The sequence below is a fragment of the Candidatus Terasakiella magnetica genome (assembly GCF_900093605.1).
GTDB classification, from domain to species: Bacteria; Pseudomonadota; Alphaproteobacteria; order Rhodospirillales; family Terasakiellaceae; genus Terasakiella; species Terasakiella magnetica.
In genome coordinates this window covers 229,812-278,099 of record NZ_FLYE01000034.1, presented here as the reverse complement: position 1 = coordinate 278,099, position 48,288 = coordinate 229,812, and the positions used below count along the sequence as shown (strand labels likewise).

Annotated in this window: 45 protein-coding genes, 2 tRNA genes and 1 pseudogene (1 of these 48 cut by a window edge); 31 read left to right on the top strand and 17 right to left on the bottom strand. The window is 47.0% G+C overall.

Translation table 11 applies throughout. The features are described 5' to 3' along the window. Nucleotide 1: 1 nt before the first annotated feature. The 3 genes from MTBPR1_RS12180 to dapD all read right to left on the bottom strand — a co-directional run bounded on the left by MTBPR1_RS12180 (nt 2) and on the right by dapD (nt 2,709). Entirely contained in the window at nt 2–574 is a 573-nt protein-coding gene (locus MTBPR1_RS12180) for a hypothetical protein (protein WP_069189273.1), read from the bottom strand. Further along, nucleotides 571–1,722, bottom strand: a complete 1,152-nt coding sequence (gene dapE, locus MTBPR1_RS12175) for a succinyl-diaminopimelate desuccinylase (RefSeq protein WP_069189272.1) — start codon at nt 1,720–1,722, stop codon at nt 571–573. Before dapE ends, MTBPR1_RS12180 begins: the two co-directional genes overlap by 4 nt. 141 nt (nt 1,723–1,863) lie before the next feature. Continuing rightward, complete coding sequence (gene dapD / locus MTBPR1_RS12170; RefSeq protein ID WP_069189271.1) at nt 1,864–2,709, bottom strand: 2,3,4,5-tetrahydropyridine-2,6-dicarboxylate N-succinyltransferase; 846 nt, start codon at nt 2,707–2,709, stop codon at nt 1,864–1,866. A gap of 359 nt (nt 2,710–3,068) precedes the next feature. Here dapD and MTBPR1_RS12165 point away from each other — a divergent pair, with 359 nt between their 5' ends. From MTBPR1_RS12165 to MTBPR1_RS12150, 4 genes are all read left to right on the top strand, one after another. Further along, on the top strand, nt 3,069–3,596 hold the full coding sequence (locus MTBPR1_RS12165) for a PAS domain-containing protein (protein ID WP_069189270.1): 528 nt from the start codon (nt 3,069–3,071) through the stop codon (nt 3,594–3,596). After that, nucleotides 3,596–4,750: a methyl-accepting chemotaxis protein gene (locus MTBPR1_RS12160; protein ID WP_069189269.1), complete on the top strand. Its 1,155-nt coding sequence runs from the start codon at nt 3,596–3,598 to the stop codon at nt 4,748–4,750. Before MTBPR1_RS12165 ends, MTBPR1_RS12160 begins: the two co-directional genes overlap by 1 nt. 154 nt (nt 4,751–4,904) lie before the next feature. Continuing rightward, nucleotides 4,905–5,333: an FKBP-type peptidyl-prolyl cis-trans isomerase gene (locus MTBPR1_RS12155; protein ID WP_069189268.1), complete on the top strand. Its 429-nt coding sequence runs from the start codon at nt 4,905–4,907 to the stop codon at nt 5,331–5,333. A gap of 26 nt (nt 5,334–5,359) precedes the next feature. After that, a complete protein-coding gene (locus MTBPR1_RS12150) occupies nt 5,360–5,821 on the top strand; it encodes a YtoQ family protein (protein WP_069189267.1) in 462 nt (153 codons plus the stop codon). 73 nt (nt 5,822–5,894) lie between these two features. Here MTBPR1_RS12150 and MTBPR1_RS12145 read toward each other — a convergent pair. Next, nucleotides 5,895–5,969, bottom strand: a tRNA-Gly gene (locus MTBPR1_RS12145). Nucleotides 5,970–6,001: 32 nt separating this feature from the next. After that, nucleotides 6,002–6,076: transfer RNA gene (locus MTBPR1_RS12140), tRNA-Gly, on the bottom strand. A 200-nt stretch (nt 6,077–6,276) separates the two neighbouring features. On the opposite strand from MTBPR1_RS12140, the gene MTBPR1_RS12135 reads away from it, so the two are divergent. The 5 genes from MTBPR1_RS12135 (at nt 6,277) to MTBPR1_RS12115 (ending at nt 8,986) form a co-directional block, all read left to right on the top strand. Next, a complete protein-coding gene (locus MTBPR1_RS12135; protein ID WP_069189304.1) occupies nt 6,277–6,765 on the top strand; it encodes a prolyl-tRNA synthetase associated domain-containing protein in 489 nt (162 codons plus the stop codon). Between the two features lie 81 nt (nt 6,766–6,846). Beyond that, nucleotides 6,847–7,737 carry a thioredoxin family protein gene (locus MTBPR1_RS12130; protein ID WP_069189266.1) on the top strand — a complete coding sequence of 297 codons (891 nt, stop codon included), beginning with the start codon at nt 6,847–6,849 and terminating at the stop codon, nt 7,735–7,737. Further along, on the top strand, nt 7,737–8,396 hold the full coding sequence (locus tag MTBPR1_RS12125) for an LON peptidase substrate-binding domain-containing protein (protein WP_069189265.1): 660 nt from the start codon (nt 7,737–7,739) through the stop codon (nt 8,394–8,396). Before MTBPR1_RS12130 ends, MTBPR1_RS12125 begins: the two co-directional genes overlap by 1 nt. A gap of 22 nt (nt 8,397–8,418) precedes the next feature. Continuing rightward, the gene (locus tag MTBPR1_RS12120) at nt 8,419–8,607 is read left to right on the top strand and encodes a Trm112 family protein (RefSeq protein WP_069189264.1); all 189 of its coding nucleotides are present in this window, start codon (nt 8,419–8,421) and stop codon (nt 8,605–8,607) included. A 1-nt stretch (nt 8,608) separates the two neighbouring features. Then, the gene (locus MTBPR1_RS12115) at nt 8,609–8,986 is read left to right on the top strand and encodes a gamma-butyrobetaine hydroxylase family protein (RefSeq protein WP_338031287.1); all 378 of its coding nucleotides are present in this window, start codon (nt 8,609–8,611) and stop codon (nt 8,984–8,986) included. A gap of 6 nt (nt 8,987–8,992) precedes the next feature. Here the strand turns inward: MTBPR1_RS12115 and MTBPR1_RS12110 are convergent, their stop codons facing one another. Further along, nucleotides 8,993–11,524, bottom strand: coding sequence for an ATP-binding protein (locus MTBPR1_RS12110; RefSeq protein ID WP_069189262.1), 2,532 nt, complete (start codon nt 11,522–11,524; stop codon nt 8,993–8,995). Nucleotides 11,525–11,674: 150 nt separating this feature from the next. On the opposite strand from MTBPR1_RS12110, the gene MTBPR1_RS12105 reads away from it, so the two are divergent. The 3 genes from MTBPR1_RS12105 to MTBPR1_RS12095 all read left to right on the top strand — a co-directional run bounded on the left by MTBPR1_RS12105 (nt 11,675) and on the right by MTBPR1_RS12095 (nt 13,815). Beyond that, entirely contained in the window at nt 11,675–12,649 is a 975-nt protein-coding gene (locus MTBPR1_RS12105; protein ID WP_165602666.1) for a DUF2333 family protein, read from the top strand. Between the two features lie 26 nt (nt 12,650–12,675). Beyond that, nucleotides 12,676–13,158 carry a universal stress protein gene (locus MTBPR1_RS12100; RefSeq protein ID WP_069189261.1) on the top strand — a complete coding sequence of 161 codons (483 nt, stop codon included), beginning with the start codon at nt 12,676–12,678 and terminating at the stop codon, nt 13,156–13,158. A gap of 108 nt (nt 13,159–13,266) precedes the next feature. Continuing rightward, nucleotides 13,267–13,815, top strand: a complete 549-nt coding sequence (locus MTBPR1_RS12095; RefSeq protein WP_069189260.1) for a NifU family protein — start codon at nt 13,267–13,269, stop codon at nt 13,813–13,815. A 63-nt stretch (nt 13,816–13,878) separates the two neighbouring features. Here the strand turns inward: MTBPR1_RS12095 and MTBPR1_RS12090 are convergent, their stop codons facing one another. Continuing rightward, nucleotides 13,879–15,585 (bottom strand): EAL domain-containing protein, encoded by a 1,707-nt coding sequence (locus tag MTBPR1_RS12090; RefSeq protein WP_069189259.1) that lies wholly within the window; start codon nt 15,583–15,585, stop codon nt 13,879–13,881. 97 nt (nt 15,586–15,682) lie between these two features. Here MTBPR1_RS12090 and MTBPR1_RS12085 point away from each other — a divergent pair, with 97 nt between their 5' ends. Then, the gene (locus MTBPR1_RS12085) at nt 15,683–16,336 is read left to right on the top strand and encodes a pyrimidine 5'-nucleotidase (RefSeq protein WP_069189302.1); all 654 of its coding nucleotides are present in this window, start codon (nt 15,683–15,685) and stop codon (nt 16,334–16,336) included. 3 nt (nt 16,337–16,339) lie between these two features. On the opposite strand, the gene rsmD is transcribed toward MTBPR1_RS12085, so the two are convergent. Genes rsmD through MTBPR1_RS12070 form a run of 3 tightly spaced genes read right to left on the bottom strand, consistent with a single transcriptional unit; the run spans nt 16,340 to nt 18,472 of the window. Then, nucleotides 16,340–16,897: a 16S rRNA (guanine(966)-N(2))-methyltransferase RsmD gene (gene rsmD, locus MTBPR1_RS12080; RefSeq protein ID WP_069189258.1), complete on the bottom strand. Its 558-nt coding sequence runs from the start codon at nt 16,895–16,897 to the stop codon at nt 16,340–16,342. Continuing rightward, nucleotides 16,878–17,756 carry a pseudouridine synthase gene (locus MTBPR1_RS12075; protein WP_069189257.1) on the bottom strand — a complete coding sequence of 293 codons (879 nt, stop codon included), beginning with the start codon at nt 17,754–17,756 and terminating at the stop codon, nt 16,878–16,880. Before MTBPR1_RS12075 ends, rsmD begins: the two co-directional genes overlap by 20 nt. Beyond that, nucleotides 17,753–18,472 (bottom strand): gamma-glutamyl-gamma-aminobutyrate hydrolase family protein, encoded by a 720-nt coding sequence (locus tag MTBPR1_RS12070; RefSeq protein WP_069189256.1) that lies wholly within the window; start codon nt 18,470–18,472, stop codon nt 17,753–17,755. The genes MTBPR1_RS12075 and MTBPR1_RS12070 overlap by 4 nt, the downstream gene beginning before the upstream one ends. A 44-nt stretch (nt 18,473–18,516) precedes the next feature. On the opposite strand from MTBPR1_RS12070, the gene MTBPR1_RS12065 reads away from it, so the two are divergent. The 3 genes from MTBPR1_RS12065 to MTBPR1_RS12055 all read left to right on the top strand — a co-directional run bounded on the left by MTBPR1_RS12065 (nt 18,517) and on the right by MTBPR1_RS12055 (nt 20,426). Beyond that, nucleotides 18,517–18,951 (top strand): nucleoside deaminase, encoded by a 435-nt coding sequence (locus tag MTBPR1_RS12065; protein WP_069189301.1) that lies wholly within the window; start codon nt 18,517–18,519, stop codon nt 18,949–18,951. Between the two features lie 78 nt (nt 18,952–19,029). After that, entirely contained in the window at nt 19,030–20,046 is a 1,017-nt protein-coding gene (locus tag MTBPR1_RS12060; RefSeq protein WP_069189255.1) for a class 1 fructose-bisphosphatase, read from the top strand. A gap of 194 nt (nt 20,047–20,240) precedes the next feature. Next, complete coding sequence (locus tag MTBPR1_RS12055) at nt 20,241–20,426, top strand: hypothetical protein (protein WP_069189254.1); 186 nt, start codon at nt 20,241–20,243, stop codon at nt 20,424–20,426. A gap of 9 nt (nt 20,427–20,435) precedes the next feature. Here MTBPR1_RS12055 and MTBPR1_RS12050 read toward each other — a convergent pair whose 3' ends face one another. Further along, nucleotides 20,436–22,631 carry an ATP-binding protein gene (locus MTBPR1_RS12050; RefSeq protein WP_069189253.1) on the bottom strand — a complete coding sequence of 732 codons (2,196 nt, stop codon included), beginning with the start codon at nt 22,629–22,631 and terminating at the stop codon, nt 20,436–20,438. 107 nt (nt 22,632–22,738) lie between these two features. Next, nucleotides 22,739–24,541: a translation elongation factor 4 gene (gene lepA / locus MTBPR1_RS12045; protein ID WP_069189252.1), complete on the bottom strand. Its 1,803-nt coding sequence runs from the start codon at nt 24,539–24,541 to the stop codon at nt 22,739–22,741. Nucleotides 24,542–24,797: 256 nt separating this feature from the next. On the opposite strand from lepA, the gene MTBPR1_RS12040 reads away from it, so the two are divergent. The 9 genes and pseudogenes from MTBPR1_RS12040 to lpdA all read left to right on the top strand — a co-directional run bounded on the left by MTBPR1_RS12040 (nt 24,798) and on the right by lpdA (nt 37,198). Next, nucleotides 24,798–26,237, top strand: a complete 1,440-nt coding sequence (locus tag MTBPR1_RS12040) for a methyl-accepting chemotaxis protein (protein ID WP_083223062.1) — start codon at nt 24,798–24,800, stop codon at nt 26,235–26,237. A gap of 128 nt (nt 26,238–26,365) precedes the next feature. Then, a complete protein-coding gene (zapE, locus tag MTBPR1_RS12035; RefSeq protein ID WP_069189251.1) occupies nt 26,366–27,487 on the top strand; it encodes a cell division protein ZapE in 1,122 nt (373 codons plus the stop codon). A 421-nt stretch (nt 27,488–27,908) separates the two neighbouring features. Beyond that, the gene (mdh, locus tag MTBPR1_RS12030) at nt 27,909–28,868 is read left to right on the top strand and encodes a malate dehydrogenase (protein ID WP_069189250.1); all 960 of its coding nucleotides are present in this window, start codon (nt 27,909–27,911) and stop codon (nt 28,866–28,868) included. Nucleotides 28,869–28,969: 101 nt separating this feature from the next. Further along, the gene (gene sucC, locus MTBPR1_RS12025; RefSeq protein ID WP_069189249.1) at nt 28,970–30,169 is read left to right on the top strand and encodes an ADP-forming succinate--CoA ligase subunit beta; all 1,200 of its coding nucleotides are present in this window, start codon (nt 28,970–28,972) and stop codon (nt 30,167–30,169) included. Between the two features lies 1 nt (nt 30,170). Continuing rightward, the gene (gene sucD / locus MTBPR1_RS12020; protein WP_069189248.1) at nt 30,171–31,043 is read left to right on the top strand and encodes a succinate--CoA ligase subunit alpha; all 873 of its coding nucleotides are present in this window, start codon (nt 30,171–30,173) and stop codon (nt 31,041–31,043) included. Between the two features lie 108 nt (nt 31,044–31,151). Then, nucleotides 31,152–34,088: a 2-oxoglutarate dehydrogenase E1 component gene (locus MTBPR1_RS12015; RefSeq protein ID WP_069189247.1), complete on the top strand. Its 2,937-nt coding sequence runs from the start codon at nt 31,152–31,154 to the stop codon at nt 34,086–34,088. 17 nt (nt 34,089–34,105) lie between these two features. After that, nucleotides 34,106–34,318: pseudogene (locus MTBPR1_RS18415) on the top strand (biotin/lipoyl-containing protein); the annotation flags it as partial. A gap of 123 nt (nt 34,319–34,441) precedes the next feature. Next, the gene (gene odhB, locus MTBPR1_RS12010) at nt 34,442–35,716 is read left to right on the top strand and encodes a 2-oxoglutarate dehydrogenase complex dihydrolipoyllysine-residue succinyltransferase (protein ID WP_338031288.1); all 1,275 of its coding nucleotides are present in this window, start codon (nt 34,442–34,444) and stop codon (nt 35,714–35,716) included. A 78-nt stretch (nt 35,717–35,794) separates the two neighbouring features. Further along, nucleotides 35,795–37,198, top strand: coding sequence for a dihydrolipoyl dehydrogenase (gene lpdA / locus MTBPR1_RS12005; RefSeq protein WP_069189245.1), 1,404 nt, complete (start codon nt 35,795–35,797; stop codon nt 37,196–37,198). Between the two features lie 89 nt (nt 37,199–37,287). Here the strand turns inward: lpdA and MTBPR1_RS12000 are convergent, their stop codons facing one another. The 3 genes from MTBPR1_RS12000 to MTBPR1_RS11990 form a co-directional block, all read right to left on the bottom strand. Next, complete coding sequence (locus MTBPR1_RS12000) at nt 37,288–38,553, bottom strand: response regulator (RefSeq protein WP_069189244.1); 1,266 nt, start codon at nt 38,551–38,553, stop codon at nt 37,288–37,290. A gap of 24 nt (nt 38,554–38,577) precedes the next feature. Further along, the gene (locus tag MTBPR1_RS11995) at nt 38,578–39,828 is read right to left on the bottom strand and encodes a response regulator (RefSeq protein ID WP_069189243.1); all 1,251 of its coding nucleotides are present in this window, start codon (nt 39,826–39,828) and stop codon (nt 38,578–38,580) included. 97 nt (nt 39,829–39,925) lie between these two features. Beyond that, complete coding sequence (locus tag MTBPR1_RS11990; RefSeq protein ID WP_069189242.1) at nt 39,926–40,513, bottom strand: hypothetical protein; 588 nt, start codon at nt 40,511–40,513, stop codon at nt 39,926–39,928. Between the two features lie 71 nt (nt 40,514–40,584). Between MTBPR1_RS11990 and MTBPR1_RS11985 the strand changes: the two genes are divergently transcribed. Both MTBPR1_RS11985 and MTBPR1_RS11980 read left to right on the top strand, forming a co-directional pair. Beyond that, nucleotides 40,585–40,917 (top strand): hypothetical protein, encoded by a 333-nt coding sequence (locus MTBPR1_RS11985; protein WP_069189241.1) that lies wholly within the window; start codon nt 40,585–40,587, stop codon nt 40,915–40,917. A gap of 99 nt (nt 40,918–41,016) precedes the next feature. Then, on the top strand, nt 41,017–42,450 hold the full coding sequence (locus tag MTBPR1_RS11980; RefSeq protein WP_069189240.1) for an ATP-binding protein: 1,434 nt from the start codon (nt 41,017–41,019) through the stop codon (nt 42,448–42,450). Here the strand turns inward: MTBPR1_RS11980 and MTBPR1_RS11975 are convergent. Further along, the gene (locus tag MTBPR1_RS11975; protein WP_083223061.1) at nt 42,447–42,890 is read right to left on the bottom strand and encodes a MarR family winged helix-turn-helix transcriptional regulator; all 444 of its coding nucleotides are present in this window, start codon (nt 42,888–42,890) and stop codon (nt 42,447–42,449) included. The two genes, MTBPR1_RS11980 and MTBPR1_RS11975, sit on opposite strands and share 4 nt — an antisense overlap. Nucleotides 42,891–42,978: 88 nt before the next feature. Between MTBPR1_RS11975 and MTBPR1_RS11970 the strand changes: the two genes are divergently transcribed. After that, entirely contained in the window at nt 42,979–43,641 is a 663-nt protein-coding gene (locus MTBPR1_RS11970; RefSeq protein WP_069189239.1) for a fumarylacetoacetate hydrolase family protein, read from the top strand. Further along, complete coding sequence (locus tag MTBPR1_RS11965) at nt 43,641–43,931, top strand: hypothetical protein (protein ID WP_069189238.1); 291 nt, start codon at nt 43,641–43,643, stop codon at nt 43,929–43,931. Before MTBPR1_RS11970 ends, MTBPR1_RS11965 begins: the two co-directional genes overlap by 1 nt. A 256-nt stretch (nt 43,932–44,187) precedes the next feature. Here MTBPR1_RS11965 and MTBPR1_RS11960 read toward each other — a convergent pair whose 3' ends face one another. Next, a complete protein-coding gene (locus tag MTBPR1_RS11960) occupies nt 44,188–45,837 on the bottom strand; it encodes an electron transfer flavoprotein-ubiquinone oxidoreductase (RefSeq protein ID WP_069189237.1) in 1,650 nt (549 codons plus the stop codon). Between the two features lie 146 nt (nt 45,838–45,983). On the opposite strand from MTBPR1_RS11960, the gene MTBPR1_RS11955 reads away from it, so the two are divergent. Both MTBPR1_RS11955 and MTBPR1_RS11950 read left to right on the top strand, forming a co-directional pair. Further along, nucleotides 45,984–46,892 (top strand): uracil-DNA glycosylase, encoded by a 909-nt coding sequence (locus MTBPR1_RS11955; RefSeq protein ID WP_069189236.1) that lies wholly within the window; start codon nt 45,984–45,986, stop codon nt 46,890–46,892. A 151-nt stretch (nt 46,893–47,043) separates the two neighbouring features. After that, on the top strand, nt 47,044–48,288 hold the 5' portion of the coding sequence (locus tag MTBPR1_RS11950; protein ID WP_069189235.1) for a lytic transglycosylase domain-containing protein. 555 nt of this gene lie beyond the right edge of the window; the window shows 1,245 of its 1,800 coding nt (coding positions 1–1,245); its start codon is at nt 47,044–47,046; its stop codon lies off the right edge, out of view.

Below are 48,288 nucleotides of genomic sequence, written 5' to 3'. Positions count from 1 at the left end.
CTTAGCTGGAGGCGAGTAATCCGGTGCTTAAGATACTCATCATGATACCGAGGAACAGGTCGAGGATGACGATGCCGATGGCGGCACTTAAGGGGATGTGGAGTGTTCTTTTGGCAAGATTGGCTATCCAGACAAGCCCGGCGAACATAAGCCCGACTGAAAGCGATGAGGCGCCTTCCCATGTGATGAGTTTGCTGGCTTGGGCAAGACCGACCAGCAGATACATGGTGTTATAAAGACAGCCGAGCCAGTTATAAGCGATGATGAAATCAAGAAACTGGTCACGCCGATTGATGAACGTGCAAATCCGTTCCATCAAAACCGGAAAGATCAACCACGCCAGAATATAAGTTTCACTCTCAACAAAGAAATAGCGCCAGCCCTCATGCTTTTCAGGATTAAAGCGCAGTAACATCAAAAGAATATAAAGCGGGGCCACAAGGACGGCTGCCCAATAAAGCGAGGCCCAAAAACCGCGCGCACCGCCCACCATCATTTTCACGCCGCTGGTGTCTAGACGCACAAGGCGCGAGGCACAGGCTAAACCGTAAAAAAGGGCGCGCAGATCAATCATGAAGCCTCTTTAAAATAATCTTCTAAAATAGCCTGATAAATTTTGCTCAGGTTGGTTAAATCTTCAACTTTCACATTTTCATCCACTTTATGCATGGTTTGTCCCACAAGGCCAAATTCTGCCACGGTGCAGGAATGGGTGATAAAACGCGCATCAGACGTACCACCGGATGTGGAGCGCTCAGGGGCCACCCCAGTGACTTTTTCTGTGGCACTGGCAATCAGGTCGGTGAGGATATCTTGCGGGCTCATGAAGCTTTCGCCACTGATGCGGGTCTTAAGCGTGTAGTTGGTATCTACCTCATCCAGTGTTTTGCGAATCCACTCTTCAAGGGAGGCACCTGTGTGGATATTGTTATAGCGAATGTTAAATTTGGCCGTGGCTTGTGCCGGAATGACATTTTCAACCTCATTGCCACAGTCAATGGTGGTGAGGGACAGGCTGGAGGGATCAAAAAACTCATTGCCGGTATCAAGTGGCTCAGCAATCAGCGCATCCAGCATCTTAACCAGACGGGGCAGGGGATTGTCTGCGCGGTGGGGGTAGGCCACATGGCCTTGGGTGCCATGCACGGTGAGCACACTGTTGATGGAACCGCGGCGCCCCACTTTCATCATCTCACCCATACATTGGGGATTGGTGGGTTCACCCACAAGGCAGTGATCCATGATCTCGCCTTGCTCTTCCATCCATTGCAGTACCTTTTTTGTCCCATTAATGGCCGGGCCTTCTTCATCGCCTGTGATGAGAAAAGAGATTGAACCTGAAAGAGTATCACCTTGGGCTTGAAGGAAGTTTTGAACCGCTTCCACAAAGGCAGCAACAGCGCCTTTCATATCGGCAGAACCACGCCCATAAAGGCGGCCCTCATGAATTTCACCACCAAAGGGGTCATATTGCCAGCCAGCAAGATCACCCACAGGCACCACATCAAGATGGCCTGCAAAACAGAAGTTTGGCGCTTGTGTGCCAATGCGCGCATAAAGGTTTTCTACGCGCTCTGTACCGTCTTCTTGAAAGGGCAGGCGATGACAGGTGAAGCCGAGCTTTTCCAATGCGCCTTGCAAGAGATCAAACACACCTTCATCTTTGGGCGTTACACTGGGGCAACGGATGAGGTCTTGGGTGAAGGTGATGGTATCGATCATGGCGGGGGCCTATTTAAGTGTTACTTTTATAAAACTATAACGGCCTCAAGCTTCTGACAAGCTAGAGGCCGTATATTTTGTCATTCTGGCTTTGGTCCAGAATTTATGGATGCTGGACCAAAGCCCAGCATGACCATTGAATTAATCGCGCAACAGTTCGTTTACGGACGTTTTAGAGCGTGTTTTCTCATCAACGCGTTTAACGATAACCGCGCAAGCCAAGTTCGGGCCAGGTTCGCCGTTTGGCAGTGGTTTACCTGGCAATGTGCCGGGGACTACAACAGAATAAGCCGGAACGCGACCGTAAGTTACTTCGCCTGTTTCACGATCAACGATCTTTGTAGATTGACCAAGGAAGACACCCATGGAGATCACGGAACCTTCTTCAACAATCACACCTTCAGCAACTTCTGAGCGTGCACCGACAAAGCAGTTATCTTCAATGATAACCGGACCAGCTTGAAGCGGCTCAAGAACACCACCGATGCCTGCACCACCAGAGATGTGAACGTTTTTACCAATTTGTGCACAAGAACCAACCGTTGCCCATGTATCAATCATGGCACCTTCATCAACATAGGCGCCAAGGTTAAGGAAAGACGGCATCAAAACAGCATTTGGGGCCACATAGGCAGAACGGCGAACCACACAACCCGGTACAGCACGGAAACCGGCTTCGCGGAAGTTGGCTTCGCTCCAGCCTTCAAATTTAGACGGCACTTTATCCCACCAGTTGGCATTTTCACCCGGTGCGCCAGCAATTGTTTCCATGTCATTGAGACGGAAAGAAAGCAGAACAGCCTTTTTCGCCCACTGGTTTACGACCCAGTCAGAACCGGATTTTTCTGCAACGCGCAGGGCACCGCTGTCCATCAGGTTCAATGCTTCATTCACAGCATCGCGGATTTCACCTTTAGTGTCGTAATTTACAGAATCACGGTTTTCAAAAGCATTTTCGATTACGGATTCAAGTTGAGCTTTATCCATTGATTTGGGCCTTCTCTTTAAAGTCAGTCAAAAGTTGGCGAGACAATGGAAAAATTGAGCTCTCCTGTCAAGTTTTTGCGTGTTTTCTAATGAACAAATCTTTTCTTATGGGAATCCTATGATGGTATGTCAGAGGGGAATGAGGTTTACTTAAAGTTTTATTTCAAAATATGACCATCATGTTTAAGGGTGATTATTGGTTGAAGAGATTAAACCATAAATTAAATTAGAAAAATAATATAATTATTTCAATAACTTATATTATTCTTTAGAAAATTCACCTATTTGGGTGATTACGTAGTTCTGGGTATGTCGCAGTATTGTTGCAGCGCAAAATAAACACGGGAAGGAACTGTGTAATGTTTAAAAATAGCGAAGAAGTTTTTTTTGATAATAACGAACTCATTGTCAGTAAAACGGACCTCAAAGGCCGTATCACCTATGCCAATGATGTTTTTCTTACGGTTTCGGGGTATACTTTAAGTGAAGTAATGGGCCAGCCCCATAACCTTATTCGTCATGATTTTATGCCGCGTAGCGTTTTTCATCTTTTGTGGGAAACCTTGCAGGATAAAAAAGAAATTTTCGCCTATGTGGTGAATAAGACCAAAAACGGGGGGCATTATTGGGTTTTGGCCCATGTGACACCATCCCTAAATGGAAATGGCGAGATTATGGGGTATCATTCTTCGCGCCGTGTGCCGGACCGCGACCTTTTAAACACACAGATCATCCCGCTTTATGAAGAGCTCAACCGTCTTGAAGCTGCGGCAAATAACCGCAAGCTCGGTATGGAAGATGCCGTGAAATATTTCACTGATGTGGTGGAAAGCCATGCACCAGATTATCACCAGTTCATCCTGACCCTTGATCGATTGGCAGCATAATGTTGGGTAAAGGGGAAAAGTCTAGGGCGATCTCACAATATGTTGAGGTCTGCGAAGCCGTGGCGGAAGGTGATTTTGAAAAACGCATCATCGATATGCCTAAAGATGGGGATTTGCGCGCATTAGCCAAAGCCATTAACCGTTTAATTGATCGCACCGATGCCTATGTGCGTGAAACCACGGCCTCACTTGAATGTGTGCGCGACAATAAATATTACCGCCGCATCAACATGAACGGCATGATGGGGGCGTTTGGGGTTGCCAGTGAAGTAATCAATGATGCCACTCAAGCCATGGAAGATCGCGTGAGTTCTTTTAATGATGTGGTGGTGACTTTTAACGATACAGTCTCAGGCGTTGTTCATAACGTTGAAGATACCGCAAACGGGTTGGAAAATCAGGCCAAAGACATGTCCGACCTTTCTGGGGAGACATCGCAAAAAGCAAGTTTTGTCGCCTCAATCGCTGAACAAACCTCTTCCAACATCAATACGGTGGCTTCTGCAACTGAAGAGCTGAATGCCTCCATTTCTGAGATTAGTGCGCAAACCCATCGCTCTATGGATATTTCCAATGTGGCAGTTGATCAAAGCAGTTTGGCCCAAGAGCAGGTGACAAAATTGGCTGAAGCTGCTGATGAAATTACCAATATTGTGGGCTTGATCAGTGATATCGCCGCCCAGACCAATATGCTGGCGCTTAATGCCACTATTGAAGCGGCCCGTGCAGGCGATGCGGGTAAAGGCTTTGCGGTTGTGGCTGGGGAAGTTAAAAATCTTGCCAGCCAGACTACAGGGGCCACAGATGAGATCGAAAATAAAATTGGCGCGATTCAGAAAGTAACTTTAGAGGCGCAACGCTCTATTTCTGAAATTTCTAAAACGATCCAGAATTTAAGTGATAGTTCTTCGTCTGTCGCCGCCGCTGTGGAAGAGCAAAATGCTGCAACCGGTGAGATCAGTCGCAGTGTGGCAGAAGCTGCGCGTGGTATGGCGGAAACCAAAAGCGATATTGACCTGTTATTAGGTGTTGCTGAAAATGCGCAAACGACCAGTGATCAGGTCTCTCAATCGGCTAATAGCCTGCCTTCAGAGACCCAAATGCTCAAGCAATCCCTTGATGAGTTTATGATTAAGGTGCGCGAAGTCGTTTGATCGGCTTTTGTGTGTGAGGGACCTTGTGCAACGCCAATGATGCTGTATGCTGGCCTCATTGGCGCTTTGCTTGTTGTGATGGATAGGTGTGAATTTCTCCGTGCTTCAGTAAAAGGGAGCCGATGGACCCTTATTTCATTACAGGAGCAATTTAATGTCTCAATTGGTTAATGCCCAAACCGCAAAAGTTCATATTACCTTCACATTGGAAGATGGCACAGTTGTGCCTGCCTCACCTGATGGGCAGCCTGTTGAGCTGGTTGTGGGGGAGCCTTGTGGCTTTAAGGCCGTTGATGACGCATTGCCAACCATGGCGGTGGGTGAAGAGCGCACCTTGCAGCTGACAGCTGAAGAAGCTTTTGGTCTGCCGGACCCAAACTTGCGTTTTGAAATTGAACGCGCCCAGGTTCAGGCCGAAGGTGACATTCAGCCCGGTATGGCCATGCAGATGGATAATGGCGATGGTCAAGTCATGACCGCGATCATCCATGAAGTGACAGAAACAACCGTGCGCGTTGATGCAAACCACCCATTGGCTGGTGAAGCATTAGCTTGTAAAATCGAAGTTGTTTCCGCTGTTTAATTAAGTAAGGTTTTAGAGGTCCCTTTATGAGTGAGAAAATTTGGAACGTTTATCTTTCCGGTGAAATTCACAGCGATTGGCGCGAACAGATTGAACAAGGCGTGGCTGAGCGTGGCCTGCCTGTAAAATTATCTTCGCCCGTTTGTGTACATGAAGATTCTGACAATTGTGGTGTTGCAATCTTTGGGGAAGAAGAAAACAGTTTCTGGATGGATCATAAAGGGGCCAACCTAAATGCCATTCGCACCAGAACTCTTATGCGCGAGGCTGATCTGGCGATCGTGCGTTTTGGTGAAAAATACAAACAATGGAATGCGGCCTTTGATGCAGGCTTTGCAGCAGCGTTGGGCACACCCTATATCACGCTACATCCAAAAGAGCATGACCATGCCTTAAAAGAGGTTGATGGAGCCGCTGCAGCCATGGCACGTGACCCAAAACAGGTGGTGCAGGCCTTGGCCTATATTATTCGTGGTGAAATGCCTTAAAGAGCGCATGACCTTTTAAAAACAAAAAAACCGCCTGACTGAAAAGTCGGCGGTTTTTTTAATGGCTGAAAGATGGAGCGGGCGAGGCGATTCGAACGCCCGACCTAAACCTTGGCAAGGTTTCGCTCTACCCCTGAGCTACGCCCGCTTAACATCTTTAGCGATATATGTTTTAGAAGATGGAGCGGGCGAGGCGATTCGAACGCCCGACCTAAACCTTGGCAAGGTTTCGCTCTACCCCTGAGCTACGCCCGCTTAATCTTCAAAAACCTGCTTCTGTAAGTATGGGATTGGGTGAACCCCGTAGAAGCGGGGCGCATAATATTAAAAGTCAGAAACATTGCAAGCTAAAACTTCAAGAAAGTGCAATAATTTATAAAATGTCCTTCTGGCACACCGTTAAAACCCTATGCTACATATGTGTTTTAAAGCAATCATATCAAATGAGAAATGCCATGCCTACCAGCCCCCAAGACCTGCTTACTCATCTCGACACTTTGGGTATCAAGGCCACCACCCATCGCCATCCTCCTTTGCGCACGGTTGAGGAAAGCAAGGCATTGCGTGGGGATTTACCGGGGTTGCATTGCAAGAACCTGTTTTTAAAAGATAAGAAAAAGCAATTGTGGCTTGTGGTGGCAGCTGAAGATCGCCCGATTAATTTAAAAGAGCTGAAAAACAGTATTGGTTCTGCCCATCTGTCTTTTGGCAAGCCGGACCTTTTGTTAGAGGTCTTAGGGGTGGCTCCGGGCTCGGTCACGCCTTTTTCATTGATTAATGATGTGGATAAACAGGTGCGTGTGGTGCTCGATTCTCACATGATGGCTGAGGCGTTGGTGAATTATCACCCGTTAAGCAATGAAATGACCACCTCTTTAAGCCCAGAGGGGCTGCGCAGCTTTATCAGGTCTTGTGGGCATGAGTTTGCTGAAGTGGAACTTTGACTTCCTCTAGTGAATGGGGGTACAACCAAGGACCCACTTTAAATAGATAAATTCCTGCGATAATACGGAAAAAATGAAACAATGATTGTTGATCCCAACGCTCCTGCTACCTCATCTGATTTGATTAAAGATTCCACCAGCCAGACTTTTATGGCGGATGTGGTGGAAGCCTCTAAAGAGGTTCCGGTTTTGGTGGATTTCTGGGGGCCGGGTTGCCAGCCTTGTGAAACGCTTAAGCCTGTTCTTGAAAGTCTGGTGCGCAGCATGGGCGGCGCGGTTAAGCTGGTGAAAGTCAACGCCCAAGAGGCAGCCGATATTGCCCAGCAATTACAAGTTCAGTCCGTTCCAACCGTCTTTAGTTTTAAAGGCGGGCGTCCGGTTGATATGTTCCAAGGTGCCCTACCAGAATCGGATTTGCGCAAATTTATCAATAAACAGCTCGGTGATGAAGGTTCACCCATTACCCAAGCTTTGGCCCATGCCAAGGACTTATTGGATAAGGGGGAAGCCGGCAATGCTCAAGCGGTTTATATTCAGGTTTTGCAGCATGATAATTCCAACCCAGAAGCCTGTGCCGGGGTGATGCGCACCCATGTGGTGCTTGGTGATGTGGATGGGGCGCGCCAAATTGCAGACAATCTGCCTGAAGAGTTGAAGACGAATGAACATATTGCTTCAGCCATCGCCATGATTGATCTGGCAGGTGCGGCTGATGTGGATACAAGTGAAGTAGAAGCCAAGTTAGCCGCTGATCCTAATGATCATCAGGCCCGATTTGATCTGGGCATGGCGCTTTATGGCGCGGGTCAAAGTGAAGAAGGTTTGCTTCAGCTCCTTGAAATTGTGAAAAAAGATCGTAACTGGAATGAAGACGGTGCGCGCTTGCAGATGTTAAAAATCTTTGAAGCCATCGGCATGAGCGATCCGCTTGTCATTAAAATGCGTAAAAAACTAACCACAGTGTTGTTCTAATGGGCCCTCTTTTACCTGAAACTTTACCGTTGTTTCCATTAACGGGGGCCTTGTTATTGCCGCGTGGTCAGTTGCCGCTCAATATATTTGAGCCGCGCTACCTCACCATGATTGAGGATGCGCTGGGCGTGGGCCGTATGATTGGCATGATCCAGCCCTGTCATGATGTGCCGGACCCCATCCCCGATTCTACAGCCATTTATAGTGTGGGCTGTCTGGGGAAAATTGTGGAATTTCGCGAGCTGGAAGACAGCCGCTTTTTGGTGACCTTGGCAGGTATCAGCCGTTTTAAGGTGGAAGAAGAGCTTGAGATTGAGCGCGGCTATCGCCGTGCTGCGGTTGATTATAGCGCCTATAAGGTTGATCTGAGTGAACAACAGCCTCCCGTTAATCGTGATGCCTTGATCAAGGGGTTGCGCCATTTCCTTGACCTTAATGGTCCGGGTGGGCAAGAGATGATGGATGTGAATTGGGACGCTTTAGAACAGGCCCCTGATGAAGATCTGGTCAATGCACTGTCTATGCTCGGGCCCTTTGAGCCACGTGAAAAACAGGCGCTTTTAGAAGCTGTAAGCTTGACCCAACGTGCGGAAACCCTCATTACAATGATGTCCATGGCGGCGCTATCTCATGAAGATGGTTCTTCTGGTCACGCCTAAATAAGATTAAAGGTTTAGAATTATGTCCACACCTGCTGTTGATCCAAAACTTCTGGAAGTTCTGGTTTGCCCGATCACTAAAAGCCCGCTTCGCTATGATGCTGAGGCACAGGAATTGATCAGCGATCAGGCTCACATGGCTTTTCCAATTCGTGAAGGTATTCCGATTATGTTGGCAGAAGAAGCTCGCCAAATTGATGGGGATGCATAAGGTGAAACAGAACAGTTCTGAAGAAAAACGCGTGGTCACAGAACTGCGGGTGAAAAAGGAAGAGAAAAAGCTCATCGTTTCTTTTGAAACAGGCGAGCGTTTTGAAATTCCCGCAGAACTGTTGCGCGTTGAAAGCCCCTCTGCTGAAGTGCAAGGCCATAGCCCTGCAGAAAAGAAAATCATCCCCGGGCGACGCCATGTGGGGATTATCGGGGCAGAACCTGTGGGCAATTATGCCGTTAAGCTGGTCTTTGATGACTTACATGACACAGGCATGTTCACTTGGAGCTATCTCTTCTGGCTGGGTGAGAATATGAATGATGTGTGGAACGACTATCTGACCAACCTGGAAGCCGCTGGCCTAAGCCGCGACCCCTAAAAAGCGCTAGTCACGTACCCGCTCTTTAGGCAGGGTGACGATGACTTCGGTGCCTTCATTTGGCGTGCTCTTGATATCAAGCTTACCACCATGCATTTCCACAAGGTTATGAGACAGTGGCAGGCCAAGACCTGTACCTTCATATTCACGCGAGAGGGAGGATTGGACTTGGGCAAATGGGGTCAGGGCAATCTCGACCTCTTCTGCAGTCATGCCAATACCGCTATCTTTCACACGAATTTCAATGTCTCCATTGGGCAGTATGACGCTCTTAAGGGCGATATTACCTTCAGCATGGGTGAATTTAGTCGCATTGCTTAAAAGGTTGAGAACAACCTGTTTGATGCGACGCTTATCCCCATAATAGCTTGGTAAATCGATTTTCTGATAATCCACCTTGAGGTCTTTATGTTCCACAATTGGGTGGATCATGCGCACGCATTCTTCAATGGTTTCATTTAAATCCAGCACATCTTCTTGTATTTCCATTTCACCAGAGCCAATGCGCGCCACATCTAGCACATCGTTAATCAGGGTGAGCAGATGCTGGCCTGAATTGTTAATATCATTGATATAGTCTTTATATTCATTGGGGCGAACAGGGCCATAGACTTCGCTTTGGATCACTTCAGAAAAGCCGATAATGGCATTGAGCGGTGTGCGTAGCTCATGGCTCATGCTGGCAAGGAAATCGGATTTTGCCTGATTAGAGGCTTCGGCCCGTTTAACGGCGGTTTTATTTTCTTCAATAAGTTCTTGCAGGCTTTCCGTCATATTATTGAGTGAGCTTGCCAGTTCGCCCATTTCATCACCGCTTTCGACTTTGGCGCGTTCACTAAGGTCACCGCCTTGGATTTTGCGCAGGCTGCCAATCAAATTGGTGATGCGTGAGCTTAAAACACTCGCCATCCAAATCGCGATGATGATCACGATGACAATCATAATGCCCGTATAGACAGAAAGCTCACTAGCTGTTTGGGTGATGGAGTCTTTAAGATGATCAAGCAGGCGTTTTTCTTGCAAGTTTGCCTTGGTTTCTTGGGCCATGATCAGTTGATCAAGCGAGGCTTTTGTCTCGGTTGCTGCGCGGTGGAATTCATCAACGTTTGCACCAATGGTAACAAAGCCGAATCCACGTTTGGAGTTGGCATATTGACCTGTGTAATAAGGGATGGTGGCTGCTGTGGTCAGTTTCCACAAACCACTCCAGAAAATGACAAACGAGCCGGAGCCGCCTTCTTGGGTCAGGTTCATCCAACCAGCACATTGTGGGGCGAAATTGAGGAAGCGGCAATCAAGGGCGAGTTTGCCTTGTTTTTTCAACTCAATTGACGGTTTGGCCTCACCGGGGTTTTTAAATGTCGGTGCTGTTTTTTCAAATTCAGCATAAGATTTTCCGCTTTTTTGCCATGCTTCATATAGCTCTTTAGTCAGCCACGGCACAGATGGGTCGCCCGTTTTTGGGTCATAGCCAACAATAAAATAATCACGCGGGTGGGAAATATTGCGCCCCTTATAATCCCACATAAAGGCATAGTTGCCACTGGCTGCGTCTGAAATATCGCTATAGCGCTCTTCTGTGGGGATAATATGGTCACTAAATTCCATGATATGGGCATGATCAAGGGCCAAGCTGACATAACCAATTTTTTCACCGTTTTTCACAACCGGTGTTGCCCAACGCACAATGCCTTCAAAGCGTTTACCAAGCGGGTTTTCTTTACCCGCATAGGCCGATTTTCCCGGCTCAAACGCCATATTGGCCTTGTCGGTACGCGCCTTTGTATAAGGACCAATCATTTTTGAGGGCACGTAGCTGCCGATTACGTCAGAAACATAAATTTCCCCGGCTTTTAAACCTTGCAGCTGGCTAAAATAGCTTTCTGCTTTCAAGAAAGTATTTTCTTTTTTTGAGACATCTTTGCGGGCTTGGTCCATCAATTCACTGGTGGTGATTTTGACTTTTTCCTGACCATCAAGCCCGATATAGGTCATTTCCAGATAGATCGGTTTTTTAACCCCTAAGCTTGAGCCTTCAGCCGGGCGATAGTGGAAATCTTTTTTGTTTTTTTCAACTTTGGCAGTGCGCAGTGTTGCCCCATTGGTTTCTTGAGTTTGAGGCACCCATTTATCACCCGCTTCATTAAGCTTCCACTCACCATGTTGGCTGAGATGTTTGGTGCGGGTGTTTAAAAAGCTTTGATAGGTTTTCTCATCGGGCTGAAGGTTTGCGGCAAAAAGCAGCTCACTATCGCGCTCATAAAGAAAACGCGCCACATCACGTGCGGTATCGGTGGTGAGGCGTTCAATGGCTTCGCGGGCTTTGGTATCAAGGGCTTTGACCGTATCGGCAACCGCGAGGTCACCGGCTTCAGAAATGGTCTGGCGCATCTGGGCGCTGATGGTCTGGCTTTGCTCAATAGCAGAATCGCCAAAGGTTTTAATGGCTTCCCATGCCACCCCGCCCAAAAGGACAAGGGGAATGACTTTGATGATCAAAAAGATGGAAATCAGCTTTCCACGAATGCCAAATGACATATTTTTCTCCAGCTACGAACGAGCCTTTGCCCCAGATTTAAATATTTTACTTATTTTTTGGGGATTATACATAATTTATAAGCCCTTGCACATGGCTATCCTATCTGTCTATCTATTGTATGCAGATTATTTTAAATGGTGGTTCCTTTGATGTTAGAACGTCTTCCCCTCTGGCTTCGTCGCCCAAGCTTTTCATTACCCTCCACTTCGGGAATGCCAAAGACGATTTTGTTGCGTCTTGTTGGGGCCTGCGTGTTGATTGCTCTGCTGTATTATCCCCTTGGTATGGCGCTTATCCATAATATTGATGATGACATTGATCTCGCTGGTGACGTGCAGCCAGGTCAAAGCCAAAGTGTGGCAGTAGCGGCAAAATTAATTGAGCGCGAAACTGACATTCATCCGTGGGTGGCCAATGATCCGTGGTTTTTACCCGGTGCTGCGTTAGATAATATGCCGAACTTCCAACAAGGTATTGTCTATGCCTTGTCGCGTTTTGCCATTGAAATGAGCGATCAGATTGGGCGCACGCGCGGCTCAAGTGAGGTTGATAAAGACCTTGATAAAGCCGCTGGCTTGTTAAAATATGCCGGAGATGTCTGGGTGTTTGACCTTAGCGTATCTTTGGCCCCGACCGCACCAAGTGATGCACAGTATCGCGCAGCGCGCAAAAGCTTGTTGTCTTATAATGAGCGTTTAGCCAGTGGTGAGGCTGTTTTTGATAGGCGTGCTGATAATCTGGAAACCACATTGGAACGCATTGCCGCAGACCTTGGTTCGGGCTCAGCCGTGATTGATAAATATATCAGTGAGAATTCCGGCTCTATCATCGATATCCATGCTGATGATATTTATTATCGCAATAAAGGCCGCCTTTATGCCTATTACCTGATCTTAAATGCGCTGAAAGCCGACTTTAACAATGTGATTGCCGATAAGGATGTGGGCAAGGCTTGGGACCAGATGTTGAGCTCCCTTAAAATTGCAGCAAGTGCGCAGCCTCTTATTGTGATTAATGGTGATCCAGATAGTTTCTGGCGCCCCAGCCATTTGACATCACAGGGCTTTTATTTGCTACGTGCGCGCACTCAATTAAAAGAAGTTGCCAATATCTTGTTGAAGTAAGCCCAAAAGAAAGGCACCATACAGGTATGGTAGAGAGTAAAGAAGTACGTGAACGGGTTTTCCTTGTCGTTGTTGATAACAGCGCTGAGGTCGCAGTTGCCCTACGTTTTGCAGCCAGACGTGCCAAACATTCAGGTGGGCGTGTGGCGTTATTATATTCGATTGAACCAGCGGAATTCCAACATTGGATGTTCGTTGGCACCTTAATGGCAGAAGAAGCCCGCGAAGAAGCGGAAAATGCCGTTGGCGAGTTTTCAAAGCTGGTTCAGGACATCACAGATGAAATGCCTATTGTCTATATTCGTGAAGGCAATCGGCAAAATCAGCTGATGAAATTGCTTAAAGAAGAGCCGGGTATTTCCCTCTTGGTCTTGGCCGCAGCTGATTCAACAGATGGACCGGGGCCATTGGTATCGTCTTTAACAGGCGATATGGTTGGTGGATTGCCCGTGCCAATAACGGTGGTGCCGGGCACGCTCAGCGATGAAGATATCGATCGAATTACTTAAAAGAACTTATACCCAACTAAAATAGTTGGTTTATGTCTTGACCTTTTGGTGAAATCGGACCAAATAAAGGGCAAGCAAATTTGCATATATTGAAAGGTTTTTTCAAAAATGTTCATCCAGACCGAAGCGACACCAAACCCTTCCACATTAAAGTTCATCCCTGAACAGACAATCATGGCGCAGGGCACGGCGAATTTTAATGATAAGGATACGGCTGCGCGCTCACCCCTTGCGACCCGTCTTTTTGATGTTGAAGGTGTGGATAGCATCTTTTTGGGTTCTGACTTCATCACCGTAACTAAAGAAGATGATAAAGAGTGGCAAGTTCTCAAGCCTATGGTTTTAGAAGCTTTGATGAACCACTTTAATTCTGGGGATGCTGTGGTCAAAGAAGAAGCCGCTTCTACAGAAGACGCCGCTGAAGATGATGATATCGTTAAACAGATTAAAGAGCTGTTAGAAACACGTGTACGCCCGGCTGTGGCCCAAGACGGTGGCGATATTATTTTCCATAAATATGAAGACGGGATTGTCTATCTCACCATGATGGGCGCATGTTCTGGCTGTCCAAGTTCAGGCGCGACCTTGAAACATGGTATTGAAAATATGTTGCGCTATTACATTCCTGAAATTCAGGAAGTTCGCCAAGCCGAATAGGTTTGATTTACGCATATTAAATATGAAAAGGCCTCGCATATGTTGCGGGGTCTTTTTTTTGACCTACCTGCGGGTCATGACCGAAACACTAGCCGCACTGCGCGATTGTGCTTTTTTAGAGAAAAGCTCAAGTTTTGGTAGCGGATCAAAGCTGTTGATATCCGGTGAAGGCTTTCCAAATAGATAGCCTTGAACCTGTTGAATGCCGCATTCACGCACAAAGACGAGGCCTTCGGGGTCATCAATCATTTCTGCAATAGTATCGACTTTCAAATCGCGACATAGATTGCCAAGGGCGATGAGGAAAGAGCGGCCCTTTGGGGCTTTGCGCGCATTGCGAATGGCGGACCCATCCAGTTTGACAATATCCACATCAAGGGTGGATAGATATTGGAAGCTGGCAGCACCTGCACCAAAATCATCAAGACAGACTTTATAGCCCATTTTGCGCAAATTCTGGATGAAGATATTGGCATCTCTGAGGCTTTCAAGGCGCGCACTTTCCGTTATTTCAAACATCAAAGCGCCTTTGGCCCAGGCATTGTTTTTCAACAGGTTCATCAATTTCTTGATATAGCCGCGATCACCAACTGAATAGCCCGATACATTTACAGCCAGTTTGTAGTTCTTGCCTTTAGCTTGCTGACCAAGCCACTGTAAGGCCGCTTGCGCCATGGCAAAATCAAATTCAGGGATAAGGCCTGTTTCTTCGGCAAAAACGATATATTCGTATGGGGATTTACCCGATTGTTCACCGCGAAAACGTGCCAGACATTCATAATGATGGATTTTACCATCACGCGCGCCAATGATGGGTTGAAACGCGATGAAAAATTCACGATCAGCCACCACCTGTTTAAAGGTCGAAATCTTATCATGGGCTTCAGTAACAAGCTCGCTCATATTGCGGCTTAAGGTGTCCATGGAGAAATCTTTACCACGGGCATGTTTAAACTGATTAATGGTATAGGCCAGACCGTTGGCAAGGTCTTCTTCAGTAATGTTTTCTGCATCCACATCCATGGTGGCGGATTTGATCTCCAATGTGACATCATCGCCACTGGCGCTGGAGGCCATTTTGGAAATTTCATCAGAGAGTTCATCGACTTTAAGGCCGGTTTTATGAACGATCCCGAATTTATTATCACTGATGCGACCCGCAGTATCCCCGCCAATAGAGCTTGATTTCAAATAGCTCCCCACAGAGGTCATGAGATGGCCAGCATCCTCATTACCTAAGCCATTGGCAATGGCTTGTAGCTGTTCCATATCCAGCATGGTCATTTCGACCTGCTCACCCTTCATGGCATTGCTTTGAATGGTGGCTTGCGCGGCTTCTAGGAAGGAGTCTTCGTCATAAAGCCCGCTGTCTTCATCTTTTTTCAGATTGGTAGCACGACCAAAATTATCACCGAGGCGAAAACCCAGAAACAGGTGGTTTTTTAAATCTTTAACCCGATAGCCCATCATTTCAATCGGCGGCGTTGGTCCTGCACGCCCGTTTAAGCGAACACTGACGGCTTCAATGCGGTTTTGTTCATCGGTGTTAGAGGCAACTTGCAAGAAGAGCCCATGATCGGATTCTGCAATAATATCTGTAATGGGTTGACCAATTAAGGCGTCATCTTTTTTACCTGTGATCGCACCAATAGCGCCACCGGCAAAGGCAATGTTAAAATCAGGGTCGAGTTCTAAAATAATGTCACTCCAGCAGAACGTAAAGGCGACAAATCTGTCCCGTTCCGTCTTGAGATCGTTCTCGCTACCCATAAAAAAGCCCTAGTTATTTTGTTAATCATTATTAGATGAGTTATGGTATAGGAAACAATATGATTTGTCAGACCAAAAAAATAATAAAGTTAATCAAATGATCAAAAAAAACGACATTCAGACTTGGGTCTTTGATCTGGATAATACTTTATACCCAGCCTCAACCAATCTTTTTGCCCAAGTTGATGTAAGGATGCGTGAATTTATTGCGCAATATCTCAGTGTTGATCTGGATGAAGCTTATAAACTTCAGAAAAGTTATTTTCGCGAATGCGGCACCACATTGCGTGGTTTAATGACAAAGCATGATATGGACCCAGAACCCTATCTGGAGTATGTCCATGATATTGATCTTTCAGGCGTTCTGGCAACACCGGGTTTAGCCAAGGCATTAGAAGGTCTTGGTGGACAAAAATATATTTTCACCAACGCATCAACCGCCCATGCTGAGCGGGTGATGGACTGCCTTGGGGTGAGTGCGTGTTTTGATGGTATTTTTGATATTGTTGATGCGAATTACACACCAAAGCCCGATGCCTCAATTTACGATACATTCATTGAGAAATACGCCATTGACCCAAGCAAGGCCGTCATGGTGGAAGATATGGCGCGCAACCTTGAACCAGCTGCCAATCTGGGTATGAAATGTGTCTGGATTGAGAATGAGGCGGACTGGGGTAAAGAAGGCGCTGATGAAGCCTATGTGCATTATAAAACAGATGATTTACAAGGCTGGCTGGCAGCCTTGTAAATTTTAAGCACCAAATTTCATAAAGAAAACTTGGGCTGCACCATATTTACGAATGTCGAGTTCTTCAAACCCATCAGGGATTTGCCAGTTTTCTTTTTTGGCCGCTTCAATAATGCATAAGCTGCCCTCACCAATCCAACCGGTTTGAACAAGGGCTTTAAGGGCGAGATCATTTAAGCCGGATTTATAAGGCGCATCCATAAAGATGAGGCTACAGGCTTGATCAGCACGGGGGGGCGATGTGGCATCAACGCGCATGGCATTGATCTCTTGGGCGCTTCCCATACCTTTGGCATTGTTGCGCAGTGATTTCATGGCTGCTTCATGGTTATCCATGAAAGTGACATGGGCCGCACCGCGTGAAAAGGCCTCTAGGCCCAAGGCACCCGTTCCGGCAAACACATCTAGGACACGCTTGCCGCGCAAGGCACTGCGCCCCCAGCTTTGATGCTCAAGGATATTAAAAATGGACTCGCGCGCGCGGTCCGATGTGGGGCGTGTATCGCCACCTTCAGGGGCGCTTAGCTTGCGCCCTTTAAATTTACCGCCGACGATCCGCATGTGGTTTTCTTCCTTTATCTTTTGGCTTTGTTGAGGATTTGCGTGGGCTGCGTGCGTTTGGCTTGTCCTTGGCGTTGGCATAACCCTCTTTTTTACCGCTGCCTGTTGCGGCAATACCCGGAATTTTACCACCAAACCATTCTGCCAAGGCTTTGCGCGGGACTTCTTCCATTTCACCGCGTGGCAGTTTACCTAGTTGCAGCGGGCCGTAATCGGTGCGGATCAGGCGGGTCACTTCATAGCCCAAAAATTCCATCACACGGCGGACTTCGCGGTTTTTACCTTCTTTAATGGAAATATTGATCCAGGCGTTTGACCCTTTTTGCACATCCAAAACCGCTTCAACAGGACCATATTGCACCCCGTCAATGACCGGGCCTTCTTTAAGGGCAAAAAGCTCATCCTCAACTACGCGACCATGCACACGCACCCGATAGCGTCTGATAAAACCAGTTTGCGGTTTTTCCAAAAAGCGCGCTAATTCCCCATCATTGGTGAGCAGCAGCAAGCCTTCCGTGTTGTAATCAAGACGTCCAACCGAGATCACCCGTGGGGTGCCGTTTGGCAGCTGTTCAAAAACAGTGGGGCGGCCTTCAGGGTCTTTATGGGTTGTCATCAACCCGCGTGCTTTATGAAACTTCCACAGGCGCGGCGGCTGTTTATCGGGCAAGGCCTTGCCATCGACCACAATGATGTTGCTCGGGAGAACATTCAGGGCAGGGCTGTCAATCACCTTGCCATCAACCGAGACATTGCCCGCTTCGATTTTACGCTCAGCTTCGCGGCGTGAACACACACCGGCGCGTGCGATGACTTTGGCGATACGTTCGCCTTTTAGGGTGAGTTTTTCATCGCTCATGATCTGGCGGCCTCAATAAATGCATCAAAAATTTTCTTGTCGCCTTCACAGATATGGAATTCAGGATGCCATTGCACCCCGATGCAAAAGCGCAAAAACGGCACTTCCATACCTTCAAAAACAGTATCGGGCGCAATGGCATTAATCATAATGCCTTCGGGCTTATCGGCAATGGCCTGATGATGTGCGCTGTTGACCGACATTTCATTCACCCCAACAATATCATGTAAGCGCGTTCCCGCCTTGATCTTAACGCTATGTCCGGCCTCATCGCGTGGATTTGGCTGTTCATGGGCAAGGAAATCGGCATAACTGTCAGGAATATGTTGGATGAGTTTCCCACCCAGCACCACATGGAGCAATTGCTGACCGCCACAAATCCCAAGAAGCGGCATGTCCCGATCAATCGCACCTTGGGTCATGGCCCATTCAAATTTGGTGCGTTTGTCCTTGGTCACTACCGTGTCATGCACATCGCTTTCGCCATACATGGAGGGGTCCACATCAAAGGCCCCACCTGTGATGAGCAGCCCGTCAATGAGATCAAGATACTGTTCAGCCAGTTCCGGCTCATGGGGCAGGGGAAGGGGCAGGCCGCCACTTTTTGCCACCGCACCACAGTAATTTTCACGCAATGCATACCAATCGAATTTGGAATAGGCGCCTTCGCCACCGTCTTCGCTATCCATCGTAATGCCGATAATGGGAGTTTTCATAGCTTCTGTATAAACTTCCTATTATAGTCCTGTCCATGAACTATATGGATATTGCCCTAAAAGAAGCGGAAAAAGCAGCCGCGCGCGGTGAAGTGCCCATCGGGGCGGTGATTGTGGATAGTACCACAGGTGAGATTATCGCACGTGCAGGCAATCAAAGCGAGGCAGACCATGACCCAAGCGCCCATGCCGAGGTTGTTGCGATTCGCAATGCCTGTCAAAAGCTAAGCTCTACCCGACTGCCCCAATGTGATCTTTATGTGACGTTAGAGCCTTGTACCATGTGCGCCACAGCCATTTCTTTTGCGCGCATTCGCAGGCTCTATTTTGGGGCTTATGATCCAAAAGGTGGCGGGGTGGACCATGGCGCGCGTTTTTATGAACAAGCAACCTGTCACCATAAGCCGGATGTTTATGGCGGGATTTTAGAAAGTGCCTGTAGTGAAATCCTAAGGCGTTTCTTTCAGGAAAAAAGATAAGTAGAAACTAGAGCTATCTTGCACTTTGGCGCCTGATTAGCTATAGAGCTGCAACAGATATTTTTTTGGAGAGACAGCATGTCAGAGACGGGTTATCGCAAAACGTTAACGCACTTCCTTATTGAAGAGCAACGCCGCCGCCAAGGTGAAGGTGTTTTAACCCTGTTGCTGGCTGATGTGATGACAGCCTGTAAGACCATTTCCGATTTGGTTGATCATGGTGAGCTGGCAGGCGCGCTTGGCACCATGGGGACGGAAAATGTCCAAGGTGAAGTGCAGAAAAAACTAGATGTTCAATCAAACGAGCTGTTTAAATTTTGTAACACCATTGGGGGCCATCTTGCGGGTATGGCCTCTGAAGAAGAAGACGATGTTGTAACGGTTCCGGCTGAGTATCGCGGTCGTTATCTTTTGTTGTTTGATCCACTTGATGGCTCGTCCAACATTGATGTGAATGTTTCTGTCGGCTCGATCTTCTCTATTTTGCGTTGCCCTGACGGGATTGAACAACCATGTGCTGAAGATTTCTTGCAGCCCGGTGTAGAACAGGTTTGTGCAGGCTATACGGTTTATGGTCCTTCTACCATGTTGGTAATTACAACAGGTAATGGCGTCAACGGCTTTACCATGGATCGCAACGTGGGTGAGTTTTTCCTCACCCATCCTGATATGAAAATTCCGGAAGAAACCAAAGAATTTGCCATCAATATGTCGAACCAGCGCCATTGGGAAGCGCCAGTGAAACGCTATATTGATGAATGTGTCCAAGGAACAGACGGCCCGCGCGAAAAAGATTTCAACATGCGCTGGGTGGCTTCTATGGTGGCGGACGTTCACCGTATTATGAGCCGTGGCGGTGTGTTTATGTATCCGATCTGTAATAAGACACGCGAGAAAGGCGGCAAGCTGCGTTTGATGTATGAAGCAAACCCTATGTCTTTCATTATTGAGCAAGCAGGCGGTATGTCTTCAACCGGGCGTGAGCGTATTATGGATGTTCAACCTGATGAACTTCATCAGCGCATCCCTGTGATTTTAGGCTCAAAGGCTGAGGTTGAGCGCATTGTGAGCTATCACGATGAAGTTGACGCATAAGAAAAGATCCTATCTTTTTGAAGTAAAAGGCTCGGTCTCATCCGGGCCTTTTCTTTTGATAAATTCATCTATTTCAAATAGATAGACGACACTATCTTTAAAGACGCTAAAAACGGGTGATCACTTGCGCTATACTAGTCGCATCCAAAAATAAAAAGAATATGTAGAACACGATTGTCGAGGGAGGCAAGGTGATGGCATATGAACAACATTCACCGCGTGTGGTCGGGACACGTTTCTTTGCGAAATATGGATATGACGATTCATTGACACGTGTTTCAATGAATTTAACCTCAAGCCAAGATGAGGTCTTTTGGAAACGCGTTCTTGATGTGCTTGATGAGTTGCGTGCAGATGAATTACGCGGTGTGCCTTCTTAATAAGGACATCTATTGAGCTGCAATATGCTGATCAATGGTGTTTAGAAGGCTTTCTGCCGTAAAAGGCTTGGCAATAAAGTCGAGCATACCCGCCTCTAGGCAATTATTGATATCTTGCTGATAGGCATTGGCGGTTAAGGCAATGATGGGGATATCGCAAATGGGCTTGTCCATGGCCTTAAGCTGCATGGTGGCTTCAAGCCCTGTCATGACAGGCATTTGAAGGTCCATTAAGATCAGGTCAAAGGGTTGAGTTGAAACCTGCTCCAGAGCCTCTTGACCATTATTTGCGATGGTTATGTTGTGGCCATATTTGGAGAGGATGCCGACAACCACTTTTTGATTGATCAGATTATCTTCAACCACAAGCAGGTTGAGTTGACGCTCCGTTGAGCCTTTTTCTTTGTTTGCCTGTTTGGGTTTAAGCTCGATGATAGCTTCATCGTCTTGGGCCTTTTGAAGGGGAATATCAAACCAGAAGCGACTGCCTTTGCCAAGCTGGCTTTCAGCTTGAATAACACCACCCATTTTTTCAACCAACCCTTTGCAGATGGACAGGCCAAGCCCCGCCCCGCCATATCTGCGGCTCATGGACCCATCAGCTTGGGTGAAGGTCTCAAAAAGAGACGGCAGGGCATCTGGTGAAATACCAATGCCCGTATCAACGACTTCAAATCTGATAAGGGTAGAAGTATCTTGTTCTTCAAGTGTTGAAACACGAATGCTAACGGTTTCATCTTTGGCAAATTTAATGGCATTACCGATGAGGTTGAGTAGAATTTGTCGAATGCGGGTGGGGTCGCCACAGACAGAAAGGTGCGCCTTTTCATCATATTCAATGGAAAGGGTCACATTTGCATAACGCGCTGCGGCCGCCATGATCTCGTATGAACTTTCAACCAGCTCATGAAGGTCAAAAGTCAGATTTTCCAGTACGACTTTATCACTCTCTAGTTTTGAGAGGTCTAAAATATCATTAATCAGCGAGATAAGCATTTCCCCACTGGAGCGGATTGTTTGTGCATAGTGAAGTTGTTCTTCATCCAGCTTACTTTCCAAGAGTAAGTCCGTCATGCCGATGACCCCGTTCATGGGGGTTCTGATCTCATGGCTCATGGTCGCAAGAAAACGGCTTTTGGCTTCATTTGCGATCTCGGCTTTGAGCTTGGCTTCTTCAAGGTGCTGGCGCAATTGGACTTCTGGGGTGATATCGCGCAAAGAAAGAAGGGAGCTTTTAACGCCTTCAATCTCAGCCATATTCAGCTTAATGGCGACATTAACCTCTTGTCCCTCTTTGGTCAGGCCCTTCATTTCCATAGGGGGGCGATCATAAGCTCCATCTTGATGGGAACGATAGACCTTATCACGTTGACCAATATGAGCATGGCGATAGCGCTCAGGCATGAGGTCTTCAACTTTTTTACCAATCAGTTCCTCAAGGCTATAGCCAAAGAAATTTAGTGCTTCTTGGTTCGCCTTGGTGACAGAGCCCGTTGTATCCACCACCAACATGGCGTCAGGTGCATTTTCCAAAATGGTGTTGAGGGTGGCGCGCTCTTTTGTAAGAGCGATGCCTTTCTCTTCATTGCGTCTGAGCATGGAAAAGGCAAAGATCGCCATGAGTAAGGCCGGGATGGGAATGAACAGGTTAAAGGTCAAAAGATTTTTGAGTTCTGCCAGCCCTTTTTCGGTTGTAAGCAGCTTGTCATGGCGGGCTTCTTCAATCTTATGGGCCAAGATGCCAATGGCTTGAAGAGCGCCAATATCATTCACCTTGGAAAGATTATCCAGTTCAACAACACTGGTGACACTGCCACGGGCTTTGTGGAGCTTTTGTTCATATTCCAATAAGGTCGAGCGAAGAACATTGATATGTTTATTGACCTCAGGTGAGCCCATAAACACTTCAATCTCGTTTAGATAGACCATGGCATTGGTATAATTCTCCAATGCCGCTTTATAATAAATGTCATCACGGCGAATGATGTAGTTTTTGAAATGGTGAATAAAACCACCATAGCCGATTTCACGGCGCACCTTATTGAGGTTGATGTCGGCTTCTTCAAGGGTGGTGTTATAGACCTTCCATTGCTCTGACAGATCATCCATCAAAAAGCGCACGGTCATATTCCAAGGGAAGGACAAGACAAACATGATCATTGCCAGCACGAGCAGCAATTTTGTCAGTTTTAATTCTTTCCACATCTATAAGGCACCACTTCATCATATTAGATGAGGTAGTTCTTGCTGAAAAACCCTAAAAAGTAAATATATAAGGACTCAAATTGAGTAAAATTTTATATAAATTACCTTTAATCGTCGCCCATCTTAAGGGCTGCAATGAAGGCGGTTTGCGGAATTTCAACCTTACCAAATTGACGCATCTTCTTCTTACCCTTCTTCTGTTTTTCCAGAAGTTTTTTCTTACGGCTAATATCACCACCATAACATTTCGCCGTTACATCTTTGCGCATGGCAGAGATGGTTTCACGCGCGATCACTTTACCGCCAATGGCAGCTTGGATCGGAATTTTAAACAGTTGGCGCGGGATCAGGTCTTTTAAGCGCGAGCAGACTTGGCGACCACGGCCTTCAGATTGTGAACGGTGCGCCATAAAGGCCAAGGCATCAACGGGTTCTGCATTGACCAAAATCTGGATACGTACCAGATCACCTTCGCGATATTCATCCACCTCATAATCAAAGCTGGCATAGCCGCGCGAGCAGGATTTAAGGCGGTCATAAAAATCAAAGACGATTTCGTTAAGTGGCAGGCGATAAACCGCCATAGCGCGTGAGCCGACATAAGTGAGCTCCATTTGCTCACCACGGCGATCGGTGCAAAGCTGCAAAACAGGACCGAGATATTCATCGGGTACCATGATGGTCGCTTTAATCCAAGGCTCTTCAATCCGATCAATTTTAGTCACATCGGGCATGTCAGCCGGGTTATGCAAGGTGATGACTTCACCGTCATTCATATGCATACGATAAACAACCGATGGTGAGGTTGTGATGAGATCAAGGTCATACTCACGCTCAAGACGTTCTTGAATAATCTCAAGATGAAGAAGACCAAGGAAGCCACAGCGAAAACCAAAACCAAGCGCGGCTGAGCTTTCCGGCTCAAAATGGAAAGAGGCATCATTTAAGTGCAGTTTACCCAAGGCCTCGCGCAAATCTTCAAAATCTGCCGCATCAACTGGGAAGAGACCACACCAAACCACAGGGGTAGAAGGTTTAAACCCATCCAGTGGTTCACTTGCGGGTTTTTTGGTCTCCGTTACCGTATCACCAACCGCGGCATCCGCCACAGATTTAATTGCCGCTGTGAAATAACCCACTTCACCTGGGTTAAGTTCAGCCAATTTTTCCATTTTTGGAGAGAAGCAACCCACTTGATCAATCAGATGGTCGGTTTCGGTATTCATGAAGGAGACCTTCATGCCGCGTTTTAAGGACCCATCCACAATGCGCACCAAAATCATCACACCCAGATATGGATCATACCAAGAATCAACGATCAGGGCTTGAAGCGGATTGTCTTTATTACCCGTTGGGGCAGGCAATGTAGTGACGATGGATTCTAGAACTTCTTCACAGTTAAGTCCTGTTTTAGCTGACACCAACACGGCGCCACTGGCATCAATGCCGATCACATCTTCAATTTGTTGCTGGATGCGATCAGGCTCGGCTGCGGGCAGGTCAGCTTTATTGAGAACAGGGATGATCTCATGATCATTTTCAATGGCCTGATACACATTTGCCAAGGTCTGAGCTTCAACCCCTTGGGTGGAGTCAACCACCAAGAGGGAGCCTTCACAAGCCGCAAGCGAGCGGGAAACTTCATAGGCGAAATCAACATGGCCCGGCGTGTCCATCAGGTTGAGCTGATAGGTCTCGCCATTTTTGGCTGTATATTTAAGACGTACCGTCTGGGATTTAATCGTGATGCCGCGCTCACGTTCAATATCCATATTATCGAGGACTTGTGCCTGCATTTCGCGATCAGACAATCCACCACAAAGATGGATGAGACGGTCCGCTAAGGTGGACTTTCCATGATCAATATGGGCAATGATGGAGAAGTTACGGATATGGGACAGGTCAGTCATGTTTATATATCACTATAATAAGGAATTGAAACCGAGCTTGGTATAAGCGTTTGTTGGCTTTTGCGCAACAAAATCAATTCAGCATGACTATATTCAAGCCTTTTGAGCAGTTTATCACTTTATGTATTTGTAAAACATTATACTAAAACATAATCGTCTTATCTGTTTTACACTGTTGCAATAAAACCGAAATAAGAGCATTTTGGTATAAACGAATAACCCAAAAATTGGGTACGCTTCTTCTAGGGAGGAAAATGTGAACGACGAAAACGTCGCAAAAGACGCGTCGGATTTTGCTAATCAGCAGGATTTTGACGACCAAGTTGCAGTAGTCATCAAGAAGATTGCCGTTGATGCAGGTGATATCGTAATCGAGATCGCTGATGTGGCCGGCAATATTGAAGATGTCACTGCACGTATTAATAAGCAGACAGATAGTTTTAATCTGGTTCGCGAAGCTGCGGCAGCTATGGCGCAGACAAAAGATGAAATTGCTGCGGCTGCCCAGACCTCTTTATCGGTTGCGGAAAAAGCCAATAGTGATGTTACGCAATCGCGCGATAAGGTTGAAGTCTCGCTTGCGAATATCCAGACCCTTGTGGATTTTGTGCGCGACATTGAAGAACGCCTCACCGGATTGAACGGTGCCTTGGAAGAGGTGCGTGGTGTCTCCAGCGTCATTCAGAAAATTGCCTCTCAGACAAACTTGCTGGCTTTGAATGCCACTATTGAGGCCGCGCGCGCAGGTGAAGCCGGTAAAGGTTTTGCGGTTGTTGCCTCTGAGGTGAAGAACCTTGCAGGCCAAACGGCAAAAGCAACTGAACAGATTGACCAGACTTTGGAAGATTTAGGGACGCAGGTTGAGCTCCTTATGGGTGAAAGTGCCCGTGGTGTGCGCAATGCAGCAGAAGCCCAAGAAGGCACCAAAGATATTGGCGATGCCATTAATCTGGTGGGTGATGCCATTGCCAAGGTAGATGGCGAACTTGTGAATATTAACCAAGCGACCTCTTCTATTGATGTTCATGTGGATGGGGTGGTGACACAGCTTGAAGAAATGTCTGCGCGTGCTGAAGAAAATCGCACAGACCTAAGCGGTTGTAATGAACGGATCAGTAAGTTGCGCGATTTCGGTGCGGACTTGATCCAACTTACCAACCAATTGGGTGTGGAAACGGTAGATAGCTTCTTTATCAAGCAGATTGTGGATGGGGCTAAAACCGTCTCTGAGTTGTTTGAGCAAGCGGTCGAGCGTGGTGAAATTTCCATGGATGATTTGTTTGATCGCAATTATATCAAGGTCGATGGATCAAACCCGACGCAATATACCAACAAGGCGTTGCGCTTCTTGGATAAGTATCTCACTGAAATCCAAGACCCGATTCAGGCCTCTCATGAGAAGTTTGTGTTTGCGGCTTGTGTGGATACCAATGGATATTTGCCAGTTCATAACTCCATGTTCTCTAAAGCACAAAAACAGGGCGATGTGGAATGGAATACAGCCAATTCGCGCAACCGCATGATCTTTAATGACCGTGTTGGTTTGGCGTCTGGGCGTAACGAAAAACCATTCCTTGTTCAGGCCTATCGCCGTGATATGGGTGGCGGGCAGTTTGTCATGATGAAAGATGTTTCAGCCCCGATTATGGTTAAAGGTAAACATTGGGGCGGATTGCGCAGCGGCTATAAGCTGTAATCGTCTGCACCTTATATTTCTTTATAAAGTGATCTCCATATTTATGTGGGGATCACTTTTTATTTGTATCGCTTCTAGTAAATGCATTAAGAATAAAGGAAATAACGCTGAAATAAGGGGAGCAGGTGATGGTTGAAGGGCCGATGCACAATTATCGTGAATTGTTGCGCGAAGGATCAATCCATCCCGATGTGGCTCAGGAATTAGCTGTTGAAAAGCTTCAACTCCTCCACCATGCCTTGAAGTCTTATGAACCCTCCAGTGGGGAAACGGGCTGGCGTGCGCGTTTTGGCCTTGGTAAGCGCAAGGAAACCCCCACACCGCCTCAAGGGCTGTATATGTATGGGGAAGTGGGCCGTGGGAAATCCATGCTCACGGATCTGTTTTTTGACGGTGCCCCTGTTGAGGCTAAGCGTCGGGTGCATTTTCATGAATTTATGCGCGAAGTCCATGAACGCCTTAAAGGCATTCGTGAAGCCAAGCTTGATCAAAAAGAAGATGCCATTGTAGTGCTGGCGGGGCAGCTGACGACAGAAGCTTGGCTGTTATGTTTTGATGAATTTCAGGTCACCAATATTGCCGATGCGATGATCTTGGGCCGCCTGTTTGAAACTTTGTTTGAGCTTGGCGTGGTGATTGTAGCGACCTCTAACCGTGTGCCCGATGATCTTTATAAAAAGGGCCTGCAGCGCGAGCGTTTCTTGCCTTTCATTGATATGATCAAGCACAAGCTTGATGTGATGGAGCTTGAAAGCCCGACCGATTATCGTTTGGGCCGTGAAAGTGGCGAGCAGACTTTTTTCTACCCGCTGGATATGGAAGCACGCGACCAGCTTCATGCCCAGTTTGAAGAGATGACGCAGGGTCAGGCCAAAAAAGATTATGTGATTATCAAGTCACGCAACATTGATGTACCCAAGGCTTTTGAGAAAATCGCCTATTTCACTTTTGCTGATTTATGCGTGAAACCCTATGGGGCCAATATCTATCTGGAGCTGGCCGCCCTTTATGATGTGATCTTCATTGAGGCTATCCCGCAGTTGTCCCCGCTTAAACGCAATGAGGCAGAACGGTTTGTCCATTTAATCGATGCGCTTTATGAACATAAAGTCAAACTGGTCTGTTCAGCCGCGGCCTTGCCGGAAAAACTCTATCCTTCTGGGGATGGGGCGTTTGAATTTCAAAGAACCGTATCGCGCCTGATGGAAATGCAGTCTGAAGATTATCTTTCTGCGGAGCATTTGACTTAGGGTCCTGACCCTAAAGGCTTTGTGGTAAATCGCGAATCCTTTTTTGCAAAAACCACATGGCTGTAGATTCGCGCATGCGCTTTTATTGGTCACCTCATGCAGTGAGCGCATGGTATCACCAGAAACAATTAATGTTGCAGCACAGCATTTTTCTTTGAAATATTATTAAACCCTAGGGGTTCTCTCGCTTTTCGAAAATTTCGTTCATGGTCATACCAATAAATACGTATCATGGTAAGACCACTCCCATACAAAGGCTAGGGTTTCTGCGGGGTTAAGCAGGGCGGTTTTTCGAAACAATTCTTGCTCTTAGTCAAGAATCACGCTACTAAGCTCGGACGGGTTTTTGGACTTTCGTCTTATATGAATATAAGGCAAAGTTCAGCTTTATTTATTTAACCGGATCGAGGGAAAATTCTCCATGGCACGGAACAAGATTGCGTTAATCGGCGCTGGTAACATCGGCGGCACTTTGGCTCACCTAGCTGGTCTCAAAGAACTTGGCGATATCGTCATGTTTGATATTGCAGACGGCATTCCACAAGGTAAAGCACTGGATATTGCTGAATCATCACCTGTTGATTGTTTCAACGCATCTATGTCAGGTACGACTGACTATAAAGACATTGAAGGCGCAGACGTTGTAATCGTAACTGCTGGTGTACCGCGTAAGCCGGGCATGAGCCGCGACGATTTGATCGGCATCAACGCTTCTGTAATGAAGTCTGTTGGTGAAGGCATCAAGCAATACGCTCCAGACGCTTTCGTTATTTGTATCACAAACCCACTCGATGCGATGGTTTGGGCACTGCGCGAAGTATCTGGTCTGCCGCACAACAAAGTTGTGGGTATGGCTGGCGTTTTGGATTCTGCACGTTTCCGCTACTTCTTGGCTGAAGAATTCAACGTATCTGTTGAAGACGTAAACGCCTTCGTACTTGGTGGTCACGGCGACACAATGGTACCGCTAGAGCGTTACTCTACAGTTGCTGGTATCCCAGTTCCTGATCTTATCAAAATGGGCTGGACGACACGTGAGAAAATGGACGAAATCGTTCAACGTACACGTGATGGCGGCGCAGAGATCGTTGGCTTGTTGAAAACTGGTTCTGCGTTCTACGCTCCAGCAGCTTCTGCTATCCAGATGGCTGAATCTTACCTGAAAGACCAACGTCGCCTGTTGCCTTGTGCAGCATGGGTTGACGGTGGCAAGTACGGTCAAGACGGCATCTACGTTGGCGTTCCTACTATCATTGGTGAGAACGGCATCGAGCAGGTTATTGAGATTGAACTCAATGCTGACGAACAAGCGATGTTCGACAATTCAATCAACGCTGTTGAAGGCTTGATTGAAGCGACTAAAGAACAAATGAATAAATAATGAAAGTTTGGGGCGGTGTTAAAATCGCCCCGTTCTTTTGTAGGGAACGTTCTTAAAATTATCCCGGGGGGTTGTCCTCCAAACTTTGAGGCAAAGCAAAGATGAATATTCATGAATATCAAGCTAAGCAGCTTCTAAAAGAGTACGGTGTTAACGTACTTGACGGTGGTGTTGCATACACACCTGCAGAAGCTCGCGCAGCAGCAGAAAAACTCGGTGGTCCGGTTTTTGTTGTTAAATCCCAAATTCACGCCGGTGGCCGTGGTAAGGGTAAATTTAAAGAAGCAGCAGCTGGCGAAGCCGGCGGTGTTCGCGTTGTTAAATCTGTTGACGACGTAGAAGCTAACGCAACACAAATGCTCGGCAACACACTGGTCACTCACCAGTCTGGCGCTGAAGGTAAAGAAGTTAAGCGTGTTTACATCGAAGACGGTTGTGACATTGCTTCTGAACTTTACCTCGCGTTCTTGATCGACCGCGCAACAGACAGCGTAACAATCATGGCGTCTACTGAAGGCGGCATGGACATTGAAACTGTTGCTGAAGAAACACCAGAAAAAATCCTGACTGTTTCTATCGATCCAACAACAGGCATCATGCCATTCCACACACGCCAAGTTGCGTTTGGTTTGGGTCTTAAAGGCGCACAGATCAAGGCTTGTTCCAAGATCTTGGCTTCTATGTACAAAGCATTCGTTGAACTTGACGCTTCTATGCTTGAGATCAACCCACTTGTTGTAACGGGTGATGATGACCTGGTTGCACTTGATGCGAAAATGAACTTTGATTCAAACGCTCTTTACCGTCAAAAAGCGGTTATGGAAATGCGCGACGAAGACGAAGAAGATGCAATGGAACTTGAAGCTTCCAAGCATGACCTTAACTACATCAAACTCGATGGTACAATCGGTTGTATGGTGAACGGTGCCGGTCTTGCAATGGGCACAATGGACATCATCAAATTGTACGGTGGTGAGCCAGCTAACTTCCTTGACGTTGGTGGCGGGGCGACGAAAGAACGTGTAACTGAAGCGTTCAAACTGATCCTTTCTGATTCAAACGTTGAAGGCATCTTGGTAAATATCTTCGGTGGTATCATGCGTTGTGACGTGATCGCTGACGGTGTTGTAGCTGCTGCACGCGAAGTTTCCTTGAACGTACCACTTGTTGTACGTCTTGAAGGTACGAACGTTGAACAAGGCAAGAAGATCCTTTCTGAATCTGGTCTGCCTATCATCACTGCTGATAACCTTGCTGACGCTGCTGAAAAAGTAGTGAAAGCCGTGAAGGAGGCTGCGTAACATGGCCGTTCTTATTAATAAAGACACCAAAGTAATCTGTCAGGGTTTCACTGGTGCACAGGGTACTTTCCACTCTGAACAAGCGATTGCATATGGCACACAAATGGTCGGTGGTGTTACACCGGGCAAAGGTGGTTCAACTCACCTTGACTTGCCAGTATTCGACACTGTTGCTGATGCACGTGAGAAAACAGGCGCGAACGCTTCTGTAATCTACGTTCCACCACCATTTGCTGCTGATGCGATTTTGGAAGCTATCGACGCGGAAGTCGAACTTGCTGTTTGTATCACTGAAGGCATTCCAGTCATGGATATGGTTAAAGTGAAACGCGCTTTGGCAAATTCTAAAACACGTCTTGTTGGTCCAAACTGCCCAGGTGTTATCACGCCGGGCGAATGTAAAATCGGCATCATGCCGGGCCACATCCACAAGCGTGGTTCTGTTGGTATCGTATCTCGTTCAGGTACATTGACTTACGAAGCAGTTGCACAAACTACAGCTGCTGGCATGGGGCAATCTACTTGTATCGGTATCGGTGGTGATCCGGTTAACGGTACAAACTTCATCGATTGCTTGGACATGTTCCTTGGTGATGATGAAACAGAATCCATCGTTATGATCGGTGAGATCGGCGGTACTGCAGAGGAAGAAGCTTGCGAATTCCTCAAACAGTCCAAAGTGAAAAAACCGGTTGTTGGCTTTATCGCAGGTGTTACTGCACCTCCGGGTAAACGTATGGGCCACGCTGGCGCCATCATTTCCGGTGGTCAAGGTACTGCGGACGCCAAAATGGAAGCCATGAGATCTGCGGGCATCGCTGTTGCAGACTCACCAGCTTCTATCGGTAGCACAATGGTTAAGCTTCTGGGCTAATCATTGTTGGAGGCGGGTTAGTCCCGCCTCTATCCTAGTTTTGGGAGTAAGAGTGCGGTGGATCCACTAAGAGAAAAAGCCGCACTCCTCTAGGGAAAAGAAAAAAATATGGTTGATACCCCTGAATCAGTCCTGAACGGCAACAACACTGTCTATCTGGCAGAATTGTATACCCGTTACATGAAGGATCCATCCTCTGTAGATCAGAGCTGGGTTGCCTTCTTCTCCGGATTGCGCGAAGACGGTCTGGAAGCACTCCAGAACCTCAGCGGTCCAAGTTGGAATAAGCCGAGCCACGGTGTCGTTAATACAGGCGTTAGTTCTGTTACGGCTCCGGTTGCAGCACCTCAGCCTCAGCCGGGTGCAGTTTATGCACAGGCCGATGATGATGTCATTCGTGCAGCAACATTGGATTCTATCCGTGCATTGATGTTGATCCGTTCGTATCGTGTACGCGGTCACTTGATTGCTCGCTTCGATCCGCTGGGCATTGAAGGTAATAATTACCACCCTGAATTGGACCCGAAATCCTACGGCTTCACAGATGCCGATATGGATCGTCCAATTTTTATCGATTTCGTACTTGGTCTGGAAACAGCCACGCTGCGTGAAATCGTTGAAAAAGTTAAACAGACATACTGCCGTCATATCGGTGTTGAATTCATGCATATTCAGGAGCCAGAAGAAAAATCCTGGATCCAGCGTCGCATCGAATCCACTGAAAACCAGTCTGAATTCACGGTTAAGGGCAAGACAGCTATTCTTGAGCGCTTAACAGAAGCAGAAGGTTTTGAGCAGTTTCTGGACAAGAAATACACAGGTACAAAACGTTTTGGCCTTGAAGGTGGTGAGTCTCTCATCCCGGCCATGGAACAAATTCTTAAGCGCGGCGCACAGTTGGGCTTGAAAGAAGTTGTTTTGGGCATGCCACACCGTGGTCGCCTCAACGTTCTGACCAACGTTATGCACAAGCCGTTTCGCGCGCTCTTTTCTGAATTCCAAGGCAATTCATCCAACCCGGATGATGTTGAAGGTTCAGGCGATGTGAAGTACCACTTGGGCACTTCAGCAGATCGTGAATTTGACGGCAACAACGTTCACCTGTCCTTGACAGCCAACCCGTCTCACCTTGAGCTGGTAAACCCGGTTGTTCATGGTAAGGTTCGCGCCAAACAAGAACAGCTTGGCGGGTCTCGCTCTCAAGTGATGCCATTGTTGCTTCATGGGGATGCGGCTTATTCTGGTCAGGGTATTGTGCCGGAAGGCCATGCCATGTCTGACCTGCGTGGTTATAAAGTTGGCGGTACAATTCACATCATCGTGAATAACCAGATCGGCTTTACAACAGCACCGCACTATTCTCGTTCGTCTCAGTATCCTTCTGATGTGGCGAAAATGGTTCAGGCACCGATCTTCCATGTGAATGGGGATGATCCGGAAGCTGTTGTTCACGTGGCCCGTATTGCAACTGAATATCGCCAAGAATTTGGTAAAGACGTTGTGATCGACTTGTTCTGTTATCGCCGTCACGGTCATAACGAATCTGACGAGCCGATGTTTACAAACCCGCATATGTACAAGGTCATCAAAAACCAAGTTACAACACGCGAATTGTATGCACAGCGCCTAGTGGCTGAAAAAGTTCTTTCTGAACAACAAGTTCAGGATATCTATGACGATTTCAGAGCGCGCCTGGAAGAAGAATTCCAAGCGGGTAACGCCTATAAGCCCAATAAAGCCGATTGGTTTGAAGGTAAATGGGAAGGTTTCGCCAACGCTAAAGGTGAGGAAGAATTCCGCAATGAAGATACGTCTGTATCTGAGGAAGTCCTTAAAGAAGTGGGTAAAGCCATTTCCACTGCACCGGACAAGTTCAATGTGAACAAGAAGGTACAGCGCCAGCTTAAAGCCAAGTCCAAAATGATCGAAACCGGTGAAGGTATCGATTGGGCAACGGGTGAAGCTTTGGCCTTTGGTTCTCTACTTGTGGATAAGCACAAGGTTCGTCTCTCCGGTCAGGATTGTGGTCGCGGGACATTCTCCCAACGTCATTCTGTGATCGTGGATCAGGAAACTGAAGAACGTTACCGCCCTTTGAGCAACATTCGTGAAGGCCAAGGTGAATATGAAGTCATCGATAGCCCGTTGATCGAAATGTCGGTTCTTGGTTTTGAATATGGTTATTCTTTGGCTGAGCCGAACGCTTTGGTCATGTGGGAAGCCCAGTTTGGTGATTTCGCCAACGGTGCCCAGATGATTATTGACCAGTTCATCAGCTCTGGTGAGTCAAAATGGTTGCGCTTAAGCGGTTTGACCATGCTTCTGCCACACGGTTTTGAGGGTCAGGGTCCAGAACACTCTTCTGCACGTCCTGAGCGTTACTTACAATTATGTGCTGAAGACAACTGGCAAGTTTGTAACCTGACAACGCCTGCGAACTATTTCCACGCACTGCGTCGTCAAGTGTGCCGTAACTTCCGCAAACCTTTGGTGATTATGACACCTAAATCTTTGCTGCGTCACAAACTGTGTCAAAGCACATTGGCTGATTTCTCAACGGGCTCTGCTTTCAAGCGTGTCATTGGCGAAATCGACCAGCTCACAGCAAACGATAAAGTGAAACGCGTCGTTCTTTGTACAGGTAAAGTTTACTATGACCTGCTGCAAACGCGCCGTGATAAAGGTATCGACGATGTTGCCATCGTTCGTGTGGAACAACTCTACCCATGGCCGAAAGAGACCATTAAGGAAGAGATTTCCAAATATACCAACGCTGACGTGGTTTGGTGTCAAGAAGAACCGGCGAATATGGGCTATTGGGGCTTTGTATTCCCTCGTTTGATGTACATCTGCCAAGAGTTGAGCGTCAAAGGTGGTTTGCCAGGTTTCTCTGGTCGCCGCGCATCTGCATCACCTGCAACGGGCTTGAATAAAGTCCATGTTGCTGAACAACAGTTCCTGGTTGAAGAAGCCCTCGGTGGTAAATTGGAAGATCTTCCAACACCGTTCGCTCGTGAGACCAAAATGGCTGCATCTAAACTATAGAATTTGTGAGGAAACAAATGGCCACAGAAATTACTGTTCCTGCTTTGGGTGAATCTGTATCGGAAGGTACAGTTTCAAAGTGGCTCAAAAATATCGGCGACACCGTTGCCGTTGACGAACCACTTGTAGAGCTGGAAACAGATAAAGTAACTGTCGAAGTGCCAAGCCCTGTTGCTGGTACATTGGTAGAAATCGTTGCAGGTGACGACACTGACGTAGAAGTTGGTGCTGTCCTTTGTATGGTTGGTGAAGCTGGCGAAGCGGCTGCTCCTGCAGCACCTGCTGCGGCTCCCGCGGCTGAAGCAGCACCTGCTGCACCAGCAGCTTCAGGCGGTACAGGCGAAGTCGTTGACATCGTTGTGCCAAACCTGGGTGAGTCAATCACCGAGGGTACTGTTGCAAGCTGGCTGAAGAATGTCGGTGATGAAGTTGCTGTTGATGAAGGCTTATGTGAAGTCGAAACTGACAAAGTTACGGCTGAACTGCCTTCACCTGTTGCAGGCGTTGTAACCGAAATCGTTGTTGCAGAAGATACTGACGTAGAAGTCGGTCAAGTTGTTGCAAAAGTTGCTGTTGGTGCAACTGCGGGTGCTGCGGCACCGGCAGCTGCGGCTTCTGCTCCGGCTGCATCTGCACCAGCGGGTGGTGTGGCAAACACAGCACACCCACTGTCACCAGCGGTGAGCAAACTGGTTAATGATAACGCTTTGGACGCTTCTAAAATCCCGGCAACCGGCAAAGACGGTCGTTTGGTTAAAGGTGACGTTCTGGCTTATATCGAAAGCGGTCAGGCTGCTAAAGATAAAGCGGCACCTGCGCCTGCTCCTGCGAAAGCTCCGGCTCCTGCAAAAGCGGCACCTGCCCCTGCTGCGGCTGCGGCTTCATCTACACCAAACGGTGCGATGATCCCACCACGCCCAGAAGGACCACGTGAAGAACGCGTTAAAATGACACGTCTTCGCAAGGTGATCGCAGGTCGCTTGAAAGAAGCACAAAATACAGCTGCTATCTTGACCACATGGAACGAAGTCGACATGACGGGCGTTCTGGAAATGCGCAAACAGTATAAAGAAGGTTTTGAGAAGAAACACGGCGTGAAGCTTGGCTTCATGGGTATCTTCACAAAAGCTTGTGTGACCGCACTTCGTGAGTGGCCAGCAGTTAATGCTGAGATCGATGGCGACGAAATCGTATATAAAAACCACTATGATGTGGGTATTGCGGTTGGTTCACCAACAGGTCTTGTTGTTCCGGTTGTACGCGATTGTGACGAAAAATCATTGGCAGGTATTGAAGGTGATATCCTTGATTACGGTAAGCGCGCACGTAACGGTTCATTGACCATGGATGAGATGATGGGTGGTACATTCACCATTTCAAACGGTGGTGTGTTTGGTTCACTCCTTTCTGCACCGATTTTGAACCGTCCACAGTCTGCGATCTTGGGTATGCACAAGACGCAAATGCGTCCAATGGTCATGCCTGATGGGTCCATTCAAGCTCGTCCAATGATGTATCTCGCGCTGTCTTATGATCACCGTATCATTGATGGCCGTGAAGCCGTGAGCTTCTTGGTACGCGTTAAAGAGTGTCTGGAAGATCCACAACGCATCTTGCTTGACGCTTAAGCGGCAAAAATTATGGGCGGGGGTTGGCAATTGCTGGCTCCCGCTTTTTTATTGAATTTATCTCAAGGAATTTGAAACATGAGTGATAACTTTGACGTTGTCGTTATTGGTGGTGGCCCGGGTGGCTACGTTTGTGCAATCCGTGCAGCCCAATTGGGCCTGAAAGCTGCAATCGTTGAAAAACGCGGCACATTGGGTGGTACATGTTTGAATGTTGGTTGTATCCCAGCCAAAGCTTTATTGCAGTCCACACATCTTTATGAAATGGCCGCCCATGAAATGGCTGACCACGGTATTAAAGTGACACCGAAACTTGATCTTCCAAAGATGCTTGAGCGCAAAGATGCGGTTGTGAAACAGCTGACATCTGGTGTTGAATTCCTCATGAAGAAAAACAAAGTGAAGTACTTTGTGGGTGAAGGTAAAGTCACAGGTGCGGATGAAGTCACCGTTTCTTTAAATGATGGCGGCTCTGAAGTTATCAAAGCGGAAAACGTTGTGATCGCAACAGGTTCTGATGTTGCTTCCCTACCATTCCTTGAAATTGACGAAAAAGTCATGGTTTCTTCAACGGGTGGCATGGAATTGCCGAAAGTTCCGAAGAAACTGGCTGTTATCGGTGGCGGTGTTATTGGTCTTGAGCTTGGTTCGGTCTGGAACCGTTTGGGCGCTGAAGTTACCGTGATTGAATTCTTGGACGGTATCTTGCCGGGCATGGACGGTGAAGTGCGCAAAACGGCACAGAAACTTCTGGCTAAACAGGGCATCAACTTCAAGCTGGCAACGAAAGTGACAGCAGCGAAGAAAACAAAATCTTCTGTTACGCTGACGATGGAGCCAGCCGCTGGTGGTGATGCTGAAGAACTTAAAGCCGATATTTGCTTGGTTTCAATCGGTCGTCGTCCTTACACAGACAACCTTGGTTTGGCTGAAGCAGGCGTTGAAATGGATGAGCGCGGCTTTGTTAAGGCTGATCACGACCTTCAAACAAATGTTGCAGGCATCTTTGCCATTGGTGATGTGATCGGCGGCTTGATGCTGGCGCACAAAGCTGAAGAAGAAGGCATTGCAGTTGCTGAAATGCTCGCAGGTCAGTCTGGTCACGTAAACTATGATGTGATCCCGGGTATTGTTTATACGCACCCAGAAATCGCAGGCGTGGGTAAAACCGAAGAGCAGCTTAAAGAAGAAGGCATTGCCTACAAAAAAGGTAAATTCCCCTTCACGGCAAACGGTCGTGCTTTGGCAAATGGTGATTCAGAAGGCTTTGTTAAAATCCTGTCTGATAAAACAACAGATCGCGTTCTTGGCTGTCATATTGTGGGCCCACAAGGCGGTGATTTGATCCAGGAAGTTGTTCAGGCGATGGAATTTGGCGGTTCTGCTGAAGATATTGCCCGTACATGTCACGGTCACCCAGGTTTGCCTGAAGCGGTTAAAGAAGCAGCCTTGGCTGTTGATAAACGCGCAATCCACGCTTAATAAGCGCTGCATTGTTTTTAAAAGTTTAAAGGCTTTTCTGTTCATTCAGAAAAGCCTTTTTCTTTGTTTAAATATTGGGGATTTAGGCCTTAGCCAACAACGACCTTATTGCCACCTTGTTCTTTGGCTTTGAGCAAGAAACGCTCACAAAGATTGACCAGATCATCAAGGTTTTCAGTATTTTGCCACGTCACCCCAATGCTGATACTGGTTTTAACCTGTTGGTTGGTGTAATGCAGCGGTGTGGTTTCGATCTCATGGCGGATATTTTCGAAAAACTCGATAATATCTTCAGTTCCGTCGCGATACATAATCGCGCAAAATTCACCGCCGCTAAAACGGGTGACAACGCCGATATTGGCAAAATGTTGTCTCAGCTTACTCGCCGCATGGCGCAAAATCTCATCGCCACAGTCATGCCCATAGGTATCATTAACGGTTTTAAGCCCGTCAAGATCCATCATGGCGGCAATCAGATAGCCATTGCCTTCTTGGGACTCTTTAAACATCTGTAGGCCGCGCTCATAGAAATAACGCCGATTTTTTAGGCCTGTAAGATAATCCGTAACCACCGATTCTTTCATGGCATTGATGTAGTCGATAATTTCTACATTTTGCGAGACACGGCAGAAGAACTCTTCATTTAAGAAGGGCTTGGTGATGAAATCATTAGCCCCGACTTTAATGAATTTGGCGGAAAGTGCGTGGTTGCCATAGGTCGATACGCCAATGATGGAAAGCTCACGTTTTGAATATTGCGTGCGGATTTTCTTAGTAAATTCAAAACCATCCAGATTGGGCATGTTGTAATCAGTAATGACGAGCTTAACATCAGGGTTATTGGCAAGGACCTCAAGCCCTTCAAGCCCGTCTTTGGCTTCAACCACTTGGAATTTATAACGGTTGAGCAATTCACCCATTTGGAAGCGCGCGGTTTTAGAATCATCGACTAAAAGCACTTTAACAAACTGGTTTTGATAAAGCCGCTTCACAGTCGAGATCACGTATTCAATACTGGCGGGGCTGTCTTTCAGCACATAATCAATGATGCGTTTTTGCATCAAATCGTCGCGCATTTCCTCATTAAAATGACCAGAAAAAACAACAGAAGGAATATTCTTCTTCATTACATGTTCAACAATTTCCCCGTTGGGTGCATCGGGAAGGTTGAGGTCAAGTAAGGCTAAAAAGAAATCATCAGCACGTTCTTCAAGGATTTCATCGGCTTCTTGAAGGGTTTCAGCGCAGGCCACAACAAATCCAAGCTGTTTTTCCAACTGGCTTTTAATCACCGAGCGATAGAATTTCGCATCTTCAACCAGCAGGATTTCTGTTGGTTTGGTTTCATGGGTCATCGCAGGCGTCCTAGCATATGTAAATTAATCTGCACGAAGGAAGTGACCTTTCAGAGTTTTCTTGGCATCGTTTATGGCACTTTTAGTTTTTGCAAGGATATCGGCTGAGGCAATATCCTTGAGGCTGCAGACACATGTTGTGAAGCTGATGTTCAATTCTTGATCTGCAAAATTAAATGTTTTCTGGGTGAGCATGTTATGGGCATTTTGGATATGCTCCATATAATCATCAAGGTTATCAGTGGTACCCAACAAGCAGAATTGACTGCCGCCATAACGCGTGGTCAGGCCACTTGATTTGAAGGTTTTTTCAAACTCACGCGCGAGCATAAACAAGATCGCATCCCCTGCATCGCTGCCATATTTATCATTAAATTCTTTAAAGTCATCTAATTCAAAAAAGGCGCAGACGAGGTTAAGCTCAAGCTCTCTCGCTCTTTTGTAGATACGTTTATATTTAGCTTCAAGATAACGACGGTTTTTAAGCTGTGTGACCAAATCTGTATAAACAAGCTCATCAAGCTCATGAACCTTATCAAGCGCATCCATGTTTAAGGTGACGCGACAGAAGAATTCTTCTGTCAGAAAGGGTTTTACAAGAAAGTCACTGGCCCCGGCTTTTAGAAATTGGGCCGAGATGGCGTGGGTACCGTAGGCTGAAACCCCAATGATGCAAACTTCATCACGGTTCTTTTTTGCACGGATTCTTTTACAGACATCCACGCCCTGCATATCGGGCATATTATAATCGGTGATGACAAGGCGGATATCACCATGCTCGTTAAATACTTTTAAGGCTTCTTGACCATTTTCTGCACTAAATACGTTGAAATTAAACTGGCGCAATAAGGCGACCATATGTTTGCGTGCCACGCGTGAATCATCAACCACCAACACTTTGCAATGATTGTTTTTGAAATAACGATCAACTGTGTTGAGAACATAGTTCAGGCTTGCCGGGCTGTCTTTGACCACATAATCAATAATATTAGGGCGTTCTAACAGGTCGCGGATTTCTTCACTAAAAGAGCCGGAGAAAATAATCGAGGGGATCGACATACCTGAAACCACATCCACAATTTCCCCATCAGGGGCATCGGGCAGGTTCAAATCCAGTAAAGCAAGGTCGTAATGATTTTGGCGCGATGTTAGTTCTTTTACCGCTTCGCCATAGGTTTCAACGGCGGTAACGTTATAGCCAAAGCTTCCTTCGATTTGAGATTTCAGGACGGTTCTGAAGAATTTCGCATCTTCTACCAGTAAAATCTCAGCCATTATTCCACCTGTTTTATTAATTTATTTGAAAGCGCTCTTAAAAGACTACAAAAACTACAGGGGTATCGCAAACAATAAGTACATGAAAAGATTCAAGTTATGACAGTTTGTCAAAGGGGATAGTGAGTTTAGCACGCGCATCATCCATGCGTTCATTGGGCCCTTTGGGTGTTTGGTCTTCTTCTTCAACGGCTTCGGGTTGCCATTCTTTCATATAGTCAGTGGCTGATTTTACATCTTCGCGATGATAATCCTCCTCATAATCTTCAAGATGATATTCCTGAAAAGTGGGGTCATCATTTTGGGCACCGTCTTCTTCAGCCAATTTAGCAAGGCGATCAAAGGTGGTGAGTGAATTATAAAGCTCGGGGTCCATTTCTTCACGATGGGGGCGGCACGTCCAGATGAGGAAAAAGGCCGGAAAACCAGCAACAAACCAGCCCGGCAGCTGCAAGATAGTGGAGAGAATAACATCTAGAAGGACAGAATCAAAACGGGCTTTAAAAGCAATCCATTTTCCCGGGGCAAGGGCAATGAGCAGGTCATTGGTAGAGGTGATAAACCCGCGTGAAACAACAGCTTCAGCAGCAGCGAGAAGAAAAGCTGCAGCAAAAAAGACCCAGCCGAGCAAAAAACCGACTTTCATACCAAGGCTTAAAGAATGGGAGGGTGTGCGCAACTTCACATCAACCTTAAAAAAAATCCGCTAATCCTTTCATACTATCGTCATGGATTACGAAATGAAAGGATAATGCAGTGCTGACACATATTCGTGATGATAATCTTCGCCTGATTCTTGCCCCCCAGGAAAAAGAATATATTGAAGAACAGTATGAGTATCATCAAACATCGCTGATATATTGCATCACATCAATTGTCGGGCTGTTTTTTTATGCTCAGCTTTCTCCATTGATCTTGGTTATAAACAAGCAAGCTTATGGTGTGTTGATGACTTTTGGTTTCTTATGGGTGATTGTTGCTTTTTGTGCCCTGTTGATGTTTATCCCTATCTTACTTAAGGTTTTGAAATATAAGAAACTCATAGCAGAACAGAAGGTGTTCTTACAAAAATATAACCGTTCCTTATAGGGTCATTTTTTCTAAGATCAATAGCTTGCGCTTAGGTAAAAGCTTGCGTATTCTAATGGTCGATAAAGGCGAAATAATAATCAATCATCGGGGACTGAAATGCAAACTTATGGGGTTGAGGCGGTTAAAAACCGGCTGTTATTTGATAACCCATGGTGGGCATTGGATGAACAGACGCCGCAAAAGTTCAAACTTCCCCCAAAGCGCCTTTTTTTCAAAGACTTTGCCCACAAAATAGAACAAGGCGAGATGGGCCGTTCTGTTGTTCTTTCTGGTCCACGTCGTTGCGGTAAAACCGTGATGGTGCGCCAGATGGTGGCCCGCCTTATTGAAACGGGTACTTCACCGCGCCATATCTTGCTGGCCTCACTTGGGGCGCCGACCTATTGGGAAGCGGGCCTGCGCGAGATTTTGAGCCTGTTTATCAAGCGTAATCAAGACACATCTGAAGGCAAAACCCTTTATGCTTTTCTTGATGAGCTTCAGTATATGGCCGATTGGCAAGAAGATCTGGTGGAAGTGGCAAAAGAATTTCCACAAGTGCGCCTCATCGGTGTGCTTTCAGCGGGGGTATCTTTACCGGAAGAACTGGAAGACAATGATCCGGGCTATGATATTTCAATTCTTCCCCCTTTATGTTTTGCAGAATTTTTGCGCTTTCGTGGGCGTGAGCAAGAATTGTTTGGTGGCGATCCGGCCCAACATAAGCTAGCCTTTAATCAGGCTAACCTGCCTGCGTTGAATAAAGAATTTCAATATTATATCAATTATGGTGGTTTTCCTGAAAGTGTGCTGGGCAAGACCCAAGGCGCACCTTCGCCGTTATTTGTGCGCGATGGCATGATTGACCGTTTGCTGCATAAAGACATGGCGTCTTTTTACGGCATTAATGATTTAAAGGGCCTGTCCCATCTTTTTGCCTTACTGGCCTATAATACGGGGTTGGAAGTCAGTATTGAAGAGCTTGCGCGCGAAACCAAGATTGCCAAAAACACCTTGCGTAAATATCTCGATTTCCTTGAATCGGCTTGGCTTATTCGTCGCCTGCATCGTGTTGATAAAAATGCCAAACGCTTTCAGCGCGCGGTGGCTTTTAAGGTGTTTATCACCTCACCAAGTTGGTATGCGGCCCTGTTTGGTCCGGTCTTCCCCAATGATAAGGTTTATCCCCGTTTGGTGGAAACCGCGGTTTACAGCCAATGGCTGGGTGCTTCTCATCGCATTGCAGCACTTACATATGCAAGCTGGCGCGGTGGTAAAATTGATCTGGTGGGCTATAGCGATTTGGCGGCGCAAAAACAACGCGCGCCTGAACCCAACCTGATTATCGAGATGGATTGGAAGCAGACCTTATCAGGTTTTGGCGAAGGGCCACAAACAGTGACGGATTTTGTGCGCTTAAACTGTAATGGCGAAGAAGACACTTTGCTTTTGACCCAGAATATTGTGCGCACAGGCTATCATCGCCATGTGCGCATTCAATCTATGCCAGCAAGTCTTTATGCCTATGGTTTGGTGAACGAACTGGGTTAAACGCCCGCTGCACTATTCATTTTACGCAGTAAAGTCACCAGCTGGACGGCTTCTTCATCATTCAGCGCACTTGTGGTCACGCGATCACTTTTCTTGGCAAGTTCAAGGCCACGGGCATAGACTTCTTTTCCTTCATCACTTAAGACCAATGCGTTGGAGCGTCGATCAGTGGGCGAGGGTTTTCGCAAAACAAGCCCGCGGTTTTCAAGCCCGTCAATGACCGCGACCATGGTAGAGCGTTCCACACCAAGGGAGCGTGCGACAGCGGATTGGGACATGCCTTCATTGCTGGCAATAAGCGTGAGCACCCCAAACTGACCGGGTGTCACCTGCGTTTCTGCCATGGCGTCTGTGAAATTGTTGAAGGATGTAACTTGTGCGCGACGCAGATGATATGTCATCAGGTCGTTCAAGGGACCAATATTCGTTTTTTCAGGCACCAAAAACCTCTAAGATGGTTTGACAATAAATGTTATGGATACCAACATATAACCCGATCTGCCATCTGTCCAGCCTTGGAGTTTTTTCATGCAATATGTTGTGCCTTTATGGACCCCGCCCGCCCTTCACGTAAAAGACAGTGAGGCCCAGTTTCCCATTCGCCGTGTCCATTGTGTGGCGAAAAACTACGGGGCACATATCCGCGAGATGGGGGGAGACCCCAATAAGGTGAAGCCGAAATTCTTTTCAAAATCCGCCCATGCAGTAAGCGCGGGTGTGGATGAGGTTTCCATTGCGTATCCACGCGCCACTCAAGACCTGCATCATGAGGTCGAGCTGGTGGTCGCACTGGGGGAAAATGCGAAAATTTTCGGCTTTGGTATCGGGATTGATTTTACCAAACGAGACCTTCAGGCCGTGGCTAAAGAAAATGGCATGCCGTGGGATACTTCAAAAAATTTCACAGGCGGGGCAGCGGTCTCACAAATCATTCCGATTGAGGAAACAGGCGAGTTAACAACGGGGGCCATTTCTTTATCTGTTAATGGAGAAATGCGCCAACAAGGTGACCTCGCCCAAATGATCTATAATGTGCGTGAGATTATGGATCATCTTGATGGCTATGATGAATTGCTCGCAGGTGATATTATTTTCACAGGCACGCCTGCGGGTGTGGGTGCTGTTGAAAAAGGCGATGAAATGAGCTGTAAAATTGAAGGCTTGCCTGACTTCACAGTGAGATTGGTGTGATGAAATCTGCTTTAATTGCATTATCAGTACTGATCGTTTTATCGGGCTGCATGGGGGCGTCTTCACCTGTTTATTGGAAACATAAGACCCTGCCTTCATCGCAATGGCGCACAGACCAAAACCGCTGTAAGCGAGCCGTTGATAAACACCTCGGGCTTGATTATCGCAATCACGCAGATCAAGGTTTAAGCATGTATGATGAGCAGATGCGCCAATATGAAGTGGGTAAAAAACAGAAGAAATTGCTCAACAGCTGTATGCGCCGTTTAGGCTATGTCCCGATGAATTAAGTTAATTCTTCAAGCCAAAGATCGAGACTTAAAAATACTCCGGCCCCCGCAAGGGCAATGCGAAAGCCGGAAAAAAAAAGAACAGGTGCGGTTGGGTTTGAGAAGGGGGGAGGGAGACCGACGTGTTCATATAAACAGTCTACCTTGAAGCTTTGATCACCTGCAAATCACACTTATGTGAGCAGCACATCCTGCCCAAACAAAAAAGGGGAACCCAATGGCTCCCCTTTCTTTAAATTATATGACGACTTAGAACTTACATGTTTGGGTAGTTCGGGCCGCCCATACCTTCTGGTGTCGTCCAGTTGATATTCTGGGTCGGGTCTTTGATGTCACATGTTTTACAATGCAGGCAGTTGGCAAAGTTCATCTGGAACTTTTTCTGACCTTCATTTTCTTCATCATCAAGATATTCATAAACCCCAGCTGGGCAGAAGCGTACTTCAGGGCCTTCGTATTTTGCCCAGTTTACGCTCAGCGGCACAGACTCGTCTTTGAGTTTTAAGTGACACGGCTGGCTTTCTTCATGGGCCGTGTTGGAAATGAAGACAGAAGACAATTTATCAAAGCTGATTTTCCCATCCGGTTTTGGATAGTCAATCTTTGGCATGCTGGCTGCTGGCTTTAATGTTTCGTTGTCTGCATGTGGATGTTTCAACGTCCAAGGCTCACGACCGCCAGTTAGGTAAGTTGTGAAACCGGAATAGACTAAACCGCCAAAGAAGCCCCATTTGGCAAAGCTTGGGCGGATGTTGCGTACTTTATAAAGCTCATCCCACACATAAGACGCTTTCATATTGGCGCTATATTGTGTTGGCTCGTTTGAAACATTTTCGTCTTCTGAGGTGCAAAGATCGAAAATGGCATTTGCCGCTTCGATGCCTGATTGCATGGCGTTATGTGTACCTTTGATTTTTGGCACATTGAGGAAACCAGCAGAACAGCCAACCAGACAACCACCCGGGAAGGTCAGTTTCGGGATGGACTGGAAGCCACCTTCATTAAGGGCACGCGCGCCATAGGCGATACGACGACCAGCTTCAAAGGTTTTGCAAATTTCAGGGTGCGTTTTGAAACGCTGGAATTCGTCAAAAGGTGAGAGATGGGGGTTTTCATAATCCAGACCCACAACAAAACCAACAGCCACCTGATTGTTATCGAGGTGATAAAGGAAGGAGCCGCCATAGGTCTTGCTATCCATCGGCCAGCCCGTGGTGTGAACGATCTTGCCTTCAGAATGTTTGGCAGGATCAATTTCCCAAAGCTCTTTAATACCGATCCCAAAGGTTTGTGGATCGCAATCTTTGCGCAGGTCAAACTTCGCCATGATGTCTTTGGCAAGCGAGCCGCGCACACCTTCTGCAAAAATGGTGTAGCGCGCATGAAGTTCTACACCGGGTTCAAAGTTCGGGCCTTCAGAGCCGTCTTTTTCACGGCCCATATCGCCTGTGGCAATGCCTTTAACCGAACCGTCTTCGTTATAGAGAACTTCACAAGCAGCAAAGCCCGGGTAAACTTCAACGCCCATTTCTTCGGCTTGTTCACCCAACCAGCGACACACATTACCAAGCGAGACAATATAATTGCCGTGGTTGTTCATCTGCGGTGGGGTTGGCAGCTTTTTAAAACCTGTTTCAGACAGGTGAAGGAAAGAATCTTCCTTGGCTTCTACGGTGAGTGGCGCGCCCATTTCTTTCCATTCAGGAAAGAGAGAGCTAAGCGGGCCCGTTTCAATAACGGCACCAGAAAGAATATGGGCACCAATTTCAGAACCCTTTTCAACCACACAGACGGTGAGCTCTTTTTCTTTTTCCTGTGCGAGTTGGCTGAGTTTAATCGCCGCTGAGAGGCCAGAGGGGCCACCGCCAACAATTACAACATCAAATTCCATGGATTCACGTTCCATAGTCAGGGTCCTTCCAAAATGTTTACATAGTGAACAGTTCTATTTGCGAACATTATTACCACTTTTCTGCAGGCGAACATAGAAAAAATGCACAAACTTGTGAACCTTTCTGTTCAATTATTGTTATTTTTGCTAGGTATTCTTCTATGAACCAGCACTCAGACACGACTTTTGACGATCCAATGAACCCCGAAGCCCTGCTAAAATGGTATGTGGAGATGGGGGTGGACGAATGTATCACCAGCGAATCCGTTGATCGATATGCTGTGTCTGCACAGATGTTGGAGGCTAAAAAAGCTGCTCAGGCTCAACAACAGGCCCCTCAAACAAACAGACAGGCGCCACAACAAGCGCCTTCACAAGGTGCTGCGTCACTCTCGCCTAAACCTAAAACGCAACCCAATGGGCCAGCCCAACAGGTACAGGCCACAGACGAAATGGTCCATATGGCCGTTGAGCTTGCTCAAAATGCCAAGAATGTGGAGCAGTTGCGCGAGGCTGTTTTATCTTTTGAAGGCTGTCATTTGAAAAAAACCGCCATGAATACGGTGTTTGCCGATGGAAATCCCAAGGCCGACATTATGTTTATTGGCGAGGCCCCTGCCACAGATGAAGATCGCCAAGGGGTGCCTTTTGCAGGCGATAATGGCAAGTTGTTTGACCAAATGTTGCAGTCTTGTGGCTTGGAAGAAAAATTGGGGGATCGCTCCAATGTCTATATCACCAATGTTTTGTTTTGGCGTCCACCGGGAAATCGCAATCCGACCTTAAGCGAAATTGCCGTTTGCCTGCCATTTTTGGAGCGCCATATCGAATTGGTGGACCCGAAAATGATCGTGCTTTTGGGCGGGGCGGCGGCCAAGGCGGTATTGGGTCATCATGAAGGGATTTCACGCCTGCGCGGGCGCTGGTTTACCCATGCCACACCGGGCCTATCACGTCCGGCCCAAGCCACAGCTCTTTTCCATCCGGCCTATTTATTGCGCTCACCTGCACAAAAACGCCGTGCATGGGGGGATTTGCTGTCCATTGTGGAAAAACTGGAAACACTTTAATTTTTCGCAGAATCTTGCGATTTTAGTAAAAATATATTAGGTTGGTGCCTTATAGCTAAGGGCAATCACTTCATCCTTTAAAATCAAAAGGTTATCAGAATTTCCTCAACATAACAATATATTGTGTTTTTGTGATATTCGTTTAATAGATATGGTATTCAAACTTAAAGACGCCGTTGTTGCATTCGGCCTGACCATGGGTGTTTTCGCCACTGCATTTGCGGGCGAGTCCAACATTCAACTGGCTGCATTAGAAGAAGATGCAGTTCATAAATTGGATGTGGTTGCCCAATTAGACGATCAAAACCTGTCGCTTTATCAGGATGTTTTTGCTTTGCAGGAAAGCGGGAACTGGAAAAAAGCGGACAAGCTGATTGCAAAAATCACCGATCGTACCTTGATGGGCCATGTGCTTGCCCAGCGTTATCTCCATCCCACGAAATATCGTTCGCGCTATAAAGAATTGCGCAAATGGTTGGCGAAATATCACGATCACCCCCAAGCAAAACAGATTTATAAACTGGCAAAAAAACGCCGCCCTAAAAATGCGCTGAACCCGCAAGCTCCAACGGGGCGATATCTTAGTGGGTCGGGTTATGATGCCACAGGTCATGCGACAAAAGTTTATTCTCCACGCAAACGCTTAAGTAAAGCCAAGGCGCGCAAGGCGGCAGGCTATACCCGCAAGATGCGTTATTATACGCGAAAAGGCTGGACCAAATCGGTTAAGCGCTTGTTGCGCACTAAAGAAGTTCATCAATTGCTGCACCGGGGTCAAATTGATCAGGCGCGCACATGGCTGGCGGCGGGCTATTACGCTGATGGTCTGGATAAATGGGCCTATGAATGGTCACTTAAAGCGGTGAAACGTTCTGGCAAATATATCCCCACAGCCCATTGGATTGCGGGTTTGGCCTCGTGGCGCATGGGTAAATTACAACAAGCAGCCAGCCATTTTGAAAAAGTTACACAATCTGGTTATTCTTCTGACTGGATGATGTCTGCGGGGGCTTATTGGGCGGCACGTTCTTATTTATTAGAGCGCAAACCCCAACAGGTTAATGACTGGCTTAAAAAAGCCGCAAGCTATCCACGCACCTTTTATGGGCAGTTGGCAAACCGTTCATTAGGTTATGAAACCGTCTTTAATTGGCATATGCCAGACCTGAACCATGATGCGCTTTCTACATTGAAAACACAGCGCTCTGGGCGTCGTGCACTGGCTTTATTGCAGGTTGGCCAAGATGAGATGGCGGAAAAAGAATTTCGCAAATCTTATTCAAAGGCCGATGATGAAGCCCGTGTTGCCATGTTAAATGTGGCGATGCGTAGTAACATGCCGTCTTTTTCCATGCGTTTGGCCTCACAATTGGCGCGCAAAGGGCACAACGTTCCT

Coding starts and splice junctions, on each gene's coding strand:
- MTBPR1_RS12180 (WP_069189273.1), bottom strand. CDS start 574: ATGATTGATCTGCGCGCCCTTTTTTACGGTTTAGCCTGTGCCTCGCGC.
- dapE (WP_069189272.1), bottom strand. CDS start 1,722: ATGATCGATACCATCACCTTCACCCAAGACCTCATCCGTTGCCCCAGT.
- dapD (WP_069189271.1), bottom strand. CDS start 2,709: ATGGATAAAGCTCAACTTGAATCCGTAATCGAAAATGCTTTTGAAAAC.
- MTBPR1_RS12165 (WP_069189270.1), top strand. CDS start 3,069: ATGTTTAAAAATAGCGAAGAAGTTTTTTTTGATAATAACGAACTCATT.
- MTBPR1_RS12160 (WP_069189269.1), top strand. CDS start 3,596: ATGTTGGGTAAAGGGGAAAAGTCTAGGGCGATCTCACAATATGTTGAG.
- MTBPR1_RS12155 (WP_069189268.1), top strand. CDS start 4,905: ATGTCTCAATTGGTTAATGCCCAAACCGCAAAAGTTCATATTACCTTC.
- MTBPR1_RS12150 (WP_069189267.1), top strand. CDS start 5,360: ATGAGTGAGAAAATTTGGAACGTTTATCTTTCCGGTGAAATTCACAGC.
- MTBPR1_RS12135 (WP_069189304.1), top strand. CDS start 6,277: ATGCCTACCAGCCCCCAAGACCTGCTTACTCATCTCGACACTTTGGGT.
- MTBPR1_RS12130 (WP_069189266.1), top strand. CDS start 6,847: ATGATTGTTGATCCCAACGCTCCTGCTACCTCATCTGATTTGATTAAA.
- MTBPR1_RS12125 (WP_069189265.1), top strand. CDS start 7,737: ATGGGCCCTCTTTTACCTGAAACTTTACCGTTGTTTCCATTAACGGGG.
- MTBPR1_RS12120 (WP_069189264.1), top strand. CDS start 8,419: ATGTCCACACCTGCTGTTGATCCAAAACTTCTGGAAGTTCTGGTTTGC.
- MTBPR1_RS12110 (WP_069189262.1), bottom strand. CDS start 11,524: ATGTCATTTGGCATTCGTGGAAAGCTGATTTCCATCTTTTTGATCATC.
- MTBPR1_RS12105 (WP_165602666.1), top strand. CDS start 11,675: ATGTTAGAACGTCTTCCCCTCTGGCTTCGTCGCCCAAGCTTTTCATTA.
- MTBPR1_RS12100 (WP_069189261.1), top strand. CDS start 12,676: ATGGTAGAGAGTAAAGAAGTACGTGAACGGGTTTTCCTTGTCGTTGTT.
- MTBPR1_RS12095 (WP_069189260.1), top strand. CDS start 13,267: ATGTTCATCCAGACCGAAGCGACACCAAACCCTTCCACATTAAAGTTC.
- MTBPR1_RS12090 (WP_069189259.1), bottom strand. CDS start 15,585: ATGGGTAGCGAGAACGATCTCAAGACGGAACGGGACAGATTTGTCGCC.
- MTBPR1_RS12085 (WP_069189302.1), top strand. CDS start 15,683: ATGATCAAAAAAAACGACATTCAGACTTGGGTCTTTGATCTGGATAAT.
- rsmD (WP_069189258.1), bottom strand. CDS start 16,897: ATGCGGATCGTCGGCGGTAAATTTAAAGGGCGCAAGCTAAGCGCCCCT.
- MTBPR1_RS12075 (WP_069189257.1), bottom strand. CDS start 17,756: ATGAGCGATGAAAAACTCACCCTAAAAGGCGAACGTATCGCCAAAGTC.
- MTBPR1_RS12070 (WP_069189256.1), bottom strand. CDS start 18,472: ATGAAAACTCCCATTATCGGCATTACGATGGATAGCGAAGACGGTGGC.
- MTBPR1_RS12065 (WP_069189301.1), top strand. CDS start 18,517: ATGGATATTGCCCTAAAAGAAGCGGAAAAAGCAGCCGCGCGCGGTGAA.
- MTBPR1_RS12060 (WP_069189255.1), top strand. CDS start 19,030: ATGTCAGAGACGGGTTATCGCAAAACGTTAACGCACTTCCTTATTGAA.
- MTBPR1_RS12055 (WP_069189254.1), top strand. CDS start 20,241: ATGGCATATGAACAACATTCACCGCGTGTGGTCGGGACACGTTTCTTT.
- MTBPR1_RS12050 (WP_069189253.1), bottom strand. CDS start 22,631: ATGTGGAAAGAATTAAAACTGACAAAATTGCTGCTCGTGCTGGCAATG.
- lepA (WP_069189252.1), bottom strand. CDS start 24,541: ATGACTGACCTGTCCCATATCCGTAACTTCTCCATCATTGCCCATATT.
- zapE (WP_069189251.1), top strand. CDS start 26,366: ATGGTTGAAGGGCCGATGCACAATTATCGTGAATTGTTGCGCGAAGGA.
- mdh (WP_069189250.1), top strand. CDS start 27,909: ATGGCACGGAACAAGATTGCGTTAATCGGCGCTGGTAACATCGGCGGC.
- sucC (WP_069189249.1), top strand. CDS start 28,970: ATGAATATTCATGAATATCAAGCTAAGCAGCTTCTAAAAGAGTACGGT.
- sucD (WP_069189248.1), top strand. CDS start 30,171: ATGGCCGTTCTTATTAATAAAGACACCAAAGTAATCTGTCAGGGTTTC.
- MTBPR1_RS12015 (WP_069189247.1), top strand. CDS start 31,152: ATGGTTGATACCCCTGAATCAGTCCTGAACGGCAACAACACTGTCTAT.
- lpdA (WP_069189245.1), top strand. CDS start 35,795: ATGAGTGATAACTTTGACGTTGTCGTTATTGGTGGTGGCCCGGGTGGC.
- MTBPR1_RS12000 (WP_069189244.1), bottom strand. CDS start 38,553: ATGACCCATGAAACCAAACCAACAGAAATCCTGCTGGTTGAAGATGCG.
- MTBPR1_RS11995 (WP_069189243.1), bottom strand. CDS start 39,828: ATGGCTGAGATTTTACTGGTAGAAGATGCGAAATTCTTCAGAACCGTC.
- MTBPR1_RS11980 (WP_069189240.1), top strand. CDS start 41,017: ATGCAAACTTATGGGGTTGAGGCGGTTAAAAACCGGCTGTTATTTGAT.
- MTBPR1_RS11970 (WP_069189239.1), top strand. CDS start 42,979: ATGCAATATGTTGTGCCTTTATGGACCCCGCCCGCCCTTCACGTAAAA.
- MTBPR1_RS11965 (WP_069189238.1), top strand. CDS start 43,641: ATGAAATCTGCTTTAATTGCATTATCAGTACTGATCGTTTTATCGGGC.
- MTBPR1_RS11960 (WP_069189237.1), bottom strand. CDS start 45,837: ATGGAACGTGAATCCATGGAATTTGATGTTGTAATTGTTGGCGGTGGC.
- MTBPR1_RS11955 (WP_069189236.1), top strand. CDS start 45,984: ATGAACCAGCACTCAGACACGACTTTTGACGATCCAATGAACCCCGAA.